Below are 57,671 nucleotides of genomic sequence, written 5' to 3'. Positions count from 1 at the left end.
GCGGCATGCGAGCAGGCAGCGCCCGCAGGACACGCACCGCTCCGGATGCGCGCGGATCGCGTTCCGTGCGCCTTGCACGAACTGTCTCGGTGGCCCGTAGAAGACGTCCCCCTCTCAACGCGGCACCCGACCGAACCTCCGCGCAGTCGGGCGCCTCGCCTCCCTCATCGGCGCGCCCGCCGCGCGACCCGGTACCGAGGCCGGCCGCGCGACGTCGCGCAAACGCCGGTCTTACGCCTTGCGGTCGACCACGCCGGGCTTGAAGTCGGGCTTCATCGTGTGCGGCTCGGCAGGCGCCTTGAGCGTGTTGGCGCCGTAGCTGCGCTCGTCGTCCAACTTATCGACCTCGACGGCCCCCAGGTGCTCGTACTCCCGGTGGTAGAAGGTGTCGCCCTTCAAGAACTCTTCGACGGGTATCTCCTTCTCGCTGCGGTCCTTCGGGTCGATACAGGGGTACACCTTGCACAGCAGCCCGCGCGTCACCCAGTTGCCGCCCAGCGGGTCGAGCGATTCGAAGTCGGACGGGCAGAGCAGGTTTCCGTTCGATTCGAAGATGCCCTGGCTCCACGGCTCCTCGGCCGGCAGCTCGGGATACCACCAGTGGGACTGAACGGCTATGCAGCCCTCCTTGATGTCCCATCCGATCTTCGCGCGCTGGCGGATGCGGCCGCGCGGGCTCTCTATCCAGCACCACTCGTTGTCGCGGATGCCCAGGTCGCGGGCATCGTTGTAGTGGATGTTGAACGTGGGCCACGGGAACATGGAGCGGGTGCCCTGGCCGGGAACGCGCCACTCCGAGTGGTACATGGGGCTCCAGCGCCCGCCCACCGTCAGGCGCAGCGGGTACTCCTTGGCCACTTCCGGCGTGTCGATGGGGCTTTCGAACATGGGAGACCAGTACGGCAGCGGGTCGTACCCGATGTCCTCCAGCATGGACACGAACAGCTCGCACTTGCGAGAGCGGGTGGCGAAGCCTCGGATCTGGCCGTTCGGCAGCGTCTGGCGGTACTTGTCGGGCTGCACGGCGCCGCACGGGTAGATGCTGCCCTGGTTCATGGCCTTCTGGTAGTCCATGTCGGGCACGCGGTCGAGCCGCTCGTCGATGGTCTCCTCGTAGGTCTCCCACGGCCAGTACTCCTCCTGGCCCAGGCGCACGCCCAGGCCCCGGAAGAAGTCGAAGTCCATGTGGCGGTCGAACTCGGGCTGGACGGCGCGGTCGCCGTAGAGCGTGAAGTCGTTGCCGTCCTCCAACGACGTGGCCATGGGCCGCTCGAAGCAGTCGGCGGCGGGCATGATGTAGTCGGCCAAGGCGGCGGTCGGCGTCTTCCAGTAGTCCACCACCACCAGCAAATCCAGCGCCTTCAGCGCCTGGTAGAGCTTCTTCGTGTCGGGAGCCCACGACAGCGGGTTCGACCCCCAGGCGATCCAGGCGCTCACCTTGTACGGGTCGCCCTTGAGGATGGCGTCGTAGGCGAGCGGCGTGGACGCGAGCAGCTGGTGCACCTGCGGACGGGGGATGTCCCACATCTTGCGGTAGTTCTTGTCGACCGGCTCGAATCCCTCCCAGCTCATGACCTTGAATATGTCGTTGCCCAGAAGCTTCTTGCGCGTTTCGGGGGTGACGACCTCGGCCATCTCGAACTCGGAGTCGCGCACGGGGAACTCCTTGCCCTTGCCGGGAACGGGCACGGGGCCGGGCTCGCCGATGTAGTCGCCGCCCAGGTTGTCCACGTTGCCCGTGAGGATGCGCAGGATGGTGCGGGCCACGCCGCCGTAAACCGAGTTCACGCCATGCGCGTCGGAAGCTCCCACGCCCCACACCATCGTGGCCGGTCCGTCGCAAGCGTAAGCGCGGATGGCCTCGACGATCTTGCCGCGCTCGAGGCCGGTGATCTTCTCGCACTCGTCGAGCGTGTACTGCTTCATGCGCTCGGTCAGGGCGTCGAACGCCGTGTAGCACGCGGCTGTCGTGCCGTCCTTGAGCGTCACCTCGAAGTCGCCGGTCAGCGCGGCGTCGACCTCGGCGTTGAAGTAGCGGTTCTCATCGGAGTTCCAGAACACGGGGCCGTTCGTGATGGCGTCCCAGGCGACGAAATCGTCGTTGTTCCCGTCTTCCACCACGTCTTCCGTGCGCAGGATGTGGTTGTCGTCCTTGCGAACCAGGAAAACGGCGTTGCTCCAGTACTTGAGGAAGTCCTCGTCGTACCACTTGTTCTGGATAACCAGGTTGATCCACGTGAGGGCCAGGTAGACGTCGGTTCCCGGATAGATGTTCAGCCATGGCTCCGAGACGGGGGCCAAACCGGCGCATACCGGGTCGACGCAGATGATGCGGGGCTTCCAGCCGTCGCGCGACAGCAGTCCCTTGAACTGCCGCGAAAGGGGCGACTGGGGACCGTACACCTCGCCCGGACGGCGCGTGCCCCACAAAACGATGGTCTTGGCGTACTCGGGCGTAACCGGCATGGCCAGCTCAAGCGGCCAGCCGCACATCGACAGGTTGATGGTGTACGTCCAGCACCAGCAAATGGAGCCGGGGTCGATGATGTTGCCGGGGTTGCCGAACAGGTTGGAGAAGCGGCTGCGGGCCCACAGGTGGTCGCTGCGGTAGGTGCCCTCGGAAACCACGAGCGTCTCAGGGCCGTACTTCTCCTTCAATTCGGTCAGCTTCGCGGCGATCTCGTCGAGCGCCTGCTCGTAGGGAATCTCCTCCCACTTGTCCTCGCCGCGCTCCCCCACCCGCTTCAGGGCGTGGTTGATGCGCTGGGGGTGGTAGTGGAAGCGGATGGCGTTCTCGCCATGCGCTCCGATGCGCTCGCAGAGCTCCGTGCCCTGCTCTTCGTTCGGCTCGATCTTGACGATCTGACCCGTTTTCGTGTCGACTCCCACGTACAGGGAGCAGTTCATATGGCAGAAGAAGCAACGGTTCTGGGTCCATTGGATCCCGTCCTCGTCGATCTCTTTGTTGATGTGCTTCGCCATCTCTTTCTCCTTTTGTCGTTCTCGACCGTATCGTGCGGCGGGCTTACAGATCCGCGATCGCGGCAACCGTGCGTTCGGTGAGCGAAGACGTCAGCTTCAAGAACTCCGTGCTCGACCTTCGCCTCACGTCGTCGCAGAACCGGGGGATCCAGCGCAGGACGTGCTCTTGAACGAAGGCGTCCTTCTTATCCATCAGCTCGCCCGCGCGGACGGCGTCGCCCCTCTCATGCGCGTCGCGCGCGGCCTCCAGCAAAAACGCAAGGTATCCCAGCTCGTAGCTGATGTGGTCCTCCGGCTCCCTGCTGTCGCCTTGGTCGGGCGCGTAGCCTTCGGCCTCGTAGACCTTCTTCACCTCGCCGGCGGGCGCTTGCATGAGCAGCCGCTGCTCCCCGCGGTAGATGGACTCGTAGGGGAACGGGGCGTCGGGCTTCACGCCGTAGAACAAATCGGTATGGTCCACGGCGACGTCCTTGAGCCCGGCGTCGTCCATGCCTTCCGCCACGCGGCCCAGTGCCTCCGCCTCCTCGATGCCGAGCTTGGCCGATTCCGCGCGCAGCGGCTCCAAAGCCGCCACGGTCGCGCGGGAGGGGGCCGTCCAGTACAGGTCGGACAGCCATGACGCCAGCTGCCGGCAGCCTTCTAGCTTGTCTTTGTCCATGATGCAGACTCCTCGGTTCGCGGATCCCGAAGGCGGGCGCCTTTGTCCTGAAAGGGGACGGTCCCCTTTCAGGACACCGAAGACGGGCGCCCTCGGTGTCCGGGTTTGCGCTACGGTCTACTCGTTGTGCCAAGCCGGGCTGTACAGACGGTCCATGTCCTCCCAGGTCTTCTTCGACAGCAGGTAGTGCATCGCGGGACCGTTGCCCGTCTCGGGCTTCAGCTGGTGGTCACAGCCCACGGCGCTCCAAGCCGCCACGGTTTGCGCCACCACGCTCTCGGGGTCGTCGAAATCGCCGAACAGGATCGATTTGGTCAGGCAGCCGGCAGCGCACACGGGCGCCTCGCCCTGGTCGATCAGATCGGCGCACAGGTCGCACTTGCCGATCTTGCCGTCGACGGGATCCAGGTCGATGGCGTGGTACGGGCAGGCCTCCACGCAGGGCTTGTCGGCGCACTTCGCGCACACGGCGGTGTCGCCCACCGCCACGATGCCGTCCTCGCGCTTGGAAAACACGTTCTCGGGGCACACGGAAACGCAGGTGGGGTGCTCGCAGTGCTGGCACGAAACGGGCACGAAGTACGTGTTCGGATTCGGGAAATCCAAGCTCATGTTGGTGAAGGTCTCCATGTAATGGGAGCCCAGGAACGAGTGCGTCTTGTTCTTGCAGGCGATCATGCAGCCGCGCAAGTCGGAGCACGTGTCGAGGTTGAAAACGAAACCAAGCCTTGTCATGCTACATCACCTTCTCAGCCTGCGGCATAAGAGCCTCAAGCTCTTCTCGCGTGATCATGGGACGGTACTTCTCGATATCTTCGTCGCTGCACTTGTACACCTTGCACAGCTGGGAACGCAGGCCGCACGTGCCCGTCTCGGGGGTGCGGTTGTCGCATTCCAAGAGGTTCTCGCAGTTCCACTCGAGGCCGCCGTGCTGGCCTTCCGACGCGGCGCGCTCGGGGCGCCACCAGCCGTGCTGCGAGTAGGACACGACGCCGGGGGTCACCATGAACCTGAAGCTCACGCGCCCCATGACGCGGTTGTACGGCGCGCGACCGTGGTCGGGGGCCGACTCGACCCACACCCAGTCGCCGTGGGTGACGCCGAACTCCTTGGCCGTCTCGGGGTTGATGAACACCTCGGGCGTGGGGTTGCACTCGCGCAGCCAGGGGATCTGGCGGAACTCGGAGTGGAACCAGCCCACCTGGCGCTTGCCGGTGGTCAGCACCAGCGGGTACTCCTTGGCCTTTTCCGGCTGGCTGTAGGGGGACTCGGCGGGCTCGGCGTACGTGGGCAGCGGCGGGTAGCCGTACTTGTGGTGCAACGTGGAGAACAGGTTGGCCTTGCCGGTGTCGTTGGGGAACTTGCCCGCTATCTTGTAGCGGAACAGGCTGCGCTCCAAATCGCCCGAGGGATACGGGACCTTGCGCATCTCCAGGCACTCTTCCCACGTATGGTTCGTGAACTCGCGGCACCAGCGGTCGCGCTCCTCGTCGATGGTGTCGTTCTCCCAAAGCTTGCCCACCTTGCCGGCCCAGTAACGGGTGTTGTCGGGGTTCAGCAGGCGGTCGTTGTTGTAACGCGGGTCGAACTCCTCCAGCTTGTGCGCCAGGAGCGCGCCGAAGTCGTAGTCGTGCTTCGCCTCGCAGATGGGCTCGCAGCCGCGACGGTACGCGTTCTTGTACGGCGGCGAGAACAGCGTGGAGAACTCCAGGTAGTTGCGCTCCATCCACGTTTGCGCCGGGAACACGTAGTCCGCCCACTCGGCGGTCGGCGTCATGACGAAGTCCACGCACACGTGCAGCTCGATCTTGCTCTCGTCCTCCAGAACGCGCAGCCAGCGCGCGGTGGAGGGGTCGTGCAGCAGGAAGTTGGAGCTGATGGTGACGATGCCGTGAACCGGGTACGGGATGCCGGTCTCCATGGCCTGGATGGTGGTTCCCACGTCGGGCACGTTGAGCGTGGCGTCGGCGTTCTCGGGACGCGCGGGGTGCCAGCTGGTCCAATCCTCCCACGAGTTGCCGCAGGCGATGCGGTGGGTGTAGTACCCCAGGCGCTTGCGCTTCTGGTCGAGGGACAGGCCGTCGCCGTAGCTGATGTCCCACTCGCCGGGGAACGGCAGGGGCGTCACCGGGTAGAACTGCAAAAACACGGTGTTCGCAGACGCGTCGACGGAGCCCGTGAGGATGCGCATGCAGGCAACCGAGAGGAAGTGCTGCGAGGCGTTGGTGGACATGTGGTTGGTGTCCCAGCCGAAGTCGATGGGGAACTTGGAGTTGACCAGCATGTTCACAGTGCGCTCGATCTGGTCGGCGGGAATCCAGGTGACTTCCGACGTCTTCTCGTACGTCCACTCCCGCACCTTGTCGGCCAGAAGCTGGAAGGCGGGGGTGCACTTGGTGGGCTGCTTGTGCTTGCCGATCTCGATCGTGTAGGTGCCGAACAGCTCGGGGTCGAACGTGTCGGGCAGCACGGCGGGCGAGTACTCCGTGGAGGGGATGTTCTGCTCGAAGCGCTCGACGCAGGCCTCGTAGTGGGCCTTGCCGCTCTCGCCGCCCTCCCACTGGATCTCCTCGGCGTCCCACCACTTGGGACGGTTCTCGATGGCGTCCCACACCATGTAGCGATGCGGGGAGCCGCCCTCGATGTAGTCGCTCTCCATGAGCAGCCCGCCCGTGTCCTCGCGCACGAGGAAGGCGGCGTTGGACCATTCTTTGACGAAGGCCTTGTCGTACTTGTCCTGCTCGATCAGCTCGCGCAGCACGCACAGCGCGTAGGCCATGTCGGTGCCGGGGCGCACGGGCAGCCACTCGGTGCTACGGGAGGGGAACGCGCCGCAAACCGGGTCCAGCGTGACGCGCGGGAAGCCCGACTTCTCGGCCTCGACCTGCGCGGAAGCCAGAAGCGGAAGCGAGTACTCCATGTTGTTGCCGCACGAGATGTGGAAGTTCGTGTCGGGCTGCGTGGCGAAGGCGGAGTTCAGCATCATGCCGAAGTTCACCTGATGGTGCGTCTGGGGCAGTAGGCAGTGCTGGGTCACGCCCACGTAGTTGTTCGGCGTGCCGATCGTGCGGGCGATCTTGTTCGCGATCCAGCCCATGTCCTGGCGGCCGGTTCGGCCGGGGAACACGAAGGTCTCCGGGCCGTACTTCTTGGACATGTCGTATATTTTCTCAGCGACCTCCTGGATGGCCTGGTCCCAGGAAATGCGCTCCCACTTGCCCTCGCCGCGCTTGCCCGCGCGCTTCAACGGGTAGCGAACGCGGGTGGGACTGTACTCGAGCTGCACGGTCGCAACGCCGCGGCCGCAAAGCGGGACGCCGCCTTCCTCCGGCGGCACGGCCTCCATCGACACGACGCGGCCGTCCTCCGAAACGATGTACGCCGGACAGGTTAGCGTGCAAGCCCGGCAATGGCCGTATACTTTCTCTCTCGTCATCCTCTTCTCCCTTCAGATAAGCTCTCTCGCCTCATAGCTCACTTCTTTCCATCGACATGATTGTTCCGATGCGAAAGTCCCCCACTGGCCAAGCGCGCCTCCCTCCTTTCTCCGACGACTGCAACGATGCGTCGACTGTGGACGAAAATCGCCGTTGGATCCGAGTTCGGACAAGGTCTGTCCCCGTTGGGGGAGTGTGTCATGCGGGGAAGATCGGCAACAATGAGCCAGAAGCAGTAATCGCCGCGCACCCTGTTGGCGTTTCGGCTATATCCGAAGGATCGTGTTGTAGGCTTCGAGTATTACGTCAAGTAAACCCGCTGGTGGGAAAGCGGGCGATCTTGATGCTGGAGAAGTTGGCGGGTTGTACCGCACAACCCGTTGACAGCCCAGTTGCTGAAACACGCGGATGTCGCGAACGCCAATTGAGGAGCCGGTTGCTTCGTGGCGGACGGGTCGACATGGGCCATGCCGGCAGCGGTTCGACATGGAGCGGTACGACTTCACGGCAGAGATTTCGAGGTACGTGATTAATTCTCGTGCAGAAACCGGCTGTGCGCGAACAGGCGACGGCGTTTTGCCTGTTCGGGAAGTTTCCTCATGCTTTCAAGAGGGCGTGCGCTCGAAAGAAAATCACATACCTCGAAATCTCTGCCATCTTGGCATGCACTCCATGTTGAACCGCCGTAGATGCACACAAACGCACGCTGCGTTTTTGAGGCAAACCCAGCGATCGGGCGAGACGGGGAGTCGTCCTGTCAGACGGTAGGGCCTTCCGAAGCGTCGGCGGAGGTTTCGGCGGATGAGGCATCGAGGCGAAAATACTCGGCTCTTACTCCCCGCCCTTGTTGCATGCGAGCAACCATTGGCTGCCGGTGGCGCCGGCGTGGGGGCAGCCGATGCAGGAAGGCTCCTTGCAGGTTTCGGCGGAGGGCAGGGCGTCAAAGGCAGCCGCAGGCAATGTTGCAGCTTCGGCAATGCTCTCGGCCAGCACCGTGGGAGCTCCGGCGGTGCGTTCAGCCTCCATCGCGCGCAGCACCAGCGCGGCGAACTGGCGCATGCCGCGCGCCGTGGGGTGCGTGCCTTCCAGGCCCTCGTAGTCGCAGCCGAGCGCGCGCACGTCGGCAACGCGGCAGCCCTGGCGGGTGGCGGCGCCGCGGATAGCATCGTTGTAGGCGTCGAGGTGCACGCCGCGCAAGCGGTACGCGAACGTGGAGCCGTCACGGCCGACCACGCGGCCCGGGCACAGGGTGCAGCACCAGATTTCGGCGCGCGGGTAGGCGACGCGCATCCGCGCGAGCATGGCCTCGTAGGCGGCCCCGAACCGATCGGCCGCGTCGGCGGGCGCCAGACCGGGTTCGCGTTCCTCGCCCAGCGCGGCAGCGTCCAGGCACACGGGCATCGCGCTGCCGCGGCCGACCGCCTGAGCGTCCGCCCCGCCCCAGCCGTAATCGTTGATACCGATGAACACGAGGACGGCGTCGGGGGCCCGACCGTCGCGCGCGAGCGCCGCGATGCGCTCCGCGCTGTTGCCGGCCGGAAAGCCCGCGCCCTCCACCATACTGCCCGAATACGACCCGTTTGCCAGCAACTCGCCGTCCAGCGCGCCCACCACCTGCGCCCACCACGTGTCCTGCGGCGCGAGCACGCCGGTGGCCTCCTGCCGTTCGCCTTCGTAGAACACGCGGAAGCCCTCCGGGTTGCACCCCTCGAACGTGCTGATGGAATCGCCCAGAATGGAGAACAGCCGCTTTTCCGCCATCGTTTGCCCTTCGTCGCCTCGTCATGTCCGGCCGCGCACGGCAGCGCGCGGCGGTTCGGCGACCATGATACTAGACCTGTCGCGCGCCCGCCACGGCGCCGTGCCGAATCGACGCGTCAGCCGTGCAGAACGCGCACCGCTGGGTCCGGCGACGGGTTTTCAGCCCGCATTGCGACCCCAAAGGCGCTATGGTAGAACATGGTCGTCGCGCACAGCGGCGGAAACCACGTCGAAGGAGCCCCCCATGGGTGAATCGGAAGTCGGCAACCTGTGTCTGATCGAGGGACGCCTACCCGCAGACGAGACGGTTCGCCGCCTCAAAACCGAACTGGCAGCGCACGACATCCCCGTGTTCGCCACGTTCAACCACGCCGAGAACGCCGAAAAAGCAGGCCTCGACCTGCGACCCACAACGGTTGTGGTGTTCGGCTCACCCCAAGTCGGCACCGTTCTTATGCAGGCTGAACAGCGCATATCTCTCGAACTGCCCCTGCGCATCGCCGTTTGGGAAGACGAATCCGGCCAGACTTTGCTCGCGTTCCCCCAGATGAAAGAACTCGCAGCCCGCTACGGGCTCGGCGATATGCCCGTCATCGTAAAAATGCAGGAGCTTCTGGGAAGCCTGGCGAACCGGGCTGCGGACAACCGGTAGGCGCCCGCAAGCTGCACAGGGAGCGCGTCGTTACGCCATCCCCAACCAAACCGCCACCTTCGGCACGTATCCCATCACGAATATCACGATGATCAGCGCCGGGATGCCGAACTTCAGCCAGGGCTTCGACCAGGCGGGGAAACGCGCACCCTTGCCCGTGTCGGCCTCGGCCAGGAAGTTTTCCCAACCCCAACCGCCCTTCGTCACGCAGAACAGCACGAAGAACAAGCTGCCCAGCGGCAGCAGGTTGTTCGACACGACGAAGTCTTCGATGGACTGGATGTCGCCGATGGCGGGGATCTGCACGCCTGCCAGCACGTTGAACCCGAGCGCGCACGGCAAGCTGAGCACGCACACGATAACGGCCGTGCGCGCGACGGCCGTCTTGCGCGACCAACCCCACTTGTCCATGGACCAGCTGATGAGGTTCTCGAACACCGCGATGATGGTGGACAGTGCGGCGAAGCTCATGAACACGAAGAACAGCGCGCCCCACATCTGCCCGAACGGCATCTGGTTGAACACGCTGGGCAGCGTGACGAACACGAGGCCGGGACCGCTGTCCGGCTGCACCGAAAACGCGAAGCATGCCGGGAAGATAATGAGGCCGGCCACCAGCGCCACGGCCGTGTCCAATCCGCAGATGCGCAGCGCCTCGCCCGTGAGCGAGCGCTCCTTGCCGATGTAGCTGCCGAATATCTCCATGGCCGCAATGCCCAGCGACAGCGTGAAGAACGCCTGGCCCATAGCCGCGTACACGGCGTCGCCGAAGGTGGCCCACTGCTCGGCGGCCGTCGCGCCGGCGAACAGCTTGCCGAAGTCGGGAACGAGGTAGAACTCAAGGCCGGCAAGGCCTCCTGGCAGGGTGACCGCGCGCACCACCAACACCACCATGATGCCCAAGAGGCACAGCATCATCACCTTCGTGACGCGCTCGACGCCCTTCTGCAACCCCAGGCTGCACACCAAAAAGCCCAGCACGATGACCACGAGCATCCAGCCCACCAGCTCCGTGGGGTTCGCCAGCATGTCGTTGAACACGACGCCCACGCCTGCGCTGTCCAGACCGTTGAACGCGCCCGTTCCCATCTTCACTACGAACGACAGCATCCAGCCGCCCACCGTGGTGTAGAACATCATGAGCACCATGCACCCGATGTAGCCCCACCACGAGAACCAGTGCCACTTCCGCGACGGTTGCAGCGTGTCGAACGCCAGCGCGGCGCTCTTCTGGCTGGCGCGCCCCACGGCGAATTCCATCACCATGACGGGCAGGCCCAAGATGACCAAGAACACCAAGTACATGAGCACGAAGGCAGCACCGCCGTACTCGCCCGTGATATAGGGGAAACGCCACACGTTTCCCAGCCCGATGGCGCACCCCGCCGATATCAAGATGAATCCCAGTCGCGACCCGAACCGCTCTCGCTTGGCCTCGGCCATGCCACACCCCTCCGAAAAAGTCTTGTACGATATTGCCCCGTGGCAAAACGTTGCAATTGTACAGCAAGAACGACGTTGCGGGAGAGAATCGCCGACACCTCGGCTCAATCGCCTTCGACGAGCTCCTCTTCGACGAGGGCGAGGAGCTCTTCTTGCGAATGGATGCCCATCTTCTTGTAAATGCGGTAGATGTGGCTTTTGACGGTGGGGACGGAAAGGTACATGCGCTCCGCGATGGCGCGGGCCGTCAGCCCGCCTACCAGGTGGCCGAGCACCTCCCGCTCGCGCGAGGATATGCCGTAGCGCGCCTCGATGTCCGCCAGCCCCTTCTCGTCGAAGCCGGCGCCCTCTTCCTCGGTAGGTTTGAACGAGGTGATGTCGCTCGGCACGAGCGAGAGATAGGGCGACGCCGCGAGCTTCGAATAGTAGGCGTTCAGCTTTGCGATGAGGCTTTTGATGTACGGGCTGTCCAAGACCTCCTTCTTGGCCGCGAACCCCACTTCCAAGTAATACGGCTCCTTCATCTGCACGGCCACCGTGGCGTCGTCGCTCGAGTCCACCAGCTTGTGAAAGGCCGGGACGAACGTGATGGCCTCGTCGTTGGCCACGACGCGGAAACGGAAGGCGCTGTCGCTCGTGACCATGTAGATGGCGTTCTTCCCGAACACCTTCTCGGCCACGCGCTTGATGTCGCCGTCGGACGATACGATAGGACGCGACAGGATGTCGGCGTGGCTGAGCGCCCGCTTCGAAGCCAATTCCGACTTCTTGGACACGAGCACCTGGTCGTAGGAGATGAGGTACGGCTGGTACTCGAAGCCGTTCGACTGCAGCTTCTCGACGAGCGCCGCGTTCCGCTCGTCGTCGGGGCTGAACAGGCAGAGCAGGCCGAGGGCGACGCAATCGTCCCCCTCGGCCTGCTCCAGAAGGTTGTCGACCACCTCCGCGTTGTCGCACTGGAAGTAGCGCGCGTTCGCGAATATCTGGTCGAAGCTGTCTATCAGCGGGTTGAACAGCGCCACGTCGAACGCGACGTTGTTCAGGTACACCAGCACGGTTTTCTCGGAGATGCCCGATTCGCTGGAGCGGATGTCGGCCACCCGGTCGATCATGCGCTGCTGGATGCGCAGCAGCTCCTTCGCGTCGTCGAGCAGGGCCTCGCCGTACGCGCTCAGAACCACCTTGCCCTGCGTCCGCTTGAACAGCTGGCACCCCAGGCTCGATTCGAGCGCGGACAGCGAGCGGCTCATACCCTGGGGCGTGATGAAATCCTCGTTCGACGCCGCGGCTATCGACCCGAGCTTCGCCACGTCGACGAAGTACTTCAGGTAGTTCGTCTGCATTGCCTCACCGCCCTCGTCGCGCGCGGTCGCCGTGCGAGCACGAGCGCCGGCCGCGATCACCGAGCCGTGCCGCCAAGCTCAACCTGGCGGCACGGCCGTGAAATCAAAAATGCTTTTTTGCCATGATAGCATGCCCGCGTGCGGCGCCTCGAGTCCGTGAACTTACGCCAACCCGAGCGCCCCGGCGATGAGCGGGGTGATGGAAACCGATATCACCACCATCACCAGGCTGGGCGCCCAGCCCGTCTTCACCATGTCGCCGAACGAGAAGTACTTCCGGTTGCTCGAGTACGACAGCAGCGGCACGCCGTCCAACGGCAGCATGAGGGCGATGGCCGACCACCATGCCACCATGACGCACGTTGCGGCGATGCTGCCGCCCATGCTCGCGATGATGCTCGCGAACGGCACCGCTATCAGGCCGGCGCACGCGGGGCCGGCGGGTATGACGTTGTGCAGCAGGCAGGCGATGACGGAGAGCGCGATCATGGTCGCGAGGAGCGGCCAGGCGGTCATCGGCGCCATGACCACGTCGACCAGCCATTGCGTGGCGCCTGTGCCCATAAGGGCGGCCACCAAAACGTTCACGGCCATCATGAGCAGCATCATGCCCCACGGGCTGTCCTCCAGAAAGTCGTTGAACTGGATGGCGTCGACGCCCGGGAAGAACATGAAGCCCAGCGCGATGAGGCTGACCACGGTGATGTCGATGAAGGGGATCCACGAGCTGAGAATCCACACGACCATGGTGACGAGCATGACCGCAAGGCCGGCTATCTCGTGGCGGGGGATCTTGCCGAGCGACTGGGCGCGCGCGATGCCGGAGTCCACGGCGCTCTGGGCCAGCGGCTCGGGCTTGAAAATCTTGACCAGCGCGAACCAGCCGGCGGGGATGGTGATGAGCGCCATGGGGAAGCCCATGGCGAACCACTGGACGAAGCTGATGGAAACGCCGAAGTTCTGCTCGATAAGCGTCATGGCCAGCACGTTGATGATGCAGCCGGAGGGCGTCATGGCGCCGCCGATGGCGGCGGCCCACGGAATGCCGATGGCAATGCACTTGGCGAACGCCGACTTCCCGCCCGTGGGGGTGTCGTTGGCGTCGAGCACCGTGTAGGCGATGGGCAGCATGACGGCGCACAGCGGCAGGTTGTCCATGAGCGTGGAGATGAGCGCGGTGCCCACCATGAAGCCCAGGAGCACGCGCGGCGAGCTCGTGCCCGCCCACGACAGGATCTTCCCCGTCAGGCGCACGGCCAGCGTCGATCGCGCGATGAAGCAGGCGAACGCGAAGCAGCACAGGTAGAAGATGATGGCGTTGTTGATGGAGGCGGTCCAGGCGCTGGCCGCGTCCATGATGCCGAGCAGCGGTATGAGGCCGACCATCGCCCAGCCGGTTATGGCGATGGGCATGACCTCGGTCACCCAGAACAGGATGGCCACGACGAAGATGACCAGCGACATCTTGCCGCCGAACGTCAGGCCCTCGGGGCTCGGCGCGAGGGCGACGGCCGTCATGGCGGCGATGCCGGCCAGGATGATGACGAAACGGACGAGAGGTGATTTCTTGCTCATGCTACAGCTCCTTTATCGCGGCTGGTCGACGAGCACGTCGTCGAGCACGACGTCGGCGTGCGTGCAATCCGCCTCGAGCTCGATCGGCGCGAAGCCGTCCGCCTCGATGCGCACCCGGTAGCGCCGCTTACCGCATTCGTCGTATTTGAAATCGCCGAACTCATCGGTCTTCAGGCTTGCCACGCACGAGCCGCCGTCGTCGAAGATGCCCACGCGCGCGCCGATGACGACCTCGTTCTCGCCGCGGTTCGCCACCGTGCCGGCAATCCAGCGCTTCGGGCGGTTCAGGTAGTACACGTGCGAGCCCGCACCCTCCAGCTCCTCGGCAACCGAGGCCGCGTCGAGCTCGCCCGCGAAGTCCTCCAAGTCGCCGTAGCGCAGGGCGCCCGTGGCGCACACGTCCACGCAGCGCGGCTCGCTCCAACCGTTGTCCATCAGGTGGGAGCACCCCGTGCACTTCTGGGGAACGTCCAGGGCCTCGTTCCAGTAGACCATCCCCAGGGGGCAGGCCTCGGCGATCTGCCGCTGTCCCTTCGCCTTCACGGGGTCGACGATCACCACGCCGTCCTCGCGGCGGTAGACCGCGCCGTCCTCGGCCGCCTTCATGCAGGCCGCGTCGTCGCACATGCCGCAGAACGTGGGCGTGTAGGCCACGCGCACCACCGGCACGCGCCCGCGCTCTTTCTGCTCGACCTTGCACCAGAACTGGCCGGTGGTCGGCTGCGGCAGCGCGTACGGGCTCCAGTCGTTGTCGCAATGCTCGTCTTTGCAGGCCAACTGGCAGTTGAAGCAGCCGTTGCACCTGTCCAAATCAACTACGAGGGCTTTCATGTCCCTACTCCTCCCCTATCAGGTAGTCGCGAACGTCGGCGCCGTACTCCGGCGAGTAGTTCTTGCGACCGAATTCCTCCGGATACCGCGCGGCCAGCTCGAACACGTCGACCTTCTCCACGCCGGCCAGATAGCCGGACGTCACCTCGCCGCTGGCGTTTTTAGAAGACGTGTGCGTGGGGCAGATGAGGTTGATGTCGCCGCCGCGATCCAAACCTCCGATGCCCGACACGATGACGTCGCTGTTCGCCCCGTGGTCCATGTACACCACGCCGTCGCGCACGCGCTCGGTGACCCGCGCGCCGCCCAGCACGGCCCCGCGCTCGTTGAACACGCTCACCACGTCGCCGCTCTGTATGCCGAGCTTCGCCGCGTCGGAGGGGTTCAGCCACACGGGCTCGTAGGCGTAGCCGTCGGGGCCGACGACCTTGCACGTCTCGATCTCGCGGAACCACTCCACGTCGTCGAACTCCGCGTGCACGCGCCAGCGCGGGTGGTTCGACTCCACGAGGAACGGGTACTTCTTCGCGCGCTCGCTGTTCAGGCGGTCGTCGTGGCCGTCGCCCGCCTCGATCCAGTGGGCCACCGGGCCGCGGACGTGGTCGTCGGGGAAGTGCTCGGCGAGCGTGGGCGAGTAGTACTCGATCTTGCCGGACGGCGTTTCCAGCGGGAACATCTCGGGGTTCTGCGCGAAGCCGCTCAGACCCACCATTTGGTTCTCCCAGCCCTCCACCGTGGGGATGAGCTGGTAGCGGTTGCGCTTGAACGCCTCGAAGTCCAACTCGTCGGCCGGGATGCCGCACGCCTCGTAGCCTTCCCTGATCTGCTGCTCGACCGTTTTCCCACCGGTCATGCGGTGCTTGACGTCCTCGTAGACGCCGCCGTAGCGCTCGAGCTTCTCGGCCACGGCCTGCACGGCCTCCCAGTCGGACCGGGCCTCGCCCACGGGGTCGATGGCGGCCTGCTCGTAGATGACGGCGTTCCACTGGCCGCTGTCGCAGTCGGTGCCGAAATCGCTCGTCTCGAACTTCGTGCAGATGGGCAGCACGATGTCGGCGAAGCGCGCGTCGTCCTCGAACCAGGGAGCCTGCACCAGGTAGAACTCCAGGTTGTCGCTCTTCAGGGCGTCTTGGTACTCGTAGCCGCCGTTCAGGCTCGTGGAGAACGCGGGGTTGTCCGACCAGAGCATCTTGATGCCGGCGTTGCCGTCCGTGGGGAACTCCAGCTTGACGAACTGGTCGGGGCGGTCGTTCGCCGCCGTGCCGTGGCCGTACCAGCTGAACGACTCGCCGCGCAGGGCCTTGTGCACGTGGCACTTGGCGATCATATGGTCGGCGTTGCTGCCGATGATCCACCCGTTGTAGGCAGCAGCCGTGCTCGGCGCGAGCTTCGAGGGCGGGATGGGGCTGCACGACGTCATGCCGAACAGCGTCCATTCGATGAACTTGATGGAGATGCGCCCCGGCATGCCCACGCCCTGCATGCCCAGCAGGTAGACCTCGAGACGGGCCGGCTCGTGCGCGAACGCGGCGCGGATGAAGGAGCCGCCGTTGCAGTGGGCGATGGACACGTTGTGACGCGCCCAGTAACGGGCGAGCGCTTTGATGCGGTAGGCGGGTATGCCGCAGATGGGCTCGGCCCATTCGGGCGTCTTCGGCACGCCGTCCTCGTTGCCCAGCACGTAGTATTCCAACCAGTCGAAGCCGATGGCGTGGGTCTCGACGTATTCCTTCTCGTAGGTTCCCTCGGTCAGCCACACGTACGCGATGGCCAGCTGCAGGGCCGCGTCGGTGTTGGGAAGCACGGGGAACCACTTGTCGGCGTGCACCGCCGCGGTGTAGTTGCAGTCGGGCGCGATGGCGATGTGCTTGATGCCGCAGTCGTCGAACCAGTACGCCAGCTTCGAGGCGAGCTGGCCGCCCCACGCCGACGTCGTGGTCTCCAGGTCGCACCCCCAGTACAGCATGGCGTCGCAGTTCTGGGCGATGTCCTGAGCTGTGTTCGTGGAATGGGTGTTCTGCCCGACGGGGTCCATGCCCCAAGCGTGCTTGGCGCCCCAGTACCAGCCTTCCCAGCTGTCGGGGTTGCGCGCCTGCACCGTGTAGCCGCCGCACAGCTCCAACAGGCGCGTCATGCAGCCGTGGGGCGCATGCACCGCCTTGCTCTCGCCGTGGCCGTCGGCCTGGCACAGGATGGAGTACGGGCCGTACTCGTCGTGAACGCGCTTGATCTCGGCGGCGATGATCTCGGTGGCCTCGTCCCACGAGATGCGCACGTACTTGCTCGTGCCGCGCGTCTCGGGATGGCGCTCGCCTTGCGGGTCCCAGTCGACGCGCTTCATGGGATGGGCGACGCGGTTCTTGGAGTACGTGCGCCGCTTGTACACCAGCGGGAAGGGCGGCGTGTACGACTTCATGCCCGGCTCGAACGTCGTGCCGTTGCGGCCGGTCAGCGTCCAGTAATTCAACTCGTCCTTCGTGTACTGCTCGTCGTAGTGCACCGGCCTGATGCGCACGAGCTTCCCGTCCTTCACGTCGGCGGCGACCATGTTCGCCCCGCCTCCGCAGGCTTCCAACCCCAAATTGTGAACGACGGTCGTATCTGCTATCTTCATGCCTCTTCCTCTCACTCTTCGTCTCGTCTAGCAAGTCTTGGTTACCGAGCCTCCTCCGCGTCTTGGGCAGCGCGCTCGGCCACGCGCACCTCGTGGACCTTCTTGTCCGATTTCACGAAAACGACGACGGCGACGGCCGCCAGAACCGCAAGCGGGGCAAGGACGAACTGGCCGTTCGCCTGCCAGCCGATGGAGGAAACCGTGGGCGAGACCACGTAGCCTCCCACCACCTGGGCCACGCCCGTGGCGAACGCCATGGTGGCGAGCGCAAGGTCCGTCTTCTTCGGCTCGGGCACGAGCACCGGCGTGATGGCGCGGGTTCCCGTGGGAACGAGCGCGCCGCACAGGCCCATGACGATGCTGGCCGCCCAAGGGCCGGTCATGTCCGATCCCGGCGTGAAGTACAGGAAGCCCATGCAAACGGCCACCAGCAGGTACCCTACGGCGATCATCCACTTGCGGAAGTTGAGCTTGTCGGCCGCCACGCCGAAGCCGATGCCCAGGGGGATGGAGATGAGGGCCGTCCAGTTGGGCAGCATCGACGAGTCGAATACGCTCAGCCCCTTGACGTTCTGCAGGAACGTCGGGTACAGCGTGTTGATGTTCGCCACGTAGTCGAACACCCACACGAAGAAGAACGCGCACACCACGATGCCGGCCACCATGAAGTTCTTACCGGGGCGCTTGCGCTTCGACGGGTCGCCGTCCAAAAGCTCGTTCTCCGGAACGGCCGGCATCTTGCAGCTGACCAGCAGCCAGACGATGGACACGAGCTCCATGGCTATGGACACGTACCAAACGGGGTGCCACGAGAACGGAACCGCCGCGCCGCCCGCGGCCTCGAAGATCATCGGAGCCGTGAAGAACGCGATGACCACGCCCACCGGCGTCCACTGCGACCAGATGCCCATGCAAAGCCCCTGGTTCTTCAAAGGGAACAGACGCGGCATGATGTTCGGCCCGATAACGCAGATAAGGCCGTAGGATATGCCCTCGAGCGTGCGGCCCGCCAAGAACAGCGCGGTGTCCGTTGCGAACACGCACACGAGCGATCCCACCAACTGCAGCACCGAGGTCACGACGATAGAGAACTTGACGCCCAGCCGCTGCATGACCAGCATGCCGGGAAACGCGAGCAGCATGCCGGCTATCGAGTACACGCCCATGATCTGGCTGAGCATGTCCACGGACATTCCCAGGTCGGCGCCGATGTATTGAATGGCCGGTGCAGCCTTGAACTGGTTGAACGTTGCGGTGAACCCCAGGAAGAACAGAGCCGCGAAGCATATCCACCGCTCTCTCGAGTTCAGCTGCCTGTCTTGAACCCCGTACTTCGCCACCGATGACTCCATAAGCCCCCTCCTCCTTCAAAACGCATTCCCCTTATCGCAGCGGGGGACGGTTGGGAGCAGGGATTGCTCCGGCAGAAGGGACGATGGTCCTTGTTCGAATCGAACCCGTCGTCCGACCGTTCGACCGCGCAAGGATATAGTGTCAAAGGAGGGCGTCCGAAACCATAAACAACGAATCCGCTAGGGATTCATAATCTGTTGCGACTCATACTGCGCAGGGAAACAGGGTGCGCGAAAATATGCGCATACATGCCTGAACAGGTGTTTCTTTAGGATTATGATCGGCTGCGAGCGTTTCAATGATAGTTTTGGTCAGGTCAAATTGATACGCCCTCTATCATCGAGCGCCGCCCGCTCGGTATGATTTTTCGCGCCGCGCCTACCGCACCGCGTACTTCTCGACGGCGTCCTCGTTCAGCGTCACGCCGAGGCCCGGCCCGGCGGGCGGGTAGACGCGGCCGTCCTCCATGCGTATCTGCTCGTTGATCAGGCTGGGGCGCGCGGGATCCTCGTAGTCCATGAACTCGCAGGGGTAGCTGATGGTTTTCAGAGCGCAACCCATGTGCACGATGGCGGTCATGCCCAGATCGCTCTCGGATTGGCTGCCTATCATCATCGGGCGGTGGTACGCCTCGCACAAAGCCGCGATCTTGCGACCGTAGGTGTAGCCGCTGCGGGGTATCTTGATCATCATCACCGAGAGCGCGTCTATGTCTATCTGGTGCGCGATGTCGTACAGGGTGAAGTTGCTCTCGTCCCCCGCGATGGGGATGTCGATGGCGTGCGCCAGACGCACGCGGTCCTTCTCGTTCGTCGCGGCCATCGGCTCTTCGAAATAGTCCAGTTCGCCGCGCAGGGCATCGTGCACCCGCTTCGCCTCGAAGTACGTGTAGCTCTGGTTGCCGTCGATGTAGAGCTTCGTATCGCGCGTGATAACCTGGCGCAGCGCGTGCACGCGGCGGATATCGGCGTCCGCGTCGACGCCGCCCTTCACCTTGAAGGCCCTATACCCTTTGCCGTTCAGCTCGCGCGCTTGGGCGAGCATGGCCTCGTCGCTGGTCAGCCACAGAATGCGGCTCGGTTCGATGCTGTCGCGATAACCGCCGAGCAGCTTGTGGCACGGCTGCCCGCACGCCTTGCCCATGATATCCCACAGCGCCACGTCGATGCCGCCCTTCGCGGCGAGGTTGCCCTTGATGAACGCCATCTTCTCGTGGGCCTTCTCAACATCGAACGGGTCGAGGCCCGCCACCAGCGGGGCCAACAGGTCGTTGATCACGTGCACCATGCCCACTTGCGTCTCGCCGTAGATGTTCTCGCGGGGAATGGCCTCGGCGATGCCCTCGACGCCCTCGTCGGTCATGATCCGTACCAGCACATGGGCTTGGCTGGTCATGCGCCCGGTGGCCCATTCCATGGGATGGGGCAAAGGAAGGTTCACCGGAATAGCCCGCACGCTTTGGATTTTCATGCTCGATCATCGCCTTTCGTCTGCGCCGCTTGGCGGCACGATACCCAGATGCCGATTGAGGCCACCGCCCAGGCGTTGTCCCAAGCGGTTCGCATCTTGTCGTTTTCCGTTATACCACTAAGCGGCCGAAGAAAGAACGAACCCCCCGGATTGTCCGAAGCCGATATGCCGAAAAGGGCGGCACGCTGAACTCGTTTTACGGCTCGAAGATAGAAGGATTTTCGATTTCAGAAAAGTAACCAGATCAGCAGGAACCTCGCCACGGCTAAGGCCATATGCCAAAAAATTCTTCGCATGTATAGAGTTTCGAGAATCGATCATAAGAAGCAAAAGCAAAATGCTGGTATGATGAAAAAATAGTTTTGCTACCCGAGCTGGGCGTCTTGCACCCAGTCATAGCTTGGAGAGCGGGATTTGAGGCCTTGGCATATCACAACGACTCCGCTTGCGCCAGTTAGGCATTGCCCATGGTTGCCGTCTCTTATTTGATCGTGATTCTTGCCGGAATGGTTATCGTGGGGCAGATAGCCGGCGCCTTTCTTTGCAAGAAAAACTCTTCGCGAATGATCTTGCTCTGCCTTTCCCTCATAGGATCTCTCGCGGTGCTCGTGTCAATCATCTGGATGCTCTGTGAGAGCGCTTCTCAAGCCGACTGGAGGACGATCGAGGATACGGTAGGAGCGTGGTTCATTTCAGCCGCGACGTTCTCTCTTATCGTCGGGTCACTTGCCGTTGTGACGTGCGTTAAAAGCGCAAAGAAGTAGATTCTGCCTACGTCGTTCCGTCGGCCACCCGGCTGGCGACCGCCTTCTTCCTCCTGCTGTTCAGGGCCGCTTCCACGCCGATGGCCGCTATGCCCAGCCAGATGAGCGCGAAGCAGATGCCGTGGGCGAACGTGAACTGCTCGCCGTAGAACGCCACGGCCAGCACCAGCGCGATGGTGGGGCTCACGTACTGGATGAAGCCGATCACCGTGAGCGACACGCGGTTAGCCGCGGCGGAGAACAGCAGCAGTGGAACGGCCGTCAGCACGCCGCATCCCGCGAGCAGCGCCATGTCCGCCACCGGCCCGGTAACGGCCATGGCATCGGGCGTGGCCGGCGCGATCTGCCAGATCCACGGAGCGACCGCCCCCACGCCCAGCGCCACGGCGCCGATAAGGCCCGTCAGCAGCGACTCGAACGCCATGCCGGGCAGGGCCGGGTAGCCGCCCTTCTTCTTCACCGCGCCGTACACGCTGAACGTGAGCGCCAGCGCAAAGGCTATCCAGATGTCGCCGCCGTTCGCGACGATGAAGTACCCCACGCCCAGCGCGGCAAGCGCCGTGGCGACCTTCTGCATGGGAGTCAGCCGCTCTTTGAAAACAATCATTCCCAGCGCGATGCTGCACAGCGGGCACAGGTAATACCCGATGCTCGTCTGCAGCAGGTGCCCGCTGTTGGCCGCCCAGATGTACACGCCCCAGTTGCACGAAACGATGAGCCCCGAGGCCAAAAACGTGCGCACCGCGCGCGGATCGCGGAACAGATAGAGGAAGCGCGTCCGCTTCACCAGCACGCACAGGGCGATAACCGCCGCGCACGACCACACCATGCGCCACGCCAGCACCTCGAAGGCGGGAATGGCCGAAAGCAGCTTCCAGTACACGGGCATGACGCCCCACAGCAGGTAGCATCCCAGCCCTTGCAAGAATCCCGTCCGATCGGTCCGCTGTTCGCTTTCGCCCTCCGCCAATGCCTGCTCGCTCACAAACCCGCTCCTCGCTCTCGATGCATCCGCAGCATTATACCTCTCCGCGGCTTATACGGCGCTCAATGACAGGCGGCCGGCCGCGATCACGCGTAACGCGCGAAAGCTTCGACTGTTACTATATAGGCGAGACTCGCTCGCGCATTTCAGGAAACGGAGCATCGCCATGTACCGCTACGTGCTTTTCGACCTCGACGGCACTTTGACCGACCCGCAAGAGGGCATCACCGCCTGCGTCCAGCACGCGCTCGCCGCGTTCGGCATCGACGAGGCGGCCGACCAGCTCACCCACTTCATCGGCCCGCCACTGCATCGCTCGTTCATGGAATGCTACGGCTTCACCGACGCCGAGGCAACCGAGGCGGTGCGCGTGTACCGGGAGCGCTTCGGCACGTTGGGCATATTCGAAAACCGCGTGTACGAAGGGATGCCTGAGCTTTTGGGGAAGCTGGCGGAGGCGGGCATCGTCGCGGCCGTGGCCACTTCGAAACCCGAACCTTACGCAGTGCGCATCCTCGACCACTTCGATCTTGCCCGTTACTTCGACGTGGTGGCCGGCAGCAACATGGACGGCTCCCGAACCGACAAGGGAGACGTCATTCGCGAGGCCCTAGCCCGCCTCGGCCAGCCGGACAAGCACGAGGTTGTCATGGTGGGCGACCGCAAGCACGACGTGGAGGGCGCGCGCCGCGAGGGCATCGACGCGATAGGAGTAACCTGGGGCTACGCCCCCGAAGGCGAGTTGGAAGCAGCTGAACCGACCTTCCTGGCATCGTCGTTGTCCGACCTGCGCGACCTTCTGCTCGGGTTGGATGGGCGCTTGAGAGACAAGGGAGAGGAGCTCTTCTCGTGAAACTTCTACTGCTGTTCGGCGACACCGCCGTGAGCCGGATCGCATCGTTAGCTTGCAAAAAGCCTGCCGCCCTTTTGAAAGGGCGGCAGGCTGAATGAGCGATTAGCGACGTCGCAAATATTCGAGCCGATCGCTACGCCAGATCATCACGCTTGCGCGCAGTAAACGCTGCCGCACCGGCGGCAACCGCGCAGAGAGCCAGGCAAACGACGGCAAAGGCGAGCGGATCTCCCGTAGATGCAAGTTTCTTCGCATTGTCATCCTGGATGTCTATCGAAACGAGCGCGGCCCCATCGTCTTCGTCCTCGGGTTCGGGCGCAACAGGAGGCTGCCCCGTCACCAAGTAATCCGAGAAGTGCGGCGTCAAGAACACCAGATAGCCGTCCTCGATCCACGACTCCATTTCAACGGGAACGCCCGTCTTTTTGTCAAGGTAGTGCACCCTCAATGTAGACGCGTCCAAGTCGGCCATGTCTCCTTGAATCCTCAGCTTGACGCGCAGCATGCCGGAAGCCTCGTCCTCGCCCCAAGAAACCGTATCGCCGCTCGCGTCGGCAAAGCGAATATCGAAAACGCCGGCCACCTGAGCTGTGCCAACGACCACCTTGTCTACGACGGCCTGAGTAACCGCATCGAGCGCATTTTGCGGCTCGACCACCAACGTGATGGGGCCTACCTCGTCTTCTTTGGCTTTCACCGCGGCAAGCGCGGCCGCATCATCAGCTTCGACGGCGGCCGAACCGTCCCCGACTGCGGCGAGGGGAGCTGCCGCGACGTTTACCATGCATGCGGCCGTTAAGCCGTTTACCGTGCTGGCCATGATGGTTGCGCTTCCGGCCCGGTGCACCGTCACAACGCCAAAGACGTCAACGCTTGCCACAGACGCATCGGTGCTGGACCAAGCAACGGAAGCATCGTCGGCATCGAATGGCGTCACCGTGGCTTTAAGCCCGAACTGACTTCTCTCGCCGATCCGGGTTGATATCGCAGTGCGGTCGAGCGTGATTTCCGTTGCCGGATTGCTGACGAACACCTCGGAGGTGGCCGTCACCTCGGCCGTTGCAGACTGCCCACCGGCAAGTTTAGCCGTGACGGTCGCCGTCCCGGTTTTCAAAGCGGTCACCAAACCGACGTTGGACACCGTGGCCACCTCGTTATCGGACGATGACCACGCCAGCGCGTCGTCGTCCACCGCGCCGGGCAGCTCGCCGGACACGACGGCAGAAAGCTGGGCCGTCTGTCCCTTCGTCAGGTCTAAGCGCTTCGCGCCAAGCGCTATGGCGGTCGCGGGATTCCTCACCTCGACGGCGCACGTAGCGGCATGCTGACCGTCTTCGGTGGTAACCGTGAGCGTTGCCGACCCCTTTGACACCGCCGTGACCAATCCGTTCTGGTCGACGGAAGCCACCTCCGGAGCCGACGACTCCCAAACAACGTTCTTGTTCGTGGCGTTATCGGGTTCCACCACGGCCTTCAAGGATTCCGAAACCTTGCCAGTTAAAACAAGCGATACCTTGTCTAACGTGACGCCTTCGGCATGCTGGGCAACCGTGACCTTGCATGTCGCCGTGAAACCGCCATCCAACGTTTCGACGGTTATATCCGTAACTCCCGCAGCAACGGGTGCAACAGTGCCGTCGGCATCGACGGTGGCAACGGTAGGATCTGACGAACTCCAAATCATCTGTTTGTTCGTCGCAGTGACGGGCTCGACGCTGGCCGTGAGCTCCGACGCCTCGCCGCCAACGAACAGCGACAGTTCGGAAGCGCTCAAGGAAACCCCTGCGACCGGAGTCGTGACCTCGATGTCGGGCGTCGTGGCCGCCTTCTCGCCCGCCTTGGCAGTGATCGACGCCGTGCCGTTCCCGACAGCGGTGACCAGACCGTCGGCTCCCACCGTCAACACGTTCTCGTCGGACGACGACCAAGCAATCGTCCTGTCGGTCGCATTCGCAGGAAGCACCTCTGCGGACAGTTTCTGGACGGTTCCAACTTCCATAGCGGTCTTCACACCGCCCGAGATCGCAACGCTTTCCACGGGAACAGCCGGTGCCTCCCCAGGTCCGACGTGCACCTTGATGGTGCCGAGATCCTTCATGATGTACTCGTGCGTCTCGTAGTCGACGCCAAGGAAATACTCGACCTTCACCGTCGTATCGCCAACGTTCTTGCCCAGCAAGGTGAACAGAGGGTTCTGATCCTCGTCGGGGCTCGCCTTGATCGGAGCGATGTAACCGTTCGCGCTGGTGAAGCGCACCATGGACGGCTTCCAATTCGAACCCGATACGCGACTGAGCAGCTGGAATTCACCTCCTTGCTCCAGAGTGATATCCGACGTGTCGCAGACAACGTCCTCCGGATCGACCTGCGGGCTCTCAACCGTGATCTCGCACGACTTCGAATTGCCGAACACGTCGGTGATAGTGATGGTAGCCGTGCCCGCTTTGTTCAGATTGAGCAGGTACTTGCTCTCCGCAGCCGAAGCGGCGACCTCGGGATCGCTCGATTCGACGGACTTGATGAACGCGCTGTAGCCGTGCCAGGCGAAACCAAGGTAGTCGGTATTGTCGAAGCGCCCGAGCGGCTCGTTCGCCATGCCGGAACCACCTTGCCCGGCGCTCGGCGGCACGATTTGAACGACGCCTGGCGCAAGCGTTCTCTTTTGATCTACGATCAGCTCTGGTGTGTCCGGTTCAACTGCCGACACGCTCATCGAAGTCTCGAACGAATTCGACGTCCCGTTCTCCATCATCCTGAACGTTACCGGATATCTTCCCGCCGCATGCGCCCAAAACGTGTAATCCATCTTGTTGATGCCACTGGCAGACGTCGTGCAATCGAGACTGTCGTGGTCCTTTTCCACCCATTCACCGTAACCGCCGGTTTTTGGCAGATCGGGATTCTCGGTGGCGTAAGCCACCGTCGCCGTGGCCCTTCCGCTGTGGGACTGATCGCACACCGGACACTTCTCCACATAATCGATCGTCAAATCGGCAGGATCGACCGACAGACCGGTCACTTTGTTAGCTTTGGCGGCAACGGTCACTTTTACCGTGCTTTTTATCTGGTAATGATCGAATTTTCCTGGGAAGTCATACGTTGCCGAAATAACGGCATCGCCAGCCTTCTTGAATGAGTAGCGAATTTCAGCAGCGGACGAGCTGCTTAGGCCCGGAATAGCTTCGGGGGTGAACACTTCCGCTGTCACAACCGACTCGTCGGAGGACGTCACCGTGAAGTTCCTCGCCGCGTAAGCCGCCTCGCGGTCTTCTCGATAGAAGTTCGAGCTTTCGACGGAGTTTGCAAATCGAATGGACGGGATAGTGACCTGTTCTTGACCTGCCACGAAATAGCCGTTCGCCACCTCCTCGGAAAGCACAACAAGGTCGTCGGACGCCTGAGGTAGCACCTCCGACTCGCCGAAGCGCTCCACCAAAGCGGAGGTGTCCGAGATCTTGTTGTACCTGCAGTTGAAGAGCATGACCGTTTGCGGTATCGAATCTACGTCGAGTTCCGTGAACCCGCATCCATCGAGGTTGAGCGATCGCAAATCAGTGCACGCTGAAACGTCGACGCTCTTGAAAGCCTTGCAGTATTGCACACTCAGGTTTTTGAGCTCGCTACCAAAAGAGACCGACGTAAGGTTTTCCATGTTGGTCAGGTACAACGAGACGAGGCTCGAACAGGCGGATACGTCGATCGACTCGACATGGGAAACCTCGCTGCGCTGATCGAGCGTGAAACCCTGCACGAGCACGTCCTCGTACGTCTCGCCCTTGACCATTTCGCCCATATCGTAGCTGATCTGCGTCACCGTCATTCGGTCGCCTACGACAATGTTCTTGGGAAGATTCTCAGCGTACGAGATATCTGCTTGATGATAGGTAACCGGCGTGCCGTCTTCATGGAAGAGCGGGTATCCGTTCTCGTCCTTCGCTTGGACATCGTACACATACCCGTAGTAAACCGGCTCGCTTGCCGCGGCGACGGCCTGCCGTGCTCCCAACGCGGGCACGAGCAGAATCGCCAGCGCGAACGCGAGCAGAACCCTCAACACGCGTCCGATCCCTACGCTGCCATGCACAGGCTTAGCACACTCCCCCATGACTCTCCCATCCTTCGCTCCACCATGTTTTTCGCATACCGTAACAACATCCATTTTTCGATATTGTTTTTACGGTATAGGATGGGATGCCACCATCGCAGTTGCATAACAGCCATTCGACCTGATTAATGCGGCCTTTCGGCAAGCAAAAGGCTTTCGCAAACCCGGCGTGCCAATGTCGCCGACAGACGAGGGGCCGGCAGCAAAAGCCGCCGGCCCCTCGTCTGTCGCGAAGTCCTGCCGCACCGAACGGTTCGGAGGCGTCGCTCGTATCTAGGTTTTTGCGCGCCTCTTAGAACTCCAGCTCCTTCAAGCGGTCGAACACCACGTCCTTGCGGGTGAGGAAGTCCCAGGGGTCGAAGATCTCGTCCAGCACTTCGGCGCTGAGGTTCGCCTCGGGGTCGGCCTCGAGATTCTCGCGGTAGGTGGGACCGTCCACGGCGTTCTGGATGTCCTCCCATACCTTCATGGCGTTGCGCTGCACGATGACGTAGGCGTCCTCGCGGCTGATGCCGGTGTCCACCAGGGCCAGCAGCACCTTCGAGCTGAAGATGAGGCCCTTCGTGCGCCACAGGTTGTGCTCCATCTTGGCAGGGTAGGTCTGCAGGCCGTCCAGCATCCACTGCATTTTGCCGAACATGTAGTCCAGCGCGATGAAGCTATCGGCCAGCGCCACGCGCTCGGCGCCGGAGTGGCTGATGTCGCGCTCGTACCACAGCGCCACGTTGTCGAACGCCACTTGCGCGTTGCTCTTGACCGTGCGGGCCAGGCCGCAGACGCGCTCGGCCGTGATGGGGTTGCGCTTGTGAGGCATGGCGCTGGAGCCCTTCTGCCCCTTCGCGAACGGCTCTTCGACCTCGATGACGTCGGACTGCTGCAGCAGGCGCACCTGCATGGCGATGGACTCAAGCGTGGAGGCCGTCACGGCCAAGCCGGCCATCACCTGCGCGTGGCGATCGCGCGCCAGCACCTGCGTGGACAGCGGGTCGGCCGTAAGGCCCAGGCGCTCGCACACGTATTGCTCGACGAACGGGTCGATGCTGGAGTACGTGCCCACCGCGCCGCTGATGGCGCCCGTGGCGGCCACCTTGCGGGCCTCCTCCATGCGCGTCTGGGCGCGCTTGAGCGCCCACGCCCAGCTGCCGAACTTCATGCCGAACGTCATGGGCTCGGCGTGGATGCCGTGCGTGCGGCCCACGCATAGCGTCTCCTGGAACTCGAAGGCGCGGCGCTTGCACGTCTCGCCCAGCTGCTTGATGTCTTCCAGGATGATGTCGATAGCCTGCGTGATCTGGTAGGACAGCGCGGTGTCGCCCAGGTCGGACGACGTCATGCCGTAGTGCACCCAGCGGCTGGGCGGCTCCTGCCCCTCCGGCACGTCGGCGTCGATGTACTCGGCCATGTTCGTGGTGAACGCGATGACGTCGTGGTTCGTCACCTTCTCGATCTCGTCGATGCGCTCCACGGTGAAGTCGGCATGCGCGCGGATCCACGCGGCCTCTTCCTTCGTGATGCCGGACTTGCCCAGCTCGGCCTGCGCCTCGCACGCCAGCACTTCGATTTCCTTCCAGATGGAGAACTTGTTCTCAAGCTCCCAGATGGCGCCCATCGCGGGGCGCGTGTAGCGGTTGATCACGCCGGTCCCTTTCCCACGTCGTACCTGATGGCAATCAGCATACCGCACTGCAGGTGAAGCGCGCCGTTTTCCATGGAAAGCGCCGAGGGAATGTACGCCGAAAGACATAGACGTCCTGCAAGAGCCTCAGCACGAATGACGGCTGTGAACGATTTTCGCTTATTCGAGAAAAGTGCGACCTGGGATAATACTGCAATCGCCTGAAAACAAAGGCTCAAAATCGTTCACAGCCGTCATTCGTGCTGAGGCGATCTGGCGTGTGCGTTATCTCTTGACTTCTTTATCTTTGTTCGAGTAGTATATTTCCTATCATTTCACTAGGCTATTAGGAGGCGTCGAACGTGGAGCAGGTACGGTTGAGCGAGGAATGCGCACGTGGGCGCGTTCGGTCCGTGAACGTGTCGAAGCGCAAGGGCGGACGCAAGACGCCGTGTGAAGGCGGCGGCACCGTTGAGGCGCACTTCGGCGTGGCGGGCGACGCGCATGCCGGCGACTGGCACCGGCAAGTGTCGCTTCTGGCTTGGGAGTCCATCGAGAAGGCGCAGGCCATGGGTTTAGACGTGGCCGAAGGCGACTTCGCAGAGAACGTGACCACCGAGGGCATCGACCTGCTAGCTCTGCCGCTTGGCAGCCGCCTGCGCGTCGGCGACAGCGCGCTTTTGGAGCTGTCGCAGATCGGCAAGGTGTGCCACACGAAATGCGCCATCTACCATTTGGCCGGCGATTGCATCTTCCCCCGCGAGGGCGTGTTCTTCGTAGCGCTGGAAGACGGCGAGGTGAAGCCCGGCGATTCCATCGAGGTGGTCGAGCTTGGCGACGGCATGTGCGCCTACACTCCTCCTGAAGCCCTGGAGGAACTGCGCGCGGCACGCGAGCGGTAGGCAACGTGCACGTTAGCTCGCCATGGCGAAGGGACGCGTAAGTCGGCCGCGCGGGAGCGAAGCGACCCGCGCTTCGCGCGCAAGCGCGAAAACAACCGCCCAGGTTGGCGTAGCAAGACAGCGAGAAGCCCCCTCGCGCCGATAATCGGCCCGTCTCGCGGCCGAGCGTGCTTTGGCACGCGAGGGCAAGCGAGAAAGGGCCGAGGATCGGCGCGAGGGGGCTTCGCAGCGTCGGCGGGTTCCGGCGGCCGACAGGCCGCCGGAACCCCTAGGCCCGCGGAACCCTACAACCCCTTGAAAAGCGCGCGCACCTCGTCGAGCACTTCGGTGTCGGCCACCACGACGGCCTTGTCGCCGGGGTACAGCACGGTTTCCTCGCCGGCAACCTCGACGTTGTCGTCGTCTTTGGGAGACACGGCTGCTATCAGGCTGTTCTCCGGCATAGGCACGGAAGAGGCCAGGATGCCCGCCTCGTTGGAGTGGTAGCGCATGCGCGGCACGGTGATCTCGGTGAGCAGCACGTTGCCGTGCGTGAGCGACGAAGCCACGCTCACGCTGCCCAGCAGCGTTTCCTCTTCGATGAGGTTCGCGATGAGCGTGGTGGACGACACGCTTTCGATGCCCACCTCGCGGAAGATGCGCAGGTTCTTGGGGTTGTTCACGCGCGCGATGCAGCGCGGCACGTTGAACACGCGCTGGGCGATCTCGCACGACACCAGGTTATCGTCGTCCTGCCCCGTGGTGGCCACGAACACGTCGGCCTTGCGGACGCCAGCGTCCTCTTGGAACTTCGAGTCGCATCCGTCGCCGTGGATGACGAGGTAGCGCCCCTCCAACACGATGGACAGGTGGTCCGCCGTCTGCAGGTTCTCCTCGATAACGGCGACGTCGTTGCCGCTTTGCAGCAGCACCGAGGCAAGGTACTCGCCGATCTTGCCGCCACCCGCGATAACGATGTACATGGGCTTCTCCTAATCTTGAATGTAGCGAGAGAACTGCGCGATGAGCTCGTGGCGGACGCAGACGAGCACGGAATCGCCGTGGTAGAGGATCGAATCGCGCGTGGGGATGGACGATGCCGAGCCGTCGCCGCGCTCGAACGCGATGATGCGCACGTCGTGGTCGCGCTCCATCTCCGACACGCGGATGGTGCGGTGGTCGGTGTCGCGCCAGCTGAGGTCGAGCGAGAAACGCAGCAGCTCGAACTCGCCGAACGTGTCGATATGGGCGCCATGGCCCGACACGATCTTGCTGAACACGTCCTCGGCCACCAGCGACGTGCCGCACACGTGGTCGATGCCCAGCTGCATGTAGGCGCGCTCGTGGTCGGGGTTGTACAGGCGAGCGATGACGTGCGGAACGCCGAACAGGCGGCTGCCCACCTCGGCCACCATGAGGTTCGTGTTGTCGAACTGCGTGACGGCAGCGATGACGTCGCAGTCCTCAACGCCTGCCTTGACCAGCGTCTCCTCGTCGAAGCCGAGGCCCTGCACCGTCGAGCCGTTGAAGTTGCGGCCCAAGTTGGCGAACGCGTCGGCGCTGCGGTCGATGACGCACACGTTGCTGCCGTTGTCCGACAGCATGTTGGCCAGCTGCGAGCCCACGCGGCCGCAACCGACCACGATGACGTTGCTCATGAGAGTCCTTTCCCACCGTGCCCGAAGGCACCGTTTTCCGCTTGCGCCATAGCATACTGCAAGCGTCCCGCGCCCGTCCGGCATCGACACCGTTTGGCAATAAAAATAGATGGTCCGGCTCGGAAAGCAGAAAGCGCCCGAGCAGGCGCTTTCTTCATGTTCTCTACCAAGTTCCGGAGACCCATGGCCACCGGAACGTTTAGATCATCTGCATTTGGCCCAACGTGGCGTTGAACCAGTGGTCGGTGTTCGGCGGGCAGTACTTCGCCGCGTTCGCATACGTGATGGAGTAGCCGTAACCCTGCGCCAAGCCCGCCACATGGGCGTTGATGGCCTCTTCCCAGCTCGACCAGCTTCTGTCGCCCCAGCCCCAAGCGTTGTAATCCCTAAAGCAATTCACGCCCTTCGAGCTTTCGGTGTTGGAGATAGCGGGCGACCAGCGCGGGTCCACGCCGTTGTTCCAAGCGGCCGTGGCGAACGTCGCGCCCTGTCCCGCCAACGGCGAGCCGGCCAGATAGGCGTCGATGCGCTGGGTCCACTCGGCGATGAAGGCTTCCTTGCCCACGGAGAAGTCCACGTCGGGCAAGCTGGCCAGCGCCGAAGCGGCACCGTCTTGGGCGGCCCTCGCCTGCTGCTCGGCCTTCGCGGCCTCGGCGGCGGCCACGCGAGCGGCCTCCTCGGCACGGGCGGCCTCTTCGGCGGCAAGGCGCTCGGCCTCTTCCTGCGCCTCGATAGCCTGGATGCCCTTGGAGATGTCGCGCTTCGCCGTGCTGGCAAGCACCGTCGTTTCGCGCGCGGAAGAGTCGGAAGCGCTCTCGGAGAACGTCGTTGAATCCGCATCGGACGCCGGCGCGCTCATGGCGTCGATGCCGAACGCATCGACTTCCTGCGCGCTGCCGCCTGCGGAGGCGATGCCGAAGCCGATGCATCCTGCGAGCACGATGGATGCGCACCCGACCGCCGCTATTTTCGCGACGATGCCCGACTTCCGCTGCTTGTATCGTATGTCAGCCAAAACCTCGGTTACCTTTCATTGACAGCGCACGACCAAGCCGCCGAAGCGGTGACAGCGTAGTAGATTGTGGTGGGTGGTTGCTGCCGAAAGGCCGATATGCTGTTTTGTCGAGGCTTATTTTAGACCATCGGGCCCCTTGGGGGCAAAAAAGTATGGAGAAGGCCTCCACGTTTTGTTCGCTTGACAAACGGAGAAACCGCAGATGCGCAGGTCGGTACGCATCGTCGGCTTCAGCCTGTTTTTCGAACATATCAACCGGTTGTGAAACGTAGTCAGGCGAACGGCGGGGACCGGTGGCCGCGAAGCTAGCGAGCGGGTATCGCACTCACTTCAAAGGGGAAGGAAAGCTCGTAGCCGAAAGGCAGATCCACCACCAGGAAATCGAACGGACCGGGAACGGAGAACCACATGAGGCCCGCCACGCAGAACAAGGCGAGGCACAAGCCCGCCACGAGCGTCCACCGAGGAGAGCGCAACGCCCTGCCCGCGATGAAGAGTCCTATCGCCACCAGCAGCAGCGGCCACAGGCTCGCGAGCATGCGCGGCACGGTGGCCCAGCCCACCACCCCCAGGCTCATGCTGAGCAGCGTGGCCCCTAAGGAAAAGAACACGAGACCGCCCGCGAACCGCTCCGTGCGACGCCCGCGCTCCGCCGGTACGGCCATCTGCAGAATGCCGATGATGATGAGCAGGAGCGGCCAGAACTGCCACCACGACACACCGTCGATGTTCTCGGACAAAACCGCGGCAACGCCGAAGAACAGCAAGAACGCCCCTATGAGCACGGCAGCCTTCACGCCGTCCCTGCGCTCGGGGCGAGGAGACGCCGCAAGGTTCGGCGTGAACTGCGACAAGGGAAATTGAGGATCTGCTGACGGCGAGCCTGCGGGACCCGACGCACCTTCCACCTGTTGCGGTGCCGAACGGGGACCGGATTCAAACCCAAGGCCCCGTTGCCCGTCCACAGTCGGTTCCGACTGCTGCGAGAAAGCGCTTGCGGAAGGCGTGCCCTGCGACGCGCTTTCCCGGTCTTCGCCCGGAACCCGCCAACCGGGGGCTTGCCAGCCCGGCGGGGTCTGTCGCTGCGCGCGGCGCGCCCACGCGGCGGCCTCGGCCGTAGGCGGCTCGGGGGGAACGTGCCCTGTGCCGGCGTAGGCGTCGTAAGGCAAATGCTGGCAAGCGGCCGCCACCTCCGAGGCGGCGCGCGCGGCATCGTCGGCACGACTGCGCGCGGCATCGTAATCGACGGAACCGTACGTGTCGGATCTCACGGATTGCGGCTCCACCTCCACGGGGCCGGGTTCGTGGGGGGCAACGGGCAAAGCGAGCCACAGCACCACGTACGCCACGGCGAACAATCCCGCCGTGAGCAGCGTGAGCGCCACCGCAAGGATGCGGACGATCACCGGGTCGAGGTCGAAGCACTCGGCCGCACCGGCGCACACGCCTCCGATGAGCGCGTGACGCGAGCGATAGAGCCTCCTCTCCGACTTCATGCTGCCTCCTGAACGAACGATATGCGCCGCACCAGGTTACGCTCCGTGGCGCAAAGCGCTTCCGAAAGCGGGCTCCTCGTCGCGCACGTCTCCTGGTTCGCCGGTTCCGAACTCCTGAGAGACGCCCGGTCCAGCTTCGCGCGTCACCCGGATGTTCGAAATGCGCCTGCGTCGCATGGCCTGGATCTTGAACCGGTATCCACCGAGCTCGAACTCGTCCCCCACCTGGGGCACAATGTCTATCACGCCCATGAGCCATCCCGCTATCGTCTCGTAGTCGTCCGACTCGGTGACGGGCCAGCCCAGCTTGAGCGCGTCTTCCACGGGGAAGCGGCCGTCCACGAGCCACGTCCCGTCCGACAGCGGCGTGATGAACTTGTTCTCGATATCCGACTCGTCGATTATCTCGCCCACGATCTCCTCGACGATGTCCTCGACGGTGATCAAGCCGTCGGTGCCGCCGTACTCGTCGACCACGATGGCCATCTGCTGCCGGTTCGTCTGCATCTCGGAGAGCAAGGGAAAGAGGTCTTTCGTCTCCGGCACGAACATGGCCTCGTAAGCGTAAGCCTCCACCGGCTCGTTCTCCTTGCCGTCCATGAGAGGAGCCAGCAAGTCCTTGTAGTGCACGATGCCCACGATGCGGTCGATGTCCTCATGGTACACGGGCAGGCGCGAGTAGCCGGTGCCCCGCATGCGCTCCACCGCCTGGCGCACGGTCTCGACGTCCTCCACCAAGATCATGTCCACGCGCGGCTGCATGACCTCGTGCACGGTCATGTCGCCCAAGTCCAGGATGTCGTGGATCATGCGCTTCTCGTCGTCCAGCAGCTCGTCGTTGTCCGTGACCATGTACTTGATCTCTTCCTCGGACACGTTCTGCCGTTCGTCGGCGTCTTTAATGCGTAGCAGGCGCGACAAGCCGTTCGCAGAAGCCGAGGTCAGCGCCACGAGCGGACGAGCAACTTTCTGGAACACCATCAGGGGGCCGGCCACCGCCTTGCTCACGCGCTCGGCGTCGGCGAGCGCCATGCGCTTCGGCACGAGCTCGCCCACGACGATGCTCAAATACGATACGGCGAGCGTGATGAGCACCGGAGCCAAACCGGGGGCGATGAGCGTGATCCAATCGATGCCGAAGCCGGACATCCAGCGGGCAAGCGGGTCGGAAAGGTTCGTGGCGGCCGCGGCGGAGGCGAAGAAGCCCACGAGCGTGATGGCCACCTGGATGGTGGCCAGGAACTGTCCCGAATCGCTGGCCAGGCCAAGCGCGCGTTGGGCCTTCTTGTCGCCTTCGTCGGCATCCTTTTGCAGCAGCACGTGCTTGGCGTTGACCAGCGCCATCTCCGACATCGAAAAGTAGCCGTTTACCAAAACGAGCAGGAAGGTGACGACGATGCTGATACCTATGTCCATGTAAGCGAAGCTCACTCCTTAAGCGTTGCGGATGCGTGCGGGCCCGCCTTTGCGGTCCCGCGTTCGCGCTTACGCGCCTCGCCGGAGGAATGCGGTACGGAGGCCGCTTCCATCTCCGGCAACCGTGGGGCTGTCATGCCCGCGCGCTCGTGCACGCAACGGTTACATAATGTAGAACGCGATGGCGAGAAATTGGCACACGCTGCCGGCAAGCACCCACAGATGGAAGATCGAGTGCATGTACGGGATCTTCTTCAGCACGTAGAATACGCATCCCACCGTGTAGCACACGCCGCCGCCCACCAGCAGCCAAAGGCCCGGTGCGGGCAACGCGGCGATCAGCGCGGGAAGAAACCACACGACGCTCCATCCCAGCAGCAGGTAGAGCACGGCGGATATCCAGCGCGGGCGGAACACCCAGAACGCCTCGCAGGCCACGCCCGCGAGCGCGACGATCCACACGAACGCGCACAGCCACAGGCCGCCCGAATCGGCAAGCGAGATCAGGCAGAACGGCGTGTAGGAGCCGGCTATGAACAGGTAGATGCAGCTGTGATCAAGTATCTTGAAGATGCGCTTCGCCCGTTCGTCGGTGACGGCATGGTAGAGCGTGGACATGGTGTACTCGAGCAGCATCGTAAGCGTGTACACGAGCGCGGCGAACAGGTACACGCCGCCCCCGTCGTCCATGGCCCTGGTGACGAGCATGAAAATGGCCGCGATGGCCAACACGGCACCGGCGCCGTGCGTCACGGAGTTGGCGATCTCCTCGCCCGTCGTGTACTCGCGCACGTTGCGGTGCTTGTTCGCAGCGCTGGCCGACGCGCGCGACACTCGGTTGCGACGCGTATGGGCTTCGGCAGAGTCAGGCGTTATGGGCTGCGACGGCGTTCGCTCGGGGGCAGGATTCGACGCATGATGAGGAGCGGCTTCGTCCAAGGAAGCCGCCGAGGAGGACGAGTCGGGGGTGGTACTTCGACCGTCCCGGGCGTCAGATGTCGCAGGCACGTTCATGGTGCATTACTCTACCACATTTCCTCGCGGCTTGAGCCATTCGAGCCATCTGCGGGCATCTTCTTCACAGACGTCGATCAGACGGACGGTCGTGCCGCCCACGCCCGCCGCCGTGCGGGCGTTGACCGTGACCGTGCGGGCGCGTCGCTGGAACGGGTTCGTCCTCGCAAAGCCGTACTGTATCTTCTTGCGCGGGAAGCTCACGGTCTCGCGCGCGAAACCGCCGTTGCTCACCTGCATGAACCTCTCGTTGTACGCGAAGCCGGACCCGCGGAACCACAGGATCGCGCCCACGATGTCCAGCGCGAACAGCACGATGCACAGGGCATAGCCGATGAAGGCACCCGTGTTGAGATAGAACAGCGCCGTCAGTCCGTCTGCGTTCGGCGGAATGAACGCGTTGGCGCACAATTGGCCGACGATGATGAGGATTGCAAGCCAAAAGCCGCTGCCTTGGATGATTCCGCGCCGGATGAGCGCGCGGCGCAAAGCCACCGGCGCGACGGGCGTGCTCTCGACCGGCACGTCGGCGAACTCGGGCACCAGTCCCGCCAGGATTTCGGGCACGCGGCTCATCTTCACGAACGGGTGCACGACCAGCCCCGGGCTCAGGCTCTTCTGCTGCTCCTCCGAGTTCTCGGCCACCGCGTCGATCTTGCCGAGCGAAAGCTCGCAGTAGCCCAGCAAACGGCGGATGAAGCTCTGCTTGACGATGACGGACTGCACGCGGTCCACGCTGACGCCCTGGAAGCGGTGCTGCAGCAAACCGTGCTCCACCTCGATGCGGTTGTCGCGTCGGCAGGCGCGGAAGCCGCCGAACGAGAGGCAGGTGCCGACGATGGAGAACAGCCACACCACCGCCGTCACCGCAAGCAGCAGCACGGCTCCGGCGGCGATGAGGTTGCCACCGAACAGCTGCGACCCTGCTGAAAGCAGCTGGCCGACAAACGGATCGAAGCGCCCGGCCACCAGAGGGGCCATCTGGCCCGCGATTTGGGCGGCGCCGCCCAGAAGACCGATGACGATAAGCACGAACGCCGTGTTGTTGGACAGGCCCGTGAACACGAGCTCCTTGTTGCTCAGCCCGTACTCGTACGTCACCTGCCCCGTGTCCACGGCCGAGCCGCCGAACACACCGCGCACGTCCGTCCATATCTCGGCAGGCGCGTCCAGCACGTTGCGGGGAGCCTGCGCTCCCGCGGCGACCGCCTGCGCGGCGGCGCCGGCCTGCGGCAGCACCACGCCGCTCGCCGCCGCCACGGCCACGGCCGCCTCTTGGGGCGCCATGCCGCCCTGCACGGCCGCGGCGTACTGCTTGCGCGCGAACAGCTCCGCGCGCAGCTGCTCGGCCTGCGCTTTCTGCACGTACGGCACCGTCACGGCCTTGTTCGACGAGCCGCCTGCCGTATCGATGCTCACCGAGCACACGCCGAACACGCGCTGGAGCAGCGAGGCGCGCTGGTCGACCGACTGGATGCGTTGGTAGGGCACGTGCACGCGCTTCTTGTTGAAGATGCCCGAGTACAGGTTGAACTCCTCGGCACCCAGCTCGTAGTACAAGTGCTTGTACGACAACCACTGGAAAAGGGCGATCACAGCCACGATGAGCACAAGGCTTCCCACGGCGACGCCGATCACCAACAAGAGGATGGGCAGGTCGCTTCCGATGCGATCCCCCTCCGCCAGGGCCCCCATGATGCTGGAGAAGCCCGAAATGAGCATCACGACGAAGATGGCGATACCCGCCTGCATGCTTCCGAGCCAAATGTAGCTGTGATGCACGTGGTACCGCCGTGGCTCCTGCGGGTCTTGCGCCGGCTGCTGAGGATAGGGTTGGCCGTAAGATGCGGGCTGCTGCCCCGGGCCGGGCGCGTAGGGGTCGGGATACGGCGGCTGCTGCGCGGCGTACGGGTTTTGGCCGTAGGGAGGCTGGCCGTACTGCGGCTGACCGTAAGGTTGCGGCTGCGGCTGGGCCGGCTGCGGGGGCTGCTGAGGACTCTGGGTCATCACACGTCCTCCTGCGCGAGGCGAGCGAGCTCGGCTGCCTTGTCGCGCAGCTGCTCGGCGGTCTGCACGTCCAAGCCGGGGATCTCGTGCTCGCCGGCGGCCGTGGCCACCGTCACGCTCGACAGGCCGAACGCGCGCAGGATGGGTCCTTGGCGCGTGTCGGTGTTCTGCACGCGGATGAACGGGATGATGAAGCGCTTGCGCCACACGATGCCGCGCGCGATGTCCAGGTAGTCGTCCGAAAGCTCGTAGCGCCAACGGGCAAAACGAATGGGAGGAAGCACAACCAACCAAATGATCAGGCACAGCGCATACAGTCCGGCGACGATCGCCAATATCGCGAGCAGCCAGCCCGCAGGCTCGACCGCCATCGCGATGGCGAACGGCACAAAGCAAATCAGAAAAAGCAGGGTGAGCCATATGGCGTCGTTGATGCGCCACACGCGCTTGATCTTCGGATTGAGCTGGTTGACGGGCAAATCTCTCATAAATGTCCTTTGCTCGAAGGATATGCCAAACCATCATATCAAAGCGTTGGGATATTCCCGTTGCGGCCGACATACTTGTAACAATGTTTTTGCATGCTCCACCCGCCTGTTCGCCTGCAGCGCACGACAGATGTGAAAAACGCCTGCCTCGCCTTGTCGGCCGGCTTGCGCCGTAAGGTATACTCGAACGCAAGACACCGACCGACGACGCAACGACGAAAGCGAGGCCAGCATGAAGTACGACGAGCTCAAAGACGAGATCAAGGCCGCTATGAAGGCCAAGGACAAGCCCCGGTTGTCCATTTTGAGGCAAGTGCATGGGGAGATAAAGAACATCGAGGTGAACGAGCGGCGCGACATCGTCGACGCCGATGTCGACGCCATGCTCAAGCGCCTGATCAAGCAGACGAAGGAGACGCTGGACGGCTCTATCAAGGCCGCCAACGATCAAGAGCGCACCGACACGCTGGCCGCCCAGGTGTCCATTCTGGAAAGCTACCTGCCCAAGCAGGTGACAGGCGAAGAGCTTGACGCGCTCATCGACGAGGTGCTCGCCGAAACGGGCGCTGCGACGAAGAAGGACATGGGACGCGTCATGGGCGCCCTCACGCAGAAAACCGCCGGAAATTTCGACAAGGCGGCAGCCGCCAAAACGCTGGGGCAGCGTCTCGCGTAGCCCCAGCGGGCACCTTCACCGCACGACACAGCAGAACCAACGCCGGAGGTGGAACCCGCTTCCGCCTCCGAGTTCAAAACACGCGACCCGTCACACCCGCTCGACTCAACGCAGTTCGACGGGATAGCACACGATATCCCCCTCCGTCAAATCCTCGGCCGGCTTGAACGCCAGCAGATCACCCGGCTGGCACCCCAGGCATTCGCATAACGGATCCAGCGTCGAAAACCTCACCGCTCTGATCTTGCCGACTTTCATGTGAGACAGGTTGACGTTCGTGATTCCCACTTTAGCAGCGAGATCGTTCAAAGACATCGTCTTTTCGCGCATCACCCTATCCAGAGTAACCACTATAGGCATTTCGATAACCGCCATCGTCGTCTACCGTCAGACCCCCACGCGAGCAACACCCCGGTTATGACTGGATATATGCCGCCATCGCTTCTTCATCATAACATACGCTGATCCCATGGAGCGCAACTCGAAAACCGATGGAACCCCCAACGTCAAGCCTGATATGGGCCGTCGACTTCGTGCGTACCGGACGCGCGAAGGCCTGTCGATTCGCAGGCTCGCGCTCATGACCGGAGTCGACCGCACCAGCATCAACGACATCGAGCTCGGCCGGCTCAACACCACCGTCGACACGCTATCGAAGCTAGCGGACGGGCTCGGCATCGAGCTGGGCATGCTCTTCGTTGACGAGGATCGCATCGTTCCCAAGAACAAAGGGTAAGCGACCAACCGCCGGTCGTAGCTGAACTTTGCGAACGCGGGCGGGAAAACAGCTTCCCTCCACAGGTTCCGCCCGAACGCGACCGAACCTGTGCGCCTACCGGCGCTCGGCGAACTTGTAGCCCACGCGCCACACGGTGAGCAGGTACTGGGGCTGGGACGGGTTGTCCTCGATCTTCTCGCGTATCTTGCGCATGAACACGGTGATGCTGCTCTCGTCCACCTCGCTGTCCTCGCCCCAGATGTGCGCGAATATCTGCGCGCGCGTGAACACCTGGCCGGGGTTGGCCGCCAGAAGCGCCAGGATCTCGAACTTCTTGGCCGTGAGATCGACCTTCTGCCCGCGCAGACGCACCTCGTATTGGTTGAAGAACACCTCCAAATCGCCCGTCGAAGAGCTGCCCTCGCGGTTCACGGCCTTCGCGAACGAGAGGTCTTCCTTGTGGCGGCGCAGATGCGCTTCGATGCGCAGCAGCAGCTCATCGGGGCTGAACGGCTTCACCACGTAGTCGTCGCCGCCGGCCTTGAAGCCGATGCTCTTGTCCACGATGTCGCCCTTCGCCGACAGGAACACGATGGGAATGCGCCGGCCGTCCTCGCGCATGCGGCGGCACACGTCGAAGCCGTTCATGCCCGGCATCATCACGTCGAGCAGCAGCAGATCGGGCTTCTCGGCGGCGAGCACGGCAAGGCCCTCCTCGCCGTCGAACGCCGCGCAAAACGCGTAACCCGCATCCTCCACGATGCGCCTCATGAGCACGTGCAGGCTCTCGTCGTCATCGATGAGCATCACTTTCGCCGCATTCGCCATACGTCCCCCTTCGCCTCGTTCAACGCGCCCCGCCCGCAACCTCATCGCGCTCAGCCGCAATCCACGCCATCCACCGGTATGCGCACCGTGAACACGCTGCCGCCCCCCGGTTCGCTCTCCACCGAGATGGTGCCCCCGTGCATCTCGGCGTACTCCTTCGCCAGCGACAGCCCCAAGCCCGTGCCGTTGTAGCTGCGCGATGCCGACGAGTCCGCTTGCACGAAGCGATCGAAGATGCGCCGCTGGTCTTTCTTCGCGATGCCGATGCCCGTGTCCGCCACGCGCATCCACACCTGCCCGCATTCGGGATGGTAGCTGATGGACAGGCGCACGGTACCGCCCTCCAGCGTGAACTTCACCGCATTGCCGCAGAGGTTCTCGAGCACGTGGCGCAGTTTTTCGAAATCGGCCGTAACCAACGGCACGTCCGGATCGATGTCGCAGACGAACGCGATGTCCTTGCGGTTCGCTAGCGGCTGCACCACGGCTTGGACCATGCCGACGACGTCGCCCAGGTCTACCGTTTCCATGTTCATCTCTATTCTGCCGGCGTCGAGCCGACTCATTTCCAGTATGTCGTTGATCATGAGCAGCAGCGCGCGGCTGTTCGCCTCTATCTCGCGCCGCGTTTCCGCTTCCTTCTCGTCGGCGGGGTCGCTGTTGCGGTTCAACAGCTCCGTGAACGCGATGATGGACGTGAGGGGCGTGCGCAGCTCGTGGCTCATCATGGCTAGGAACTCCGACTTGTAGCGGTTCTCGTCGCGCAGCCGCTCGTTGGCCTCTTCCAGTTGGGCGCGCTGCCGCTCGAGCACGGCGTTCGCCTGGGCCAACTGGGCGGTGCGGTCCTGCACCTGCGTTTCGAGGTTGTTGTAGATGCCGGCCAGTTCGTGGGCCATCTCGTTGAACTCGGTCATGAGCGTGTTCATCTCGCGCGACGACTCGGTGTGCGCGAGCTCCACGTCCAGATCGCCCGTCTGGATGCGCTCGACGCCCGCCTGGATCTTCTGCAGGGGGCGCGTGACGAGGTAGGTGAGCGCCAGGTAGATGATGACCAGGCACACGACCAGCATGCCGCCGAAGAAGATGACGTCCTGGACCACGGCGTTCTTCTCGCTGTCCATGTACACGTCGAGCGGAATGACGATGCTGATGGCACCGCCCACGTCGCCGTTCTTCCACCCTTCCTTGGCGTAACCGGTCACGTCGATCTCGCCCGCCGGCTCGCCGTGGCAGTCGAGGCAGTTCTCCTCGATGCGCATGGGGGCCGAATAGCGGAACACCTCTTCGCCTTGGAACTCGGTGATCTGGTAGTACTCGCGACATTCGGGGTCTGCGTAGAACGCGTCGAGCGCGACGGCCTCGAACTCGTCGGGCTGGTCGGAGGCGTTGCGCGGGTTGAAGTTCACGAAGCGCGTGGTGTAGGAGGACTGCGAGGTGAACAGCTGGCCGATGCTGCGGCCCACGATGGCGCAGTGCAGCCCTTGGTACACGCCGTCTTCCGTATAGGATATCTGCTCGAGGCGGTACTGGTTCGACGCCATGAACTCCCACACGGCGTCCATCTGCTGCGTGAGCACCATGCCCTTCTCGCGCAGCTCGTTCTCCATCTGGGCGCGCTTGTTCTCGGACGTCCATGCGAGGTTCGCCACCAAGGAGATGGCTATCAGCGCGATGATCAGTCCCGCGAACTTCGTCTTCAGCTTGATGTTCCCCATGACGCTCCCCTCCCCCTCTGGCGTCGTGGCGCGTCCTCACTCCAGGGACAGCAGCTCCTCCAGCACGTCGACGTCGCGCGCGCACACCAGCGCGGCCAACGCCGCGAACGACGGGTAGAAAGAGCTTACCTTACCATAGGCGCGCAGCTGGTCAGCGAACGATTTCACCCACACGAGAAGATGGTTCTGCAGGAAATCGAGCTGGATGCGCGCAAGCTCCCCCACGTGGGCACCGTCGGCTTCGGCATAGGCCTCGCCCATGCGGTCCGCAAGCGCCTCCATGAACGCGAGTTCGATGGCAAGATGGTCGTCGGCCTCGTGCGGATAGCCGACCGCCTGGAATCCGGCCGCACGGTACGCCTCGCGCACGGCCAAGGTGCTTTTCTGGAACAAAAGCGGCTCGCCGGAGACGAACACCGACTCCCATGGCGGAGCCGGCAGCTTCCCCGGCCCGATGAGCAGCTTCGTGTATTCGCCGCGCAGCTGCTCAAGCGCACCGGAGCCCTCGGCGGCCAATGCGGCGATACCGCGCTGCAACAAGGCTCCCTCGCCTCGCTCGTCGTCCAGCAACGAGCATTCCTCTTGGGTGTGGGCGTCCGAGACGACGGCAAGAAAAGCCTCGTCGGGCTCGGTCGCAAACGCACGGCTCAAGTATGCATAGAGAAAACTGCGATTGACCAGCAGCAGGGCAACCGCTTCGTCGTTAGCCATAGGGAAACATCTCCTCATCCGGGACGCAGGGCCGCAGCAAAGGGAGGGAGGGTTTTGCTGCGGCCCCTTGTCGGGAAACTCAGAAGGTCAGAGGGGTGTATGCGGTTTCGAGCGCCGCCGGTTTGGCTTGGATCGCCACCGAGGGCTCCGTCTTGGGCTCGGGCAGGATGGCGATCTGGTTCACCGCGTCGGGATGGGCGGCGCGCAGCTCGTCGATGGGACCGAACTCGAGCGCCCGCATGGGACAGGCCGCGACGCAGGCCGGGTTCTCGCCGTTCTCACGCAGCGGCTTGCATGCGTCGCACTTGTGCGTGCGCTTGAGGGACGGGATGTACTTCGGAACGCCGTAGGGACAGGCTTTCACGCAGTACTCGCACCCGATGCACTTCTCGTCGTCATGCTGCACCGTGCCGTCTTCCTCGTCGATGTACATGGCTGCGTTCGGACAGACCGCCACGCATTCCGGCTTCTCGCAGTGGTTGCACGAACCCGAATAATGATAGGGATGCACGTCGGGATAGGTTCCCGCCTCGTAATCGGTCGCCTGACGGAAAAATATACCGGCTTCGAGATCGTTTTTGTCCTTGCACGCAACCTGGCAGGTCCTGCAGCCGATGCAGGCTTCCATGTTGAAGTAAAATCCTTGCCTCATCTTCAGTCACCCTCTCTAGTTCTGCGCCGCGGGAATGCGCGCGGGCAATTCGGCGTCCGGCGTCAGGGCTTCGCTGTACTTCTCGATGTTGCAGATGCAGGTGTTCCAACCCGAAACGCCTTGGCCCGACTGGATCTGGCCGGTGAGGATGTTGTCCGAACCGGCGCGGTCGATGCCGGTCGACTCGTCCATATCCACCCAAGCGCCGTGGGGCAGGCCGACAACGCCGGGTATGAAACGGTTGCTGAGGCTGGCCACGCGCAGGCACTTGCCATGGGGGCTCGTCAGCAGCACGGTGTCGCCGTCGGCGATTCCCTTCGCCTTCGCGTCCTCGGCGTTCAGGAACACCGGGTTGTGCCAGGTTTCCCTCAGCCAGGACACGTTGTCGAACACGGTGTGGGAGCGGCGGAGGTAATGGGGGTTGTAGAGCTGGAAGGGGTAATCGCCCTTGACGCCTCCGGCGAAGTCCTTGAACGTGGCCTCGTAGCCCTCTTGCGGCGGAATGTACGTGGGAATGGCCTCGATTTTGCTGTAACCGATGGCGTTGATGGAATCGCGCAGGGCCTTGGAGTAGATTTCCTGCTTTCCGCTTGCGGTTTCGAGCGGGTTCGCCACCGGATCTGCCACGAACTTCTCGTAGGCGATGGACCCGTAGCCGTCTCCCTCGCTGCGGGGAATCTGGTAGATGCCCGTTTCGATGAGTTCCTTCATCGCGATGGCGCCTTCTTGCGGCTCGCCCTCGCAGCCCCACTCGGCGATGTCGTCGGCGGTTATCGTGACCAGCTTGCCCTTCTCGCCCGCCTCGTTCACGACGTACGCGTCCACGAACTGGTTGAACAGCCGCTGTTTCACGTCTATCGGATACACTTCCTGCGGGTCGAGGCCCAGACGCTTCCCGATCTCCGTGGCGATCTCCTCGTCGGAAAGGCACTCGTACATACGGTCGATGACCTTCGTGTGGTAGATCAGGGCTTCGCGGTTGCCCTGCAGGAAGCCGCCTTCCTTCTCCCAATACGATTCGATGGGAAGCACGATGTCGGAGTAGTTCGCGTTCGTCGTCATGAACAGCGAGTGCGTGACCACGAGGTCGACCTTGCGATGGGCCTCGATGCCCTTCGTCTGCCCCTCGATGGTTTGCAGCTTGGCGTTCATGCTGTCATGGTAGATAAGCTTGATATCCACGTCGCGCGCCTCACCGGGCACCTTTTTGGTGGAAGCGCCGGCGTAGGTGTACGATCCGTCCGAGATGGCGTTCCAGAGCTCGGTGTCGTTGATGTTCTCCGTGCCCGAGAGCGGGTTCTTTATCGAGGGGAGGCCGTCCTTGCCGGCACCCACCAAGTAGGCGCCGCCGCTGAACGAGCGGGAATGGCACGAAAGACCGCACATATGGCCCGACTTGCCGAAGTGCCCGCCCATGGCTCCCAGCGTCATGACGAGCTGGGGCAGGCAGTCCGCGTTGTGCGTGCGGGCCGACGCCCATGCCAGCAAAATGCTGACCTTGTTGTTCTTGCCGATGAGCTCGGCCAAATACCGGATGTTCTCAGGGCTGGCGCCGCATATGCTCGAAGCCCATTCCGGCGTCTTCGGGGTGCCGTCGAACGTTCCCAACACGTAGTCCTTGAAGTTGCCGTTGGGGTCCTCGCCCTCGGGCATGTGGTCCGCGTCGAAACCGACCGTATGGGTGTTGAGATAGTCCCAATCGACAAGCTGCTTCTCCGCGTCCATCTCGAGCATGGCGTTCGCAATGCCCAGGAACAGCGCCATATCGGTCGAGGGGCGACAGGGAATCCATTCGGCATCGACGAGGGCGTACGAGTCGTTGTAGAAGGGATCGACGGCCACGAACTTCGCGCCCGCCTTCTTGATTTGAAGCAAGTGGTACGCCGGATTGCCGGCCGACGACCATGCGGGGTTCGTTCCGAACATCACCACCGTGTCGCTGTTGCGCATGTCCAAGCGGTCGTTGATGCCCTCGTCGGGTTGCGGCGAAATGCCCACCACGCCCGGCGTGTAGGTCCATGCGCCGCGCGACGTGGTGCCCCAGTGACCGATGTAGCCGCCGTACAGGCTCAGGAACTTCGAAACCTCGCCGCCGTCGGCGAACAGCGCGCGGTTGCCGTGCTGGTCGACGATGCGCTTGACCTCGTCGGCTATGTAGTCGTAGGCTTCGTCCCAGCTGATGCGCTCCCACTCGTCTTTGCCGCGCATGTCGCCATGGGCGTTCTCGCCGCCACCAGGCTGCCAGCTCTTGCGCTTCATGGGGTACTTCAACCGGTCGGCCGCAAGCACGTGGTTGCGCTGCGCGCGTCCGCGCACGCACGCCCTTTGCTGGGGATAATCGGGAGAATCCTCATGCGTGTCGTCGGTCTTCTGGCGAATGACGACCCCGTCCTTCACCAGCGCCTTGTTAACGCATCGGCCGCCGCAGTTGTGCCAGCACGCCGCCGTCACCCACTGGCCCTCGGTGATGTTCCTCGTCACGACCTCGGGTTGGTCGTCCTTCTTCTCCGGCTTTTCTTTTGCGGCGCACCCGACCAAGCCTCCGCCCACGGCCAGCGCAGCCGTGGCCGCGGCGCCCGCTTTGACGAATCCCCTTCGGCTCATCGTCGAAGACTGCCGAACCTTCTCCACGTAGTTCGCCATCTTTCCTCCTCTTGCTTGAATCTCCCCCTAGAGAATCGACACGTTCCGTGTCTACCTGCGAGATTACAAACTTGAAACATTAATAGCAATGCTCGCTACCTTGAATGTTTCTTAAGAAGATGTTTCCCGATTATTAATGATGGGCTTGCTCGTGGTTTGCCGTGAACGCAAGAAAGCGGGCCGCGATGGACCCGCTTTCCCTTATACGCAGTTTGCCGGCGGACGCCGGTTCGGTACGAACTAGATCGTGCCGAACAGATAGCTCATCTCGTCGGACCACGACTCCTCGTCGACGGTCCATGCACCGTCCTTCTTGGTCAGGTCGAGGCTGACGTAGTTGTCGGTCATGTCCGTGGTTTTGTCCATGGCGGCTTTGAACAACTCGCCGAGCTTGGCCTTCACGGCGGCTTCGTCCATAGATCCGGCCTCGACGGAATTGGCGAAAGCCTGCGCGTCGACCATGAACGTGGACGCGAAGGCGTACGCGTCGCGCATGGTCACGTCGGCGTACACGGCGCCCGTATCGTCGCTGTACGTGTATGCGCCGTCGAGTTCGTAATCGAAGTCGGCGAGCAGCCACTGGGCGAACGCCACAGGGTCGACGCCCAGCTCGGAGAGGCTGTAGCCGGAGCTGGCCGAGAACTCGGCGTCAAGATCGGTCGCCAGCTTCTGCACGAACGCCGCATCCTCGTTCTTCAGCTTGTCGAGTTCGGTTTGAACCGCCGCTTCCGCCTGCTTCTCGTCTTCGGTCTTCTCGAAGTACGAACTCGAATCCGAGTAGGAGGAGCCGTTGTTCGTCACCGTGACCGCATCGGGGTGGGCGGCCACGTAGGCAAGCGCGCCGAAACCGATAACCATGTACAGGATGAACGACAACACGGACAGCACGATGCCGATGATGCCGCACACTTTGCCGCCCGTGGCCTTGCCGTCCTTGCCGGCCTCCTTCACGGCCTTCACCGCAAGCACGATGGCGACGATGCCCAAAATGATGCTGGGCAGAATAGTCCCGGCTAGCAAGATGGCGAAGATACCGCACACCAACGCGGCCGTGGCCTTGCCGCTTTTCACCGGAGGCTGCTGGTAGTAACCGGGCATGGGCTGGCCGTACGGGTTCACCGGCTGGCCGTTGAGGTTCACGGGTTGGCCGGGCGCTGTCGGCTGAGGCTGCGCATAAGGCTGCGCAGGCGGTTCCTGACCCGGGGCGGGGGGAGGCGGCGTAGACGACGGGTAAGGCGCGCCGACCGGCTCGGGCTGCTGAGGCTGGGGAGCATCGGGCGCGGGAGTGGGCTGATCTTGATTGTCTGCCACGATCGTTCCTCTCTGGTTAGGTTCACGGTTAATCAACACCCTGCCACTATACTATAGAGAAGAAAAGGGCCGGCTCGAAAATCGAGCCGGTCTTGGCGTTTCGCGTATTTTGTTACTTTTGCAACGATCGCGTCCCGAGGCATCGCTGCGAGGTTCGCGGTAAGCGCGGCTCGCCGAATCGTCGCCGACGAGCCGCGTCGATCGCTTAGTAATGGGCCAGATCGTCTTCCTTGATGCGGCCGCGGAACGTGCGGTAGATGATCACGTGGTACACCAGCACCAGCGGCAGGCCCACGCACGTGATTATGGTCATCCACATGAGCGAGAGCTCGGACGACGCGGCGCTCATGAGCGTGATGGAGGGGCCGATGCTGTCGGCCGAAGCCACCACCAGGTTCGGGAACATGGACGCTGCCAGCAGGCCCACCAGGACGAACGCCGACACCGACTGTCCGAGGAACGCGCCCTTGTCGCAGTCCTTCTTCTTCGCCAGCACGATGGACGCCGCGATGCCGGCGACGAACAGGATGGCGAACAGCCAGCGCGCCACGCCCAGCAACGGCTCCATGTCGGGCTGGATGACGAAGTGCCCGTACACCGACACGCACAGGAACAGCACGAGCGCTGCGATCTGCAGCGGCAGGCGCAGCTTCGCCGCACGGGCTTGCAAATCGGAGGGCTTCGGCGCCTTGAGAGCTATCCACGTGGCGCCCGCCGCCATGAACATGGCCAGCCCCAGCAGGCCGCACAGCAGCGTGAACGGGGTTATGAGGCCCAGCAGCGGCATGCCGTTGTAGTTGCCCGCCGCGTCCATGGGGATGCCCGCGTAGATGTTGCCCACGGCCACGCCCAAAAGCAGCGCCGGCAAGAGCGACCCCACGAAGAAGCAGCCGTCCCACACCTTCCCGTACTTTTTGTCATGTCCGCGGTACTCGAGCGAAACCGCACGCACGATCAGGCCGAACAGCACCAGCATAACCGCGAGGTAGAACCCGGAGAACGTGGTGGCGTAGGCGGGGGCGAACGCCGCGAACAGCGCGCCGCCGGCGGTGAGCAGCCACACCTCGTTGCCATCCCATACCGGGCCTATGCTCCGGCGCACCACGGCTTTGTCATGGTCGTCCTTCGCCACGAACGGATACAGCACGCCCGCACCCAGATCGAACCCGTCGAGCACGAAGTAACCGGCGATGAGCACGAAGATCAGGAAGAACCACAGCACGTTGAAGAAAGTCATATCCACGGTTACTCACCGCCTTTCGCGGTAGCGACGTCGTCCACAGGCGCGAACCCGGGCACCGCTTCCCGCCGCTTGGCCTCGTCGTCGTTGGCGGCTTCGGCGTCCGTCGCCTTCACGACGGGGCCTTCCTTGATGAAGCGGCCCATGACGCGCGCCCACGCGAAGATCAGGAACACGTACACCAGGAAGAACAGCAGCATGGTGATGAGCAGCTCGGGCGACGACACCGACGTGGACGCCGCGTCGTTCGTAGCCAGGGCCACGCCCTCGGGGCCGGTGGCCGACGGGTAGACCACCCACGGCTGGCGCCCCATCTCCGCCGTGAACCAACCGGTTTGGATGGCGACGAGCGGGAACACCGGCGATACGACCACGAGCCGCTGCAGCCACTTCATGTTCTTGATGGATCCGCCCTTGCGGAACGAGAACACGATGGCCAGGATGGCCGTGATCATGATAAGGCCGTACATCATGACCATGAGGTGATACGTTTGGAACACGAAGCCCACGGGCGCCGTCTCGGGGTCGAGCGCGCCGTACTGCTCGGTTTCGGAAAGCGAGTTCAAGCCTTGGAACTCGGTGTCCCACGTGCCGGTGGCCAGGAAGCTGGTGCCGCCGGGAATGGCGAACGGGGTGATGACCTTCTGGTTCTCCTCGTCGACCCAGCCGAACAGGTAGAGCGGCGGGACCTCGTCGTCGTACATGCCCTCCATCATGGCCAGCTTCGTGGGCTGCTCCTCGGACACCACCACGGCCGACGCGTGCGCCGTGAAGATCATGACGCAGCTGGTGACGATGCCCACCACGGCGCCGATGCGCATCGTTTTCATGGCGAAGTCGGAATGCTTGCCCTTGAGCAAGTACCAAGCGCCCACGGCCATGGCCACGAACGCGCCCATGATGAGCAGCGCCACGACCACGTGGCTGTAACGGGCCATGAGCGACGGGTTGAACGCCGCGCCCAAGAAGTCGGTGATGACGGCTTTCGAGCCGTCGGCGGCAAGCTCGGCCCCGGCCGGCGTCTGCATCCACGAGTTGGCTATGAGGATCCATAGCGCGCTCAAGCACGAGCCGAACCACACGAGCCATGCGCTCACCAGGTAGAACTTCGGCGACACGGTCTTGCGGCCGAACAGCAGGATCCCTAAGAACACCGATTCCAGGAAGAAGGCCAGCAGGGCCTCGGCCGCCAGCGGCGCTCCGAAGATGTCGCCGACGAAGCGGGAATAGTCGGCCCAGTTCGTCCCGAAGGAGAACTCCATCGTGATGCCCGTGGCCACGCCGATCACGAACGTCGCGGTGAAGATCTTCACCCAGAATTTGGTGGCCGCCGCGTCCTTCTCGTTGCGCGAGCGGTAGTACCTGGTTTCGTTGATGGCTAGGATCAGTCCCAAACCGATGGTCAGAGGCACGAAGAAGAAGTGATAGGCCGCCGTCAAGGCGAACTGAATTCGCGCCAGCATCACAGGATCGGAAAAGACATCCATGGCACACCCCCTTATATCTCTCGCCTTGCCCTCCGCGCCGCGAAAACATCGCGGCGCACTATAATTGCTACTATTTTAGCACCAATTAAACAGAAATGCTACGAGCGCGAGCTATATTTTCCCCATCGCCTCCTTCGACCCCTTCGAAGCGTCATGGACCGATTGTAAACGGCTCCGAAGAGGCGGCCGGCTTTCGATACAAAAACGTTGATGAAACAGCCCCTCGTTTCACCGACACGGCTTCGAGAGAGGCGCACGCTCCCGCGTCGGTGGCGCGATAAGGGGCATCCGCGTCGCTCGTCAGAAATCTTGCAGACGCGGGTGCGGCACACGATATACTGCACGAAGATCGACGATGGAGGTTTCCCGTGATTTCACGCCGCATGTTCTCATTGCTTCTGTCCTTCGCATTGGCATGGGGGCTCGCCCCTTTCGCGCCTTCGCAGGCGCTTGCGGCGGAGCCGGACGACACCGACGCGCAACGCGATAGCGACAGTCTCGTTCTTTCCGCGTCCGACGTCAACCCCGACTACCTGGCCTACCTCAACGGGGAGACCGCCGTTGGGGCATCGACGCTCGACCTCTCCTACCTCAACGACAGCATCGCGAGCGGAGCCGGTGCGGCAACGCTCGCAAACGACGTTCTCCCCGCGGCATTCGACCTGCGCGACAAGGGGATCGTGGGGCCGGTTCTCGATCAATCTTTCACGCAGAACTGCTGGGCGTTCGCCAACTTGGGTGCAGCCGAGAGCAGCGTGCTGCCCTACTACCCCACCGCGCAGTTCTCCCGCTCGCACCTGGCCTGGTTCACCTTCAACGGCAACGAGGAGCAGGAGGTGGACGGGGCGAAGCTCTACCCCCAGCAAGCCTACGAAACCGGCGCCTGGGACCAGCAGGCCATCGGCTCCCTGGCCGCATGGAAGGGACCGGTGCTTTCCTCGACCGTTCCGTTCCAAGCGGAATACGTGGACGAGGGCCTGCGCTACGCCTCCGACTTCCATCTGCAAGACGCCTACTACCTTCCCACCTCGCTGAACGGCATCGCAGGCGCCGCGCTCGAACCGAGCATCGACGCCATCAAGCGCGTCATCCACGACGAAGGGGCCGTCACCGTGTCCATCGCCACCAAAGGCGACCACTTCCACTCCACCGACGTGGCCAGCGGCGCGACCCACCAGACCATGTACACGAGCCAGAAAACCGGCATCGACCACGCCGTGCTCATCGTGGGTTGGGACGACGCGTTCGGCCGCACGAACTTCGGCACGCCGGAAAGCGAACTGCCCGCAGGCGACGGCGCGTGGCTCGTGAAGAACAGCTGGGGCGCCGACTGGGGCGAGAGCGGCTACTTCTGGCTTTCCTACGAGGATCGGTCGGCCGTGTACGGCGCCACCCTCAAGCTGGAATCGAAGGGCAATTACACGGGCAACTACCAGTTCGACACCATGGGCTGGCGCACGAGCCTCGCCGTTTCCACCGGCTCGAGCGCCGAGAACCCCGACGCGCCCTCCACCGGTGCCGGGGGCTCGGCGTACATGGCCAACGTGTTCACGGCCAAGGGCGACGAGACGCTGGAGGCCGCTTCGTTCTACACCACCGACGAGGGCACGACGTACTCCGTCGACGTGTACCTGAACCCGGCAAAGGGCGATCCCGCATCGGGCACGAAGGTGGGCGGCACCCAAGAAGGCGTCGAGGCCTACCCAGGCTACCACACCGTGGAGCTCGACCCCGATCTGCGCGCGTCCCTGCACGCAGGCGACACGTTCTCGCTGGTGGTGCGGTTGGAGAACCCCGTGTACGCCAACGCCGTTCCCGCCGAGGCGGTCGTCGGGCGCGGCGATGCGTTCCTGCCGACGTATGTGGGCAAGGACGTCAGCGGCAACGACGAGGTCAGCTACGTGTCGGCCGATGGAACGTCGTGGACGACGCTGGGAAAGTCGCTGAGAGATTCGGGAGGGGCGTCCGTGTACGCCACGAACGTCTGCCTCAAAGCGCTCACCCGGGAAGCGGGCGGCACCGGCGCGCCATGGCCGCCTAACGAGCCCACGTCGTCGCAGGTTAACGGCATCACCATCAAGAAAACCGTTGCGGAATCGTTCGACGGGGACCCGTTCAACCTCGACTCTTACGAGTACCTGGACTTGGGAAGCCCGCTTGAGAAAGGAGGGCTGCGCACGAGTTTCGACGTGTTCATGCCGGCCGCGGCCCCCTCTGCACAGAGCCGCTCCTGTTCCGCGGCTGTTTTGCCGACCTCGAACCAGAGGGTGGAGGCATCGCTTGACGGAGAACCGTTCGAGCCGTTGGAGAATGGGAAGTTCGGGCCGTCGTTCGCGCTGGGCGACCTCGCCACCGGCCCGCATACCGTCACCTTGATCAGCAGCGACCCCACGGGCTCGAAGCTCCCAACCACCTACGTGCTGCGCTTCCGCATGTCCGACGTCACGTTCGACAGCGCTGCGGAAACCGTCGTTTTCGATGACGCGAACCTGAGCGTGCAGGCTCCCGACGGCACGCGGCTCGCCAACGGCGACAGCGTATCGCAGTGGTCGGTGGTGGACGGCCTGCCGCAGCACCAGCTGTCCGTGTTCCAAAAAGACGGGGAAGAGGCCGGCTCGTTGCTGTATCAGATAGCCGTGCCCACCCGCGAACCGGACCTCACCGAGAGCCAAGTGACCGTGAACTGCTACACCGAGACGTTGAGCATCGGCACCAGCACCAAGAGAGTCGTAGCCTCGTATCAAGCGGACATGAGCGACCCCCTCTACCTGGACGAGCGAACCGCCTTGGAACCGGGACGTAGCCTGTATCTGAAGAACGAGGGCCTGTTGGGACGCTTCTCCTCGCAGGAAGCGCTCTACCTCGACGTTCCCGAACGCGCACCGGCACCGCCCGCGCCGCCCGTTGTGGAGACGACGACGACTTCGGTGACGTTCGCCTACCGGCCCGACGGGTACGCGCTCGAGTATCGTTTGGCGGATGGCGGATGGCAGGGCTCGCCCACGCTCCTGAACCTGGAGCCCGGGACCGATTACACGTTCCAGGTTCGAACGGCCGCGACGACGCCTTCTGCGGGCGGAGGCGGAGGCGGCGGCTTGGGCTCGGCCGGCACCGGTTCACCCGGCGACGGGACAGGAGCCGGAACGAGCGCGGATGCCGGTGCCGCAGGAGCGGGCGAAGCGACGGAGACGTTCGCCTCCGATCCGGTGGAAGTCGCCGCAAGCACCGCAACGCTGCCGAGCAGCTACGATCTGCGTGCGGAAGGCAAGCTTCCGGCCGTGCGCGACCAGGGCGTTTACAGCACGTGCTGGGCGTTCGCGGCGTTGGCATCGCTGGAATCGAACCGCATCGCGCAGGGGCGCGCCGACGGCTCGATCGACCTTTCGGAAGCGTCGCTCGCCATGCTCACCTACCAGCATCGCGCGCTGCACGACGGGGACGCGTCGACGCTGGACCGCTACACGGTTTCCTCGAAGGACGAGGGTCTGGGCGCGCTCGGATTGCTGACGGGCGGTACGTGGGGCCATGCGGTTAGCACGCTGGCACGCTGGCAGGGGGCGGCGGACGAGAGCGCCTGTCCCTATCTGCCGCCGAACGAGCCCGGAGAGTACGAGAGCGCCGCGAACGCCATGGACGCGAAGGCCGGCGCGACCGTGGGGAGCGACGGTGTGCGCCTGGACTACGCCCTCGAGCTGCCCAGCCCCTTCACTGCCGGCAGCGGAGGATCGGAGCCTGCGGGAGGCGATCTAGGCGAAACGGCGCAGGGCGCGGAGGCGTCCACGAACGATTTCGCAAACAAACCTGCAAGCCGCTACTTTGCAGAGGATGCGACCGGGAAAAGCGCAGGCGCCATCGATCTGCTCGCCTACGAGAAGATCAAAGCCGCGTTGCTGCGCTACGGGGCGCTCGATTTCGGCATGCACGAGCCGTACGAAGACGACGGCTACTGGACGAGCGCCGACACGGCGCAGGGGATTCGCAAGAACCACTGGTTCTACGATGCCGACAAGAAAGACTATTCGGTGAACCACTCCCTCTCGCTCGTAGGCTGGGACGACGGCTACGCCAAAGAGAACTTCACCATCGTGGACAAGGACGGTGCCGAACACACCCCCTCGACCGACGGGGCGTGGATACTCCGCAACAACCGCGGAACCGGCTTCGGAGACGACGGCTACCTATATGTCCCCTATGAGGAGCGGGCCGTGCGCGCGCCCGTGGCGCTCGCTGCCGAAAACGGCGAGGCGGGCGCGTTCGACTACGAGAGCAACTACCAGTACGACTCGCTGCACGCCGTGGGCCTGCAGGCCCGGGCGGACGACTCCGCCCGGGCCGCCAACGTGTTCACAGCCCGGGAAGACGAGCGCCTTGAAGGCGTGGGGGTATGGGTCACATCGCCTGCCACGCGCGTGAGCGTCGACGTGTACACCGACCTCACCGACCTCGCGAACCCCGAAAGCGGCACGAAGGCCGAGGCGGCCCGCACCGAATTCGACACGTTGTACGCCGGGTATTTAACGCCCAAGCTGGCCGCCGCAGTCGATCTCGAAAAAGACCGAACGTTCGCCATCGTGGTAACCGAAACGCAGCTCTACGACGGGAACGGATGGCCCCTCATGAGCACCACGGTGCCGTTGGAAGGTGCGCAGAAGCTGGGTGAGAACCCCGACGGCACGCCTCGCTACGACAGCGTGCCGCATGTCGACGCCGGTCAGAGCTTCGTGTTCGAGAACGGAGCTTGGAGCGACGTGGCCGCGGTGGCCGACACGCTTGCGGAGCGCACGGGCGCCCCCGTGGGCAACGTGGCGGTGAAGGCGTTCACGAACCCCGCCGACCGCCCCGTGGGGCCGAACGCACCCGGCGGCGAAGACGACAAATCGACGCCGAAGGAGCTCGTTTCCACCGGCGACCCGATGCTCGCCGCAGGGGCCGCCGGCGTCATGGCAACCGTGCTCGGCGCTCTGGCGCTGGCAACGACGCAATGGAAGCGGAGGCGCTCGCGATAGCGGAACGGGAGTTTCCGCATAAGGCAAACCTTACCGAGCCCCGCCTTGAAGACCTCCGTGCGCTCGCCGCAGTGGAACGCTCTTGCTCGTCAATGCCCGAGCGGACAGCAGCCCCCCCTACGAGCAACCGGCGACGCCTTCGGCTTCGGAACCTTAGTAGTAACGGAAGTACGCGGCGCAGCTGCCTTCGCTCGACACCATGCAGGGGCCCACCGGGTTCTCGGGCGTGCACACCTTGCGGAACAGGGGGCACTCGTTCGGGGCCATGATACCGCGCAGCACGTCGCCGCACCGGCAGCCCTTCGGATCCTGCGTGGGCTCGACCGGCGGGTCGAAGCGGCGCACGGCGTCGAACTCGGCGAACTCTTCTCGGATGCGATAGCCCGAGCCGGGTATCTCGCCCAAGCCGCGCCAGAGCGCCGGGCACGTCTCGAACACCTCGTCGATGGCGGCCAGCGCCACGGGATTGCCTTCGGGCATGACGCCGCGCGCGTAGGCGATCTCGATCTCGGCGCGGCCTTCGTGCAGCTGGCGCATGATCATGGCGATGCCCTGCAGCACGTCCACCGGCTCGAAGCCGGTGATGACGCCGGGAATGCCGTACTTCTCGGCCAGGAATTGGTAGGGCGCGGCTCCGATGATGGTGCTCACATGGCCCGGCAGGATGAGCGCGTCCAGCTTGAGCTGCGGGTCGTTGATGATGGCCTCCAGCGCGCCGGGCATGTTCTTGTGCGCGCCGAACACGGTGAAGTTCTTCAACCCCGCCTCGCGCGCCCGCTTGATGGCCATGGCCACGAGCGGCGTGGTGGTTTCGAAGCCCACGCCCACGAACACGATCTCGCGCTCGGGGTGCTCCTGCGCCAGGCGCAGCGCGTCGAGCGGCGAGTACACGATCTCCACCGAACGGCCGGCCGCCTGCTCTTTGAGCAGGCTCGACGTCGATCCGGGCACACGCGTCATGTCGCCGAACGTGGCGATGGTCACGTTCTCCACCCGAGCGAGCGCGATGACGGTGTCTATGTCGTGGTTCGACGTCACGCACACCGGGCAGCCGGGGCCCGACGCCAGGCGGATGCCCGCGGGCATGAGGTTGCGGATGCCGTTGCGCGCGATGGCCACCGTGTGCGTGCCGCACACCTCCATGAGCGTGGCGCTTTCCGGCGCCAGCTTGCCGATGGATTCGATGAGCCCGCGCGCGAGCTTCGGATCTTTGAACGCTGCGAGCTCGGCCTCCATCGTGGCGGGGTCGACCGTCATCGGGCCACCCCTTCGCCGGTAGGGATGTCTTCGCCCGCGAGCTCGGGGAACTGCATGATAAGGTCGATGGTCTCCTGCGCGTAGTCGGCGTCCACCACCTCGATGGCGAAGCCGGCGTGCACGAGCACGAAATCGCCGACGCCGGCCTGCGGCGTGAGGTCGACGGATATGTCGCGCGTCACGCCCAGGATATCTACCGTCGCCAGGCGGTTGTCCTTCATCTCGGTTATTTTAGCGGGTATGGCCAAGCACATGGTTCATGCCTTCTTTCAGATTGGCGGCGCGCCCACGGCGGATGCGCCTTACGCACCGCCCTCGGCGGCGCCCTCTTCGTTCGAGGCCCATGCTACCACAGCTTGGCCGAACGAAATGCACCCGTCGTTGGGCGGTAGATCGCGGTTGACGGCCACCGTGAAGCCGACGTTCTCGAGCGCTGCCAGTGCGTGCTCCACCAGGTAGCGGTTCATGAACACGCCGCCCGACAACGCCACGGTCTCGATGCCGTACATGGTGCGCACGAGCTCGGCCGCCATGACGACGGCCTGGACGAACGCGTCGTGGAAGCGGCGCGCGACGACGGGCACCGGCACGCCGGCCGCTTTGTCGTCCAGCAGCGCCTTGAACGTGGGCGCCGCATCGAACAGCACGACGGACGTGTCCTGCGCGGTGCTCTCGGCCGTGGCGGTGTTCTTGACCACGTCCATGGCGTAGCGCGAAGAGCCGTCATCCTGAGCGGAGGCGCGAAGCGCCGGAGTCGAAGGATCCGGTGGTGTTGAAGATCCTTCGACTCCCTTCGGTCGCTCAGGATGACAAGGGGAAAGCTGCGGCCGCTCAGGATGACAACAAGCATCGGACGTCATCGCGGCTTCCAAAAGGATGGCGGGCTCGCCTTCGTAGGTGGGTTCGACGCACACGCCCAGAAGCGCGCTGGCCGCGTCGAACAGGCGGCCGACCGAGGAGGTCATGGGCGTGTTCAAACCGCGGTCTATCATCTGCTCGCACACATCGGCC

42 protein-coding genes (2 of these 42 running past the window's edge) are annotated in these 57,671 nt (G+C 63.7%); 6 read left to right on the top strand and 36 right to left on the bottom strand.

What is annotated here, in order from left to right; genetic code table 11:
* The 6 genes from C1878_RS17035 to C1878_RS01160 form a co-directional block, all read right to left on the bottom strand.
* Positions 1-78: the start of an ATP-binding protein gene (locus tag C1878_RS17035; RefSeq protein WP_114599877.1), read on the bottom strand. Its footprint begins 156 nt before the window's first position; the window shows 78 of its 234 coding nt (coding positions 1-78); the start codon lies at positions 76-78; its stop codon lies beyond the left edge, outside the window.
* A 153-nt stretch (positions 79-231) separates the two neighbouring features.
* Positions 232-2,982, bottom strand: a complete 2,751-nt coding sequence (locus tag C1878_RS01180; RefSeq protein ID WP_114599876.1) for a molybdopterin-dependent oxidoreductase — start codon at positions 2,980-2,982, stop codon at positions 232-234.
* A gap of 43 nt (positions 2,983-3,025) precedes the next feature.
* The gene (locus C1878_RS01175; RefSeq protein WP_114599875.1) at positions 3,026-3,640 is read right to left on the bottom strand and encodes a molecular chaperone; all 615 of its coding nucleotides are present in this window, start codon (positions 3,638-3,640) and stop codon (positions 3,026-3,028) included.
* Between the two features lie 117 nt (positions 3,641-3,757).
* A complete protein-coding gene (locus C1878_RS01170) occupies positions 3,758-4,375 on the bottom strand; it encodes a 4Fe-4S dicluster domain-containing protein (protein ID WP_114599874.1) in 618 nt (205 codons plus the stop codon).
* Position 4,376: 1 nt separating this feature from the next.
* Positions 4,377-7,076: a molybdopterin-dependent oxidoreductase gene (locus tag C1878_RS01165; RefSeq protein WP_114599873.1), complete on the bottom strand. Its 2,700-nt coding sequence runs from the start codon at positions 7,074-7,076 to the stop codon at positions 4,377-4,379.
* Positions 7,077-7,908: 832 nt separating this feature from the next.
* A complete protein-coding gene (locus tag C1878_RS01160; protein WP_114599872.1) occupies positions 7,909-8,838 on the bottom strand; it encodes an SGNH/GDSL hydrolase family protein in 930 nt (309 codons plus the stop codon).
* Positions 8,839-9,082: 244 nt separating this feature from the next.
* Between C1878_RS01160 and C1878_RS16665 the strand changes: the two genes are divergently transcribed.
* Entirely contained in the window at positions 9,083-9,490 is a 408-nt protein-coding gene (locus tag C1878_RS16665; RefSeq protein WP_199519257.1) for a DUF302 domain-containing protein, read from the top strand.
* Between the two features lie 30 nt (positions 9,491-9,520).
* On the opposite strand, the gene C1878_RS01150 is transcribed toward C1878_RS16665, so the two are convergent.
* The 8 genes from C1878_RS01150 to rarD form a co-directional block, all read right to left on the bottom strand.
* Complete coding sequence (locus tag C1878_RS01150) at positions 9,521-10,933, bottom strand: sodium-dependent transporter (protein WP_114599870.1); 1,413 nt, start codon at positions 10,931-10,933, stop codon at positions 9,521-9,523.
* Positions 10,934-11,037: 104 nt separating this feature from the next.
* Positions 11,038-12,276, bottom strand: a complete 1,239-nt coding sequence (locus C1878_RS01145) for a LuxR C-terminal-related transcriptional regulator (RefSeq protein ID WP_114599869.1) — start codon at positions 12,274-12,276, stop codon at positions 11,038-11,040.
* A 162-nt stretch (positions 12,277-12,438) separates the two neighbouring features.
* Positions 12,439-13,851, bottom strand: a complete 1,413-nt coding sequence (locus C1878_RS01140; protein ID WP_114599868.1) for an SLC13 family permease — start codon at positions 13,849-13,851, stop codon at positions 12,439-12,441.
* A gap of 12 nt (positions 13,852-13,863) precedes the next feature.
* Complete coding sequence (locus C1878_RS01135; RefSeq protein ID WP_114599867.1) at positions 13,864-14,682, bottom strand: 4Fe-4S dicluster domain-containing protein; 819 nt, start codon at positions 14,680-14,682, stop codon at positions 13,864-13,866.
* 4 nt (positions 14,683-14,686) lie between these two features.
* Entirely contained in the window at positions 14,687-17,296 is a 2,610-nt protein-coding gene (locus C1878_RS01130; RefSeq protein ID WP_114599866.1) for a molybdopterin-dependent oxidoreductase, read from the bottom strand.
* A 41-nt stretch (positions 17,297-17,337) separates the two neighbouring features.
* On the bottom strand, positions 17,338-18,648 hold the full coding sequence (locus tag C1878_RS01125) for an MFS transporter (RefSeq protein WP_114599865.1): 1,311 nt from the start codon (positions 18,646-18,648) through the stop codon (positions 17,338-17,340).
* A 379-nt stretch (positions 18,649-19,027) separates the two neighbouring features.
* On the bottom strand, positions 19,028-20,119 hold the full coding sequence (locus tag C1878_RS01120) for a mandelate racemase/muconate lactonizing enzyme family protein (protein ID WP_114599864.1): 1,092 nt from the start codon (positions 20,117-20,119) through the stop codon (positions 19,028-19,030).
* 771 nt (positions 20,120-20,890) lie between these two features.
* A complete protein-coding gene (gene rarD / locus C1878_RS01110) occupies positions 20,891-21,868 on the bottom strand; it encodes an EamA family transporter RarD (protein WP_114599862.1) in 978 nt (325 codons plus the stop codon).
* A gap of 166 nt (positions 21,869-22,034) precedes the next feature.
* On the opposite strand from rarD, the gene C1878_RS01105 reads away from it, so the two are divergent.
* Complete coding sequence (locus C1878_RS01105; protein WP_114599861.1) at positions 22,035-22,721, top strand: HAD-IA family hydrolase; 687 nt, start codon at positions 22,035-22,037, stop codon at positions 22,719-22,721.
* 133 nt (positions 22,722-22,854) lie between these two features.
* On the opposite strand, the gene C1878_RS01100 is transcribed toward C1878_RS01105, so the two are convergent.
* Positions 22,855-26,826, bottom strand: coding sequence for an Ig-like domain-containing protein (locus C1878_RS01100; protein ID WP_158539645.1), 3,972 nt, complete (start codon positions 26,824-26,826; stop codon positions 22,855-22,857).
* Between the two features lie 292 nt (positions 26,827-27,118).
* The gene (purB, locus tag C1878_RS01095; RefSeq protein ID WP_114599859.1) at positions 27,119-28,462 is read right to left on the bottom strand and encodes an adenylosuccinate lyase; all 1,344 of its coding nucleotides are present in this window, start codon (positions 28,460-28,462) and stop codon (positions 27,119-27,121) included.
* A 341-nt stretch (positions 28,463-28,803) separates the two neighbouring features.
* On the opposite strand from purB, the gene C1878_RS01090 reads away from it, so the two are divergent.
* On the top strand, positions 28,804-29,343 hold the full coding sequence (locus C1878_RS01090) for an MOSC domain-containing protein (protein WP_114599858.1): 540 nt from the start codon (positions 28,804-28,806) through the stop codon (positions 29,341-29,343).
* Positions 29,344-29,627: 284 nt separating this feature from the next.
* On the opposite strand, the gene C1878_RS01085 is transcribed toward C1878_RS01090, so the two are convergent.
* From C1878_RS01085 to C1878_RS01050, 8 genes are all read right to left on the bottom strand, one after another.
* The gene (locus C1878_RS01085) at positions 29,628-30,305 is read right to left on the bottom strand and encodes a TrkA family potassium uptake protein (protein WP_114599857.1); all 678 of its coding nucleotides are present in this window, start codon (positions 30,303-30,305) and stop codon (positions 29,628-29,630) included.
* A 9-nt stretch (positions 30,306-30,314) separates the two neighbouring features.
* Entirely contained in the window at positions 30,315-30,980 is a 666-nt protein-coding gene (locus tag C1878_RS01080) for a TrkA family potassium uptake protein (protein ID WP_114599856.1), read from the bottom strand.
* Between the two features lie 199 nt (positions 30,981-31,179).
* Positions 31,180-31,995, bottom strand: coding sequence for a CMP-2-keto-3-deoxyoctulosonic acid synthetase (locus C1878_RS01075; RefSeq protein ID WP_114599855.1), 816 nt, complete (start codon positions 31,993-31,995; stop codon positions 31,180-31,182).
* Positions 31,996-32,300: 305 nt separating this feature from the next.
* Positions 32,301-33,491: a PspC domain-containing protein gene (locus C1878_RS01070; RefSeq protein WP_114599854.1), complete on the bottom strand. Its 1,191-nt coding sequence runs from the start codon at positions 33,489-33,491 to the stop codon at positions 32,301-32,303.
* Between the two features lie 36 nt (positions 33,492-33,527).
* On the bottom strand, positions 33,528-34,907 hold the full coding sequence (locus C1878_RS01065; protein ID WP_241963557.1) for a hemolysin family protein: 1,380 nt from the start codon (positions 34,905-34,907) through the stop codon (positions 33,528-33,530).
* A gap of 162 nt (positions 34,908-35,069) precedes the next feature.
* The gene (locus C1878_RS01060; RefSeq protein ID WP_369833493.1) at positions 35,070-35,699 is read right to left on the bottom strand and encodes a hemolysin III family protein; all 630 of its coding nucleotides are present in this window, start codon (positions 35,697-35,699) and stop codon (positions 35,070-35,072) included.
* A gap of 228 nt (positions 35,700-35,927) precedes the next feature.
* Positions 35,928-37,928 (bottom strand): PH domain-containing protein, encoded by a 2,001-nt coding sequence (locus C1878_RS01055; RefSeq protein ID WP_241963555.1) that lies wholly within the window; start codon positions 37,926-37,928, stop codon positions 35,928-35,930.
* Positions 37,928-38,416, bottom strand: coding sequence for a PH domain-containing protein (locus C1878_RS01050; RefSeq protein ID WP_114599852.1), 489 nt, complete (start codon positions 38,414-38,416; stop codon positions 37,928-37,930). Before C1878_RS01050 ends, C1878_RS01055 begins: the two co-directional genes overlap by 1 nt.
* Before the next feature lie 232 nt (positions 38,417-38,648).
* On the opposite strand from C1878_RS01050, the gene C1878_RS01045 reads away from it, so the two are divergent.
* Complete coding sequence (locus C1878_RS01045; RefSeq protein ID WP_114599851.1) at positions 38,649-39,092, top strand: GatB/YqeY domain-containing protein; 444 nt, start codon at positions 38,649-38,651, stop codon at positions 39,090-39,092.
* 105 nt (positions 39,093-39,197) lie between these two features.
* Here the strand turns inward: C1878_RS01045 and C1878_RS01040 are convergent, their stop codons facing one another.
* The gene (locus C1878_RS01040) at positions 39,198-39,467 is read right to left on the bottom strand and encodes a helix-turn-helix transcriptional regulator (RefSeq protein ID WP_241963554.1); all 270 of its coding nucleotides are present in this window, start codon (positions 39,465-39,467) and stop codon (positions 39,198-39,200) included.
* 94 nt (positions 39,468-39,561) lie between these two features.
* Between C1878_RS01040 and C1878_RS01035 the strand changes: the two genes are divergently transcribed.
* Positions 39,562-39,828: a helix-turn-helix domain-containing protein gene (locus C1878_RS01035; RefSeq protein WP_114599850.1), complete on the top strand. Its 267-nt coding sequence runs from the start codon at positions 39,562-39,564 to the stop codon at positions 39,826-39,828.
* A gap of 96 nt (positions 39,829-39,924) precedes the next feature.
* On the opposite strand, the gene C1878_RS01030 is transcribed toward C1878_RS01035, so the two are convergent.
* From C1878_RS01030 to C1878_RS00995, 8 genes are all read right to left on the bottom strand, one after another.
* Positions 39,925-40,638: a response regulator transcription factor gene (locus tag C1878_RS01030; protein WP_167510308.1), complete on the bottom strand. Its 714-nt coding sequence runs from the start codon at positions 40,636-40,638 to the stop codon at positions 39,925-39,927.
* 50 nt (positions 40,639-40,688) lie between these two features.
* Positions 40,689-42,353: a DUF3365 domain-containing protein gene (locus C1878_RS01025; protein WP_114599849.1), complete on the bottom strand. Its 1,665-nt coding sequence runs from the start codon at positions 42,351-42,353 to the stop codon at positions 40,689-40,691.
* Between the two features lie 36 nt (positions 42,354-42,389).
* Complete coding sequence (locus tag C1878_RS01020; RefSeq protein ID WP_114599848.1) at positions 42,390-43,064, bottom strand: molecular chaperone; 675 nt, start codon at positions 43,062-43,064, stop codon at positions 42,390-42,392.
* A 79-nt stretch (positions 43,065-43,143) separates the two neighbouring features.
* The gene (locus C1878_RS01015; protein WP_114599847.1) at positions 43,144-43,716 is read right to left on the bottom strand and encodes a 4Fe-4S dicluster domain-containing protein; all 573 of its coding nucleotides are present in this window, start codon (positions 43,714-43,716) and stop codon (positions 43,144-43,146) included.
* A 15-nt stretch (positions 43,717-43,731) separates the two neighbouring features.
* Complete coding sequence (locus C1878_RS01010) at positions 43,732-46,359, bottom strand: molybdopterin-dependent oxidoreductase (RefSeq protein WP_114599846.1); 2,628 nt, start codon at positions 46,357-46,359, stop codon at positions 43,732-43,734.
* Positions 46,360-46,599: 240 nt separating this feature from the next.
* On the bottom strand, positions 46,600-47,670 hold the full coding sequence (locus C1878_RS01005; RefSeq protein ID WP_147272881.1) for a DUF4190 domain-containing protein: 1,071 nt from the start codon (positions 47,668-47,670) through the stop codon (positions 46,600-46,602).
* Between the two features lie 205 nt (positions 47,671-47,875).
* Positions 47,876-48,907, bottom strand: a complete 1,032-nt coding sequence (gene cydB / locus C1878_RS01000; protein ID WP_199519269.1) for a cytochrome d ubiquinol oxidase subunit II — start codon at positions 48,905-48,907, stop codon at positions 47,876-47,878.
* 8 nt (positions 48,908-48,915) lie between these two features.
* Positions 48,916-50,397, bottom strand: a complete 1,482-nt coding sequence (locus tag C1878_RS00995; protein WP_114599843.1) for a cytochrome ubiquinol oxidase subunit I — start codon at positions 50,395-50,397, stop codon at positions 48,916-48,918.
* 368 nt (positions 50,398-50,765) lie between these two features.
* Here C1878_RS00995 and C1878_RS00990 point away from each other — a divergent pair, with 368 nt between their 5' ends.
* Positions 50,766-55,403 carry a lectin like domain-containing protein gene (locus tag C1878_RS00990; RefSeq protein ID WP_147272880.1) on the top strand — a complete coding sequence of 1,546 codons (4,638 nt, stop codon included), beginning with the start codon at positions 50,766-50,768 and terminating at the stop codon, positions 55,401-55,403.
* A gap of 153 nt (positions 55,404-55,556) precedes the next feature.
* On the opposite strand, the gene hypD is transcribed toward C1878_RS00990, so the two are convergent.
* The 3 genes in view from hypD to C1878_RS16790 are tightly spaced (at most 48 nt apart) and all read right to left on the bottom strand, a layout consistent with a single transcriptional unit that may run on beyond the window.
* Positions 55,557-56,660, bottom strand: coding sequence for a hydrogenase formation protein HypD (gene hypD, locus C1878_RS00985; protein ID WP_114599841.1), 1,104 nt, complete (start codon positions 56,658-56,660; stop codon positions 55,557-55,559).
* Positions 56,657-56,914 (bottom strand): HypC/HybG/HupF family hydrogenase formation chaperone, encoded by a 258-nt coding sequence (locus C1878_RS00980; protein WP_114599840.1) that lies wholly within the window; start codon positions 56,912-56,914, stop codon positions 56,657-56,659. The genes hypD and C1878_RS00980 overlap by 4 nt, the downstream gene beginning before the upstream one ends.
* Before the next feature lie 48 nt (positions 56,915-56,962).
* Positions 56,963-57,671: the 3' end of a carbamoyltransferase HypF gene (locus tag C1878_RS16790; protein ID WP_241963553.1), read on the bottom strand. It continues 2,021 nt past the right edge of the window; the window shows 709 of its 2,730 coding nt (coding positions 2,022-2,730); its start codon lies off the right edge, out of view; it ends in the stop codon at positions 56,963-56,965.

Source organism: Gordonibacter sp. 28C (genome assembly GCF_003339845.1).
In the GTDB taxonomy this organism is placed as follows: domain Bacteria; phylum Actinomycetota; class Coriobacteriia; order Coriobacteriales; family Eggerthellaceae; genus Gordonibacter.
This window is presented reverse-complemented; position numbering and strand designations above follow the sequence as displayed.

Bases quoted from the DNA above. Each gene is read 5' to 3' on its own strand.
- C1878_RS01180 (WP_114599876.1), bottom strand. From the start codon at position 2,982: ATGGCGAAGCACATCAACAAAGAGATCGACGAGGACGGGATCCAATGG.
- C1878_RS01175 (WP_114599875.1), bottom strand. From the start codon at position 3,640: ATGGACAAAGACAAGCTAGAAGGCTGCCGGCAGCTGGCGTCATGGCTG.
- C1878_RS01170 (WP_114599874.1), bottom strand. From the start codon at position 4,375: ATGACAAGGCTTGGTTTCGTTTTCAACCTCGACACGTGCTCCGACTTG.
- C1878_RS01165 (WP_114599873.1), bottom strand. From the start codon at position 7,076: ATGACGAGAGAGAAAGTATACGGCCATTGCCGGGCTTGCACGCTAACC.
- C1878_RS01160 (WP_114599872.1), bottom strand. From the start codon at position 8,838: ATGGCGGAAAAGCGGCTGTTCTCCATTCTGGGCGATTCCATCAGCACG.
- C1878_RS16665 (WP_199519257.1), top strand. From the start codon at position 9,083: ATGGGTGAATCGGAAGTCGGCAACCTGTGTCTGATCGAGGGACGCCTA.
- C1878_RS01150 (WP_114599870.1), bottom strand. From the start codon at position 10,933: ATGGCCGAGGCCAAGCGAGAGCGGTTCGGGTCGCGACTGGGATTCATC.
- C1878_RS01145 (WP_114599869.1), bottom strand. From the start codon at position 12,276: ATGCAGACGAACTACCTGAAGTACTTCGTCGACGTGGCGAAGCTCGGG.
- C1878_RS01140 (WP_114599868.1), bottom strand. From the start codon at position 13,851: ATGAGCAAGAAATCACCTCTCGTCCGTTTCGTCATCATCCTGGCCGGC.
- C1878_RS01135 (WP_114599867.1), bottom strand. From the start codon at position 14,682: ATGAAAGCCCTCGTAGTTGATTTGGACAGGTGCAACGGCTGCTTCAAC.
- C1878_RS01130 (WP_114599866.1), bottom strand. From the start codon at position 17,296: ATGAAGATAGCAGATACGACCGTCGTTCACAATTTGGGGTTGGAAGCC.
- C1878_RS01125 (WP_114599865.1), bottom strand. From the start codon at position 18,648: ATGGAGTCATCGGTGGCGAAGTACGGGGTTCAAGACAGGCAGCTGAAC.
- C1878_RS01120 (WP_114599864.1), bottom strand. From the start codon at position 20,119: ATGAAAATCCAAAGCGTGCGGGCTATTCCGGTGAACCTTCCTTTGCCC.
- C1878_RS01105 (WP_114599861.1), top strand. From the start codon at position 22,035: ATGTACCGCTACGTGCTTTTCGACCTCGACGGCACTTTGACCGACCCG.
- C1878_RS01100 (WP_158539645.1), bottom strand. From the start codon at position 26,826: ATGGGGGAGTGTGCTAAGCCTGTGCATGGCAGCGTAGGGATCGGACGC.
- C1878_RS01085 (WP_114599857.1), bottom strand. From the start codon at position 30,305: ATGTACATCGTTATCGCGGGTGGCGGCAAGATCGGCGAGTACCTTGCC.
- C1878_RS01080 (WP_114599856.1), bottom strand. From the start codon at position 30,980: ATGAGCAACGTCATCGTGGTCGGTTGCGGCCGCGTGGGCTCGCAGCTG.
- C1878_RS01070 (WP_114599854.1), bottom strand. From the start codon at position 33,491: ATGAAGTCGGAGAGGAGGCTCTATCGCTCGCGTCACGCGCTCATCGGA.
- C1878_RS01065 (WP_241963557.1), bottom strand. From the start codon at position 34,907: ATGGACATAGGTATCAGCATCGTCGTCACCTTCCTGCTCGTTTTGGTA.
- C1878_RS01055 (WP_241963555.1), bottom strand. From the start codon at position 37,928: ATGACCCAGAGTCCTCAGCAGCCCCCGCAGCCGGCCCAGCCGCAGCCG.
- C1878_RS01050 (WP_114599852.1), bottom strand. From the start codon at position 38,416: ATGAGAGATTTGCCCGTCAACCAGCTCAATCCGAAGATCAAGCGCGTG.
- C1878_RS01045 (WP_114599851.1), top strand. From the start codon at position 38,649: ATGAAGTACGACGAGCTCAAAGACGAGATCAAGGCCGCTATGAAGGCC.
- C1878_RS01040 (WP_241963554.1), bottom strand. From the start codon at position 39,467: ATGGCGGTTATCGAAATGCCTATAGTGGTTACTCTGGATAGGGTGATG.
- C1878_RS01035 (WP_114599850.1), top strand. From the start codon at position 39,562: ATGGAGCGCAACTCGAAAACCGATGGAACCCCCAACGTCAAGCCTGAT.
- C1878_RS01030 (WP_167510308.1), bottom strand. From the start codon at position 40,638: ATGGCGAATGCGGCGAAAGTGATGCTCATCGATGACGACGAGAGCCTG.
- C1878_RS01025 (WP_114599849.1), bottom strand. From the start codon at position 42,353: ATGGGGAACATCAAGCTGAAGACGAAGTTCGCGGGACTGATCATCGCG.
- C1878_RS01020 (WP_114599848.1), bottom strand. From the start codon at position 43,064: ATGGCTAACGACGAAGCGGTTGCCCTGCTGCTGGTCAATCGCAGTTTT.
- C1878_RS01015 (WP_114599847.1), bottom strand. From the start codon at position 43,716: ATGAGGCAAGGATTTTACTTCAACATGGAAGCCTGCATCGGCTGCAGG.
- C1878_RS01010 (WP_114599846.1), bottom strand. From the start codon at position 46,359: ATGGCGAACTACGTGGAGAAGGTTCGGCAGTCTTCGACGATGAGCCGA.
- cydB (WP_199519269.1), bottom strand. From the start codon at position 48,907: ATGACTTTCTTCAACGTGCTGTGGTTCTTCCTGATCTTCGTGCTCATC.
- C1878_RS00995 (WP_114599843.1), bottom strand. From the start codon at position 50,397: ATGGATGTCTTTTCCGATCCTGTGATGCTGGCGCGAATTCAGTTCGCC.
- hypD (WP_114599841.1), bottom strand. From the start codon at position 56,660: ATGACGGTCGACCCCGCCACGATGGAGGCCGAGCTCGCAGCGTTCAAA.
- C1878_RS00980 (WP_114599840.1), bottom strand. From the start codon at position 56,914: ATGTGCTTGGCCATACCCGCTAAAATAACCGAGATGAAGGACAACCGC.